Raw genomic sequence first — 57,258 nt, 5'->3', positions numbered from 1 at the left:
CGATGCCGGCATGGCTTACGAGATCGGCGCTGTCAGCGATTCGGACAGCACGCAGGAATTTCAGGTACCCGGAAGCCGCCTGATGAGTGGGATTCACAGCGTCACCGTGATGGAGAACGCCGGCCCCGACTATCGGAACTTCGGTTCAGCCGCGCTCGGATAGGCCAGGGCACGAGCCGGAAAATGGAGCCGGGGAGGGAGGGCTGCCAACCTCTAGCACTTCAAAGTCATAGCGATATATCGTTGAACATCGTTTAGTGCTTCACAAGGAGGACACCATGGGCACGTCATTCCCCACCGGCGGCTTCGGCACCGGGCACCACACTGAAGGCATGTGGCAGGCATTCGACCAGCTGCGCTCCCAATTCGAGAAGCGCGGCGCCCCGCGCATGGGCCGCGGCGACGTGCGTGCCGCCGTGCTCGCGCTCCTCGCCGAGAAGCCGATGCACGGCTACCAGATCATCCGCGAGATCGAGGAGCGCAGTGGCGGCAGTTGGAAGCCGAGCGCCGGCTCGGTCTACCCGACGCTGCAGCTGCTCGCCGACGAAGGCCTCATCAGCGCCGAGGAGTCGAACGGGCGCAAGACCTACTCGCTCACGGAGGCGGGCCGCGAGGAGGTCGCGAACGCGGGCACGACGGCACCGTGGGAGACCGCGAGCGGAAGCGACGGACATCCCTTCGGCGCCCTGCCGAAGGCCGGCATCGCCCTTGCCCAGGCCGCCGCACAGGTGCGCCGCACCGGCTCACCCGAGCAGAATCAGCAGGCCGCGACCGTGCTCGACGACGCACGGCGCAAGCTCTACTCGATCCTCGCCCAGGACTGAGCCGGGTGTCGTCGCCCGTTCCGAGTCAAGCGGATGCGCCGAAAACGGACCTCACCAGCGCCCGCTACCGGCGCATCCTTCGTTTCGCGGCGTGGCACCTCGCGGTGACGTGGTGGTACGAACTGTTCCTCCCACGCATCGGCCTGGCGTCGGTCGCCGAACGCACACGCTCCAAACGGATGCTTCGCCTCGCCCAGCGGTTCCATCTGCTCGCCGTGGAACTCGGCGGCCTGATGATCAAGGTCGGCCAGTTCATGTCGTCCAGGCTCGACGTGCTGCCGCCCGAGATCACGACCGAACTTCAGGGCCTGCAGGACGAGGTTCCGCCGGTGCCGTTCGCGCAGATCCGGCCCCTGGCCGAGGAAGAGTTGGGCCTGCCACTCGAGCGCGTGTATTCGACGATCGATGAGACGCCTGTCGCGGCGGCATCTCTCGGACAAGCGCACCGGGCGCGGCTGGGTCCACTCGATGCTGCCGACACCGGGCTGGACGGGGTCGTGGTCAAGGTGCAGCGGCCCGGCATCCGCTCGATCGTCGATGTCGACCTGACGGCTCTGCGAAAGGTGGGCGGTTGGCTCAGCCGGATTCGCCTCGTATCCGAACGCGTGGATATGCCCGCGCTCGTCGAGGAGTTCGCGCAGACGAGTCTCGAGGAGATCGACTACCTGCTTGAGGCCGCCAACGCCGAGCGATTCGGCGAAATCTTCGCGGGCGACGACCGGGTAGAGGTGCCGGCGGTCGTGTGGGAGCGCACGACCCGCCGGGTTCTCACGCTCGAAGACGTCACGGCGATCAAGATCACCGACACCGAGGCGCTGCGCGCGGCCGGCATCGATCCGGCGCAGGTGGCGCCGGTGTTCGCGAAGGTCATGTTCGACCAGCTGTTCACCACGGGTTTCTTCCACGCCGACCCCCATCCGGGCAACATCTTCGTGACGCCCGTGCCCGACGGGGCCGGAGACCGCGGCTGGGCGCTGACCTTCATCGACTTCGGCATGATGGGGGAGGTGCCGCCCGGCACACGGCGCGGACTGCGCAAGCTCTTGATCGCGGCCGCCGCGCGTGACGGCAAGGGGCTGGTGGATGCGATGGGTGACGTCGGCGTGCTGCTGCCGACCGCCGAGACGGCAGACCTTGAGCGGGTGATGACGCAGCTCTTCGCCCGGTTCGGCGGCATGGGCTTCGCCGAGCTGCGCGACGTCGATCCGCGCGAGTTCCGTGACTTCGCCATGCAGTTTGGTGAGGTGGTCCGTTCGCTTCCGTTCCAGCTGCCGGAGAACTTCCTGCTCATCATCCGCGCCATGTCACTCACCTCCGGTGTCTGCAGCGCGCTCGACCCGCAGTTCAACATCTGGGACAGCGTCGAGCCGTACGCGGCGCAGCTCGTGCGCGACGAGCGCGGCAACGTGGTGCAGGACCTCGCGCAGCAGGCCATCGAGCTCCTCGGCGTCGCCTGGCGGACACCGAAACGGCTGGATGCGCTCGTCACTCGCGTCGAGGACGGCCGGCTGGAGATCAAGATTCCGCGCCTCGAGCAACGGGTCGCCCGGCTGGAACGCACGGGTCGGCGCCTGGCGTCGGGAGCGCTGTTCGGCGCGCTGCTCATCGCCGGGGCGATCGTGCGAGCGGATGACGCCGTGCTGGGCTCCGTGCTGATGGCCGCGTCGGTCGTGCCGCTGGTGTTCGCGCTCGTCGTCGGCGGTCGCCGCCGCTGACCGCCAGTCCCGGCGCGCAATCGGCGCACGCACGAGGGTCGCGGGGCCAGCCCGTACTCTGGTGGTGAGCGAGGAGCGGGTGGAGGTCCCAGCGGTGGCCGAGAAGTGAGCGATCAGGCATCACGCCCGCCCGCGGCATCCGTCTGGCGACGCAGCTCAGGCTTTCTGAAGCGCGCCATCTTCATGGAGCTCAGCATCTACGCGAGCATCGCCCGCCTCGTCGCCCGGCGTCCGGCCATCCCGCCCGGGGCGACGGGCTTCAGCTTCCACAAGCCGGTGCTCACGATCCTCATCGTCTTCATCGTCGTGTCGGCGGTGGAGATCCCCATCATCGACTTGATCGTGCATCACTGGCCGGTCGTGCGCATTCCGTTCCTGATCCTCGGCATCTGGGGGCTCACCTGGATGTTCGGCCTGCTCTGCGCCTTCCTCGTGCGCCCGCACACCGTCGGGCCCGAGGGCATCCGTGTGCGCGCCGGTCTTGAAACGGATGTCGCGCTCGGCTGGCGCGACGTCGCCTCCGTTGCGCGCGACCTGCGCGTCGAGGAGCAGAAGCTGCCGCGGATCACCGAGATCGACGGCCATCCGACCCTCATGATGCACGTCAATAACGAGACGAATATCGAGATCGAGCTCGAGGGGGCCACCACCGTGCGGTTGCCGGGCAGCGGCGCGACGGGCGGCGAGCAGGTCGTGACCCGGGTGCGCCTGTGGACCGACGAGCCGAAGGGATTCATGGACGAGGTGCGCAGGCACCTGTGAGCGGGGCGGCACTCGAAAGGGCCGCCCCGGCTGACCTGCAGCTCGGGACGGCCCTTCCGTCAACTCAATCAACTCAACCCTGCGCGATGGCCGCCAGCTCGTTGAGGTTACTCGCCCGCCGGGCCGGCAGGATCCCGGCCACGAGGCCGGCTGCCGCCGTGAGGGCCATCAGCAGCAGAAGCTGGCTGATCGGGAGATTCAGGCTCAGCGGGCCGCTCTGGCCCAGCGCGACGACCGTGGCCACACCGAAGCCCGTGCCGAGCGCCGTGCCGAGGATGACGGCGAGCACCGCAACGAGCACCGCTTCGGCCTGCACGAGCGCCCGCAGCTGCGACCGGACCATTCCGACGGAGCGGAGGAGTCCGATCTCCCGGGTGCGCTCGATCACCGACAACGCGAGCGTGTTGGTGATGCCCAGGAGGGCGATGGTGAGCGCCAGCATCAGCAGGACCGTGACGAGCCCGAGGATCTGGTCGACGGCCATCGTGCGACCGGAGATCGCGGCCGCCTGGTCGCGCACCTCCGCCGTCGGGAAGTCGGCGAGGGCGTTGGTGATCGCGCTGTGCGCCTCAGCGGCGCTGACCCCCGGTGCGGTGCGGAGGAAAACGCTGGCGTCCATGGTCTCCGTGTACACCTTCGCGTACGTACCGAGGGAGATCAGGTAGTCGGTGCTGAGCGCCTGCGCATCCTGGTCGTCGATGAGTCCCACGATCTCCATCTGCTGCTCGCCGGTGCGCGCGAATGTCATGGGGATCTCGTCGCCCACATCGAGGCCGAGATCGTCGGCCACCTGCTCCGACACCACCACGCCACCGGCCGCGACGTCGGCGAGCGCGCCCTTCACCATGTCAACGGATGCGACCTCGCCGATCGTGTCGGGGTCGATCGCGGTGAGCGCGCGTACGCTCGTGCCGTACCTCCAGTGGCCATACTGGAGGCGCGAGGCGACAGCGACCTCGTCGAGCTGGCTCAGGTGGTGATGCACCATCGGCGGAAGGCCCCCGAGCATCTCACCGCGCGCACTCTCCACGACGTAGTCCGCCGAGATGACCTCCTTATAGGTGGAGGCGATGGAGTCCTTGACCGACGACGCGACGATCGTGACGAACATGATCAGCGTCAACCCCAGGGCGAGCGCCATCGTGGTCGAGGCGGTCCTGCGCGGCGCCCGGGCCGCGGACTCAGCCGCGAGCTGCCCGGGAACCCCGAGGACGTGAAGGGGGCGACCGACCACGCGAGCGAGCGGCGGCATGATCACCGGTCCGAGCAGGGTGAGCCCGACGATGGTCAGCACCGCGCCCAGGCCGAGCAGGGCGACGGGGGCGCCCGCGACGACCGTGACGACTGCGGCGACGCCGGCGACCGCGGTGATCGCCCCGCCCGCGGTGCGCGCGCGACCCAGCGAGGCGCCGCCTGCCGTGTTGTCACGCATGGCTGCGATGGGCGACACCGAGGCCGCCCTGCGGGCGGGTGCCAGCGCCGACACGAGCGTGACGACGATGCCGATGACGAGCGAGATCGCGATCGTCCTCGGCGTCACCGAAACGTCCCCGTCTGGCAGGGGAACACCGAACGCTCCGACGACCTGTCGTAGACCCAGGGCGGCGGCGATGCCGAGGCCGACACCGGCGACGGATGCCGTGATCCCGACCAGGAGCGCCTCACCCAGCACGGAGCGCAGGAGCTGGGCGCTGGTGGCTCCGGCAGCACGGAGCACCGCGAGCTCGCGGGTGCGCTGCGTGATCACGATGGAGAAGGTGTTGGCAATCAGGAAGGCGCCGATGAGCAGGGAGGCAGCCGCGAGGGCGAGCAGCATGATCTGCAGGTACTCGAGGCTGCCTTTCGCCGCGTCGGCGCTCGCCGTCGCGAGGTCCCGGCTGGAGGCAGCTTCGTAGCTCGCGCCGAGCGCACTCGTCAGGGTTGTCTCGAAGTCGGGCCCCGCCGCATCCGTCTTCACGACCATGATGTCGGAGAAGCCGTCGCCGAGCCCGAGGAGGTGTTGGGCGGAGGCGAGGGTGGTGATCGCCACGGTGCTGTTGGGCAGCCCGTCGGCGCTTCCGAAGCCGACGAGACCGACCACGGTCAGCGGGCGTGCCTCCTCGGCGCGGACCGTGACGGTGTCACCGACCGTGATGCCGTGGGCGTTCGCGGTTGCGACGTCGATTACGACCTCGTCGGGCGAGTTCGGGGCGGTGCCCGCGCGCAGGCTGAATGCTCCGAGGGGCTCGGGCACCCAGGTGGTGAGCAGAGACGCCCCGGCGGGAACGATGGCGTCGCCGTCGAACTCCAGGAGCCCCTGGCCCTTGGCCACGGGCGCTGCGGTCGCTACGCCGTCCACACCGGCCACGCGCTCGAGGAGTGCGTGCGGCAGCGGGTCACGCTCGACCTCGACTCCCATGGCCGAGTCGAAGGCGGCAGCGGATCGCACGGTGAAGTCGGCTCCCTCCGTTGCGGTTCTGAACTGGTCGTCGAACAACTTCTGCGAGGTGTCGGTCAGCACGAGACTGCCGGTGACGAACGTCACGCCGAGGACGACCGCGAGGAGGGTGAGGGCGAGGCGTAGCCGTTGGGCGAGCACCTGCTTGATCGTGAGTCTGAACATGGCGCCTACTCTCCGATCCGGGTGGACGGCGCCTCGAGGTGCGCCATCTTGCTGAGGATTGCCGGAACGGTGGGGTCTTCGAGCTCGTCGATGACTCGGCCGTCGGCGAGGAATACGATTCGGTCGACGTGGGAGGCGGCGGAGGGATCATGGGTGACCATGACGATGGTCTGTCCCATCTCGTGCGCGGCCTTCCGCAGAATGCCGAGGAGCGCTTCGCCGTGCCGTGAGTCGAGGTTGCCTGTCGGCTCGTCGGCGAACACCACTTCGGGGCGCGCGATGAGCGCACGAGCAACCGCAACCCGCTGCTGTTGACCCCCGGAGAGTTCGTGGGGGCGGTGGGTGAGGCGCTGCTCTATGCCAAGAACGGATGCGAGCTCGGCCATCCACGCCGGGTCGGGGCGCTTGCCGGCGAGAGTCAGCGGAAGCGCGATGTTCTCGGAGGCGGTCAGCGCCGGCACCAGGTTGAAGCTCTGGAAGACGAAGCCGATCCGCTCCCGTCGAAGAAGCGTGCGCTGCTTCTCACCGAGGGCGGTGATGTCGGTGGATCCGATGAGGACCTGGCCGGAGTCGATGGTGTCGAGGCCCGCCATGGCGTGCATCATCGTGGACTTTCCGGAGCCGGACGGGCCCATGATCGCCGTGAAGCGTCCCGCTTCGATCTGGAGGGTGGCGCCGTCGAGGGCGCGGACGGTCGTCTCGTCGCGGCCGTAGATTTTGACGACATCGCGTGCCTGCACGGCGAGGGCGGTACTGGTTCTGGATTCCAGGGTGGCGAGCATTATTTCTGTCCTTTCGAGGAAGTGCGGATGCGGAGCTGGGTGAATCGGGATCGTGCGGTGGCGCGGCGACGGCCGGGACGTGTAACGGAGCGGGAGCGCCGCTCGATCTGGAGGCGCGTGGTTTCCGTGTTGTGCACGGTGAGCCACATCTCGGGAGGGATGTTCATGTCATTTCCTTTCGGGTAGGGAGTGGAGGGTGGTCACAGTGCGGCGTTAGCGGGCGCCGACGGGCGCGGGCGATGAGAGCGGTGGCGTGGAGGCTTCGCTCGGGCGGAGCAGGCCGACGGCAGCGACCCCGGCGGTGAGCAGTGCCGTGAGTCCGGCGGCGAGGAAGGCGGCGTGGAACCCGGTCGCTGACGTGACTGCGACGGCCGTGCCGTCGTCGGCGCCGCTGAAGGCCGCCGCGATCATGGTGAACACGGCGATGCCGAGCGCCCCACCGAGCTGGAAGCTTGCACTCGCCATTCCGGAGGCCACTCCTGACCGCTCCGCGGGCACAGCCGCTGTGATCACCATGGTCGATGGCATGAAGCTGAAGGCGACTCCTGTCGCTGCGAGCATGAGGCCCGGCAGGATGCTGACGGCGTAGCTTCCGGATGCCGGGCACTCAGACAGCCAGATCAGCCCGGCACCAAGGAGCACGAGGCCCACCGTCACCGTGCGGGCGGCCCCCAGTTTGCCGAGGACCCGGGGGAGCGCGAGCGTTGACACGAGGAACCCGGCGGCCGAGGTAGGAAGCATCGCGAGGCCGGCCTGCTCGGGCGCGTACGCCTGCACCTGCTGCAGGAAAAGAGCCACAAGGAAGAAGGTGCACACCCGGGTCGCTCCGCCGAGAACGCCGACCAGAGCGCCCACGGACAACTGCGGCGAGCCGAACAGCGCGAGCGGCACGATCGGGTCCTGGGCCCGGCGCTCGATGATGAGGAACATCACGAAGGCGGCCATGGCCACCGCGAGGCCGCCGAGAAATCGCGGGGACTGCCATCCGTGGTCGGGGATGGAGAGCACCGCGAAGACGAGGGCCAGGGCGGTGCACGTCACCGCGGCGGCGCCGGCTGCGTCGAACGAGCGGCGCGTGCCGGCCGCGCCGGCACGCGGCAGGACCAAGTGCGAGCAGGCGACGGCCCCGGCGGAGAAGGGTACGGTCAGCAGGAATACCCCCTGCCAGCCGAAGGCCGCGGTCGTGAGCCCCCCGACGCTGACACCCAGCGCGCCGCCGACGGCGGAGGCCGCGCCCCACACGCTGACCGCCACCGCCTTGCGGGGCCCGGCGAACGTGATCAGCAGGATCGACAGCGCCGCCGGGCTGAGAATCGCCGCGCCGAGTCCCTGCAGGGCGCGCGCGGCCAGCAGCATGGCCTCGGATGCCGCGGTGCCGGCCAGCAGGGATGCCACGGTGACGAGCGCAGCGCCGATCGCGAACATGCGGCGGCGGCCGAGCAGGTCGGCGGCCCGGCCGGAGATCAGCAGGAAACCGCCGAAGGTGAGGAAGTACGCGTTGGCGACCCACGCGGTCCCCTCGGCGGAGAGGCGGAGGTCGGTGGTCATCGACGGCAAGGCCACGTTCACGATCGAGGAGTCGAGCATGACGATGAACTGGGCCAAGACCAGGACGACGAGAACCAGGCGGCGGCTGGTGAGCAGGCTCATGGCGCTCACCGGACCGTGGTGGTGACGCAAGGGGCGCGGGTCGGGTCAATGGTGGGGCGGTAGGCCTCCGGCGTCCACGTCGCGATCATCTTCGTGGTGAGCGTGGCTCCGAGGCGCGTGTAGAAGCGTTGCCCGTCGACGTTGCCGAGCTTGACGCCCCACTGCACCGTGCTGTCGTCGCCCGCCGCCAGCGTGGCGACGGCGGTCATCAGTCGGCCGCCGAGGCCCTCGCTCCGGAAACCGGGCCTGACGAAGAGGTCGTCCAGCGCCAGGATGTCGCGCCCTTCCCAGAGGCTGAGGCGCCGGGTCAGGGACGCGTACCCGACGACCTCGCCGTCGTGCTCCGCGAGGAGAACGACGACGTCGTCGCGATTCAGCAGCTCGCCCCACCGGCCGGCCGTCACGCGCACCTGCTGGTCCGACCCTTCGTGGGTGGCCAGCTCCATGACGAGATCGTGCAGCACAGGCGCGTCCTCGGGCCTCGCGCGGCGGATGCCGGCGCGTGATCCCTGCGTTTCCATCGGATTCTTCCCTTCCCTCGCGGTTCCGGGTTCGGTGGCCCGGCGTCGATATGTCCATCCTTCAAATGGGCGAGGGGGAGGGCACCGGTGATATCGCCGGGATTGGCGCGCTGGCTAAACTGGGCCGGTGCTGTTGGGACGCGACACCGAGCTGGGCCTGGCCCGGGAGGTCATCGACCGTGCGCGCGACGGCCACGGCGGCGCGTTCGTCCTTCACGGGGAGGCGGGGGTGGGCAAGTCCGCCCTGCTCGCGGCCGTCGCCGACGCCACCGACGGGTTCACTGTGCTACGGACACAGGGCATCGAATCGGAGGCACCACTCGCCTTCGCCGCGTTGCACCGCCTTCTTCTTCCGCTTCTGGACCGCCTCGACGAGCTCCCCGAGCCTCAGGCCAAGGCGCTGCGTGGAGTCTTCGGGCTCGCCGAGTGGAGCGGATCGGCGACCGGCAACGAGCGCTTCCTTGTCTTCCTCGCCGCCCTGGGCCTTCTCGTGGGCGCTGCGGAGGAGGTGCCCGTGCTCTGCGTCATCGACGATGCGCACTGGCTCGACGATGCGTCCGCCGCCGCCTTGCTCTTCATCGCCCGACGCGTGCAGGTCGAGCCCGTGGCCATGCTCTTCGGGGCGCGTGACGGCGACGCACGCCGGTTCGACCCGGGCGAACTGCCGGGGCGGCGGCTGGCAGGACTCGACGACGAGTCGGCGGAGAAACTCCTCCTCGCCCACGCGAATGCCGTCGTTCCGGCGTCGGTGCGGGAGCAGTTGCTGCGCAGGGCCGAGGGGAATCCGCTCGCCCTGGTCGAGATTCCCGCCGCGCTGTCCGCGCCCCAGCTCGAGGGGGAGGCCCTGCTGCCCGCGCACCTTCCCCTCACAGACGGCATCGAGCGGGTCTTTCTGGACCGCTACGACCGGGTCCCCGCCGAGGGGAGAATGTACCTCGTCATCGCGGCGGCAGACGACTCAGGCGACACCCACGTCGTCGACGGCGCCGCACGGCACCTCGGAACCGGCGACGAGGGCCGTGAGTTGGCGGAGCAATCGGGGCTGCTGCAGGTGAGCGGCGGGGCGCTGCGAATGCGCCACCCGCTGGTGAGGTCTGCGATCTACGCTGCGGCATCCCGCGTTGAGCGACGCCGGGCGCACGCCGCGCTTGCCGAGGTGCTGGGGGCACACGGCGACCACGACCGCGCTGCCTGGCACCAGGCTGCCGGCCTGGACCATCCTGACGAGGCCACTGCCGCGCTCCTGGAATCGATCGCGTCGCGGTCCCAAGCCGGTGGCGGCCACGAATCGGCGTCGGCAGCCTGGGAGCGTGCGTCCGAGCTGTCAGCCCGGCAGGAGGATGCTGCTCGCCGCCTGTACGCCGCGGCCGCCGCGGCGTGGATGGCCGGGCAGCCGGACCGCTCCCGCACCCTGGCGCAGATGGCTCGTCCGCGCGCGGAGGAGCCGATCCTCGTGGCCGACATCGACAAGCTGCGCGCGATCGCCGAGATGAATTTCGGGTCGGCGCGAGTCTCCCACGGAATCCTGCTCCGTGCCGCCCGGGACGTCGCTCCCGTCGACCCGGGCCGCGCCCGGGAGATGGCGATGATCGCCACGGCGCTGGTTGTCTTCGGCGCGGATTCCGGAATCGCGATCCACCCGCTGACGCTCGTGCCGCCGGTGGCAGATGAAGACAACGCGCACGATGTCTGCTTCGGGGCGCTGCTCACGGCGATGCAGCGGCTCGTTGAGGGAGACCTGGCGTCGGGGACCGCGGAATTCCGCCGCGCCCTCGCCGCGGCCGAAGGCCTGAGATTTCCCGACCTGCTCACGAACATCCCGATCGCCGCCGTGCAGGTGGGAGACGACAGCGCCGCGCTTCGCTGGCACGACATCGAGCTCGACGAGGCCCGCCAGAATGCCTCACCTTTCCACATCCTGCACGCGCTTACCCGGCGGTCCCTCCCCGACCTCGTCACCGGCCGATGGACCGACCTCGCCTCCGCGGCATCCGAGGCACTCAACCTCGCCGAAGCCACCAGCCAGCCCAACCAGAAGACCTTCCCGCTTGCCGCCCTCCTGCTTCTCTCGGCATTCCGGGGGGAGGACGGCTTCGACCGGGACCTGCGCGAGGTCGAACGACACGCGATCGACCACCCCGCCGGCATCCTGGACGCCGGGATCCAGGACGTGCTCGCCTGGGCGCGTGCCGTGCACCTCGCTCCCGCCAACGCGGACGAAGCACTTCACCACCTGACCCGCATCTCCCACCCCCAGAACGCGCGCGCGGCCGTGCTCGACCGGCTCGAGACGGCAGCGCGCGCCGGGCGGCGAGACATCGTCCAGGCAGCTACCGACGACATCGCCGCCTACGCTGCCGGCACCGGCGCCGCCTGGGCCGCGGCGGCCGCCGAGCACGGCAGAGCGCTGCTCGCCGAGGGCGGCGAGGCCGAGCGGCACTTCCTCAGCGCGCTCGAACACCACGACCGGGGGATGCGCCCCTTCAACCGAGCGCGCACCGCGCTGGCTCTCGGCGAGTTCCTGCGCCGCGCCCGACGACGGGTGGATTCGCGTGAGCACCTGCGCTCAGCCCTGGTGACGTTCGAGGAACTGGGCGCCCGCCCGTGGGCGGAGCGCGCCCGTGACGAGCTGCGGGCGTCCGGGGAGTCTTCCCGACGTAGGGAGGATCGGGCGGCAAACCCGCTCACGCCGCAGGAGCAGCAGGTCGCCCGGCTGGTACAGCAAGGCCTGCCGAACCGCGACGTGGCGGCTCGCCTCTTCGTCAGCCCGCGAACGGTGGACTTCCACCTGCGCAACGTGTTCACGAAGCTGGGCATCAGTTCCCGGGGCGGCCTGCTGCAGGTCGACCTGGACGCCGTGTGACCTCAACCCGGCGATTCCGCCGGTGCGGCGTGCGCGCCGTGGTTGCCAGCATCGGACTGTGCAGATCGCAGTACTGATTTTCGACCAGGTCACGGCCCTGGAGGCCGTCGTGCCTTACGAGGTCCTCAGCCGGCTCCCGCTGGCGCAGGTGACCTTCGTGAACGAGCGGATCGGGCAGGTCAGGTGCGACACCGGCCGACTTGCCCTCACCGCGGATGCGGTTCTCGACGAGCTTCCCCATCCGGATGTCATCGTGGTGCCCGGTGGCGCCGGCCGGCACCGGCACATGGGCAACGGGTCGGTACATCGGTGGCTCCGGTCAGCCAGTCATACCGCGACGTGGGTGTTCGGCGTGGGGGAGGGTTCGCTGATCCTCGCGGCCGCCGGCGTACTGCACGGCCGCGGAGTGGCGACCTCCCACGACTGCCTGCGTGAGGAGATCGAGCGCCTCGGCGCCCTCCCGGTTCAGGCGCGAGCACACATCGACGGTATCTGTGCGACCGCCGCCGACGCCGCCTCCGCCGTCGACCTGGCACTGGAGGTGGCACGGCGAACCGCCGGCACGGAGGCGACCGACAGGATCCGCGACCAGCTCGCGTCGCTCCCCACCGTGATTCCTGCCGCCGGCGACCGCAACTAAGCCCGGCAATTCTCCCGGTGCCGCAAGCTCGCTCGTCGGAGCAACCTGAAGCCGGCATCACACCCCCAAACCTCAAAGGAGCCGTCATGTCCGCGTCACATCACCCCCTACCGATCGCCCCAGCCGGGCAGACCGGCGCCGAGCCTGAGAGACGGCCCTGGCTGGTGCTCGGGCTCATGCTCCTCGCCCAGTTCATGGTGATCCTCGATGTCAGTGTCGTGAACGTCGCGCTGCCGAGCATCGGCACGTCCCTCTCGTTCACCACCGCCGACTACGGGTGGACGGTGAGCGCCTACGTTCTACTCAGCGGCGGACTGCTGCTGCTCGGCGGCCGTCTCGCCGACCTGATCGACCGCCGACGCATGTTCCTGATCGGGTTGACGCTCTTTACGACCGCGTCGCTCGTGAGCGGGCTCGCGGCGTCGCCGGCGATGCTCATCGTTTCCCGTGCCGCCCAGGGTATGGGGGCCGCCATGCTGACTCCGGCCGCGTTGGCGATCGTCATGACCACCTACGCCGGACGCCAGCGGGCCACGGCGCTCGCGGTCTGGGGAACGATCGGCAGCATGGGCATCGCCGCCGGCGTCCTCTTCGGGGGCGCCCTGACCGCCACCCTCGGCTGGCGGGGAGTGTTCTTCATCAACGTGCCGATCGGGGTCGCGGTGGGGCTGCTCGCGATCCTCCGGGTCCCGGCCGGGATCACCGTGCTGACCAGCATCCGTCGCCTTGACCTTGGTGGCGCCGTCACCGCCGTGCTCGGCCTGATCGCACTGGTGTTCGGCATCCAGCACGCCGGTGCACAAGGCTGGAGCGACCCGCTCACGTTCGCAGCGCTCGCCGCGGCCGTCGTCCTCCTGGTGGCCTTCGCCCTGATCGAACGACGCGGGGCGGCGCCCCTCGTGCCGCCGCACGTGTGGCGCATCCGCTCCCTCGTCGCCTCCACGGCTGTCATGGCCGGCGTGACCGGTGCCGTCGTCGGCTCGATCTTCCTGAATTCGCTCTTCCTGCAACGGGTTCTCGGTGGTTCGGCCATCATCACCGGTCTGCAGTTCCTGCCGCTTGCGCTCGTCATCACGCTCGCGGCGGCCGTCTCAGGAAAACTCCTCGGCACGATCAGTCCCCGCCTGATGATGACGGGCGGACTGGGCATCACAGCCGTCGGCGCGGCCCTCCTCGTTCATGCCGGCGCCACGTCGGACTACCTCACCGGTGTGCTGCCCGGCTTCATCGTGCTCGGGCTCGGCGTCGGCCCGCTGTTCGTCGCGATCTCGGTTGCCGCCATGAGCGGCATCCGCGGTGAGGAGGCCGGCCTCGCTTCCGGCGTCATGATGACGGGCCACGAGGTGGGTGCTGCGCTCGGCGTCGCCGTACTGACCGCGGTCGGCGGGGATCTCACCACCGTCGGCGGGCTCGTCGAGGCGTACCCCAAGGCCTTCGGCGCCCTGACCCTGATCCTCGCCGCGCTCGCCGTGTTCGCGGTCTTCGCTGTCCCGCGTCGGGCCGGAGTACCGGACTGAGGTTCGGGCTCGGCCACGCGCAGCATGCTGAGGAAAGTAAAGGGCTCGAGTTCGACACGGTGCTTCTGGTTGAACCGGGTGCATCCACGAGCGCAGGGCGCGCGGACCTCGCCCGCCTGTACGTGGCCCTCACCCGCGCCACCCAGCGCCTGGTCATCGTCGAGCACTACCGCTGCGCGGAGGATGCTTTCGCATCGTCGGACTGCCAGGGCACGACCGATGACCTGACCCTTGAACGCTGTACCGTCAACGCCTGGCTGCGCAGGGGCCGACCTGGCGCTTGAAGAGGTGCACCCCGCGCTGATACTTTGCCTGACATGGCTATCGCAGCATCTCCCACCGTTGTCCTCGACTGTCCTGACGCCCGTGCGCTCGCCGCGTTCTACGGCGACGTCCTCGACTGGAAGCTCACCGTCGAGGACGGCTGGGTGGATATCCGCCCCGAAGACGGAAGCACCTGCATCTCGTTCCAGCAGGTCGACGACTACCGGGCACCGGAGTGGCCGGGTCAGACCGTGCCACAGCAGATGCACTTCGACCTGGTGGTGCCCGACCTCGATGTCGCCGAAGCCGCGGTGCTTGAGCGGGGCGCGACCAAGGCGGAGGTGCAGCCGGGCATTTCGTTCCGTGTCTTTCTCGATCCGGCGGGGCATCCGTTCTGCCTGTGCGCCGAATGAGCGAGGCCGGCATGACAGCAACGGATGACGCCCAGCGCGTCGCCAGCGCCAGCCGCACCATCGACGCGCCCGCCGATGTCATCTTCGAGCTGATCGCCGACCCGGCGAAGCAGCCCAGCTGGGACGGTAACGACAACCTGGCGCACGCGGACCCGGGCCAGCGCGTGCACCAGGTCGGCGATGTCTTCACGATGGTGCTGACGGGTGACGGAGCCGTTCGCGAGAACCACGTCGTGGAATTCGACGAGCAGCGACGCATCGCATGGATGCCTGCAGAGCCGGGCGGCCACCCCATCGGGCACGTCTGGCGCTGGGAACTGCTTCCCGAGGGCCAGGACCGCACCGTCGTGACGCACACCTACGACTGGACGAAGCTCACCGACGAGAAGCGCCTCAAACGGGCCGCGGCGACCACACGGGACCGCCTGCTCGCGTCGATCGACCGGCTCGCGGCCGTCGCGACGGCGAAAATAGGCTAGGCCAGCAGCTCGCGCACACGCGGGATCACCCGCGTGCCGTACAGCTCGATGCTCGCCATCAGCTGCTCGTGAGGCATCGGTCCGCTGGCGTACTTGAGGTCGAAGCGGTCCAGGCCGAGCGCCTGCGCGGTGGCCGCTATGCGCTGGGCGACCGTTTCGGGCGAGCCGACGTAGAGCGAGCCGAGCTCGATCTCGTTCAGATACTCCGACTCCGTGACCGGTGGCCAGCCCCGCTCGGCGCCGATACGGTCCCGGTTGGCCTTGAAGTGCGGCCACAGTTCCTCGCGGGCCTGGTCGTCGGTGGCGGCGATGTGGCCGGGGGAGTGTGCTCCGAGGGGCATCGGCGGCACCCCCAGCTGGTCGGCCGCGCGCTTGTACAGCTCCACATACGGCAGGAACCGGCGCGGGTCGCCACCGATGATCGCCAGCATCATCGGGATGCCGGAGCGCACCGACCGCACGACGGACTCCGGCGAGCCGCCGACCCCGATCCAGGCCTTCAGACGCCCGGACTCCGTCTTGGGAAAGACGTCCTGGTCGACCAGGGGCGTGCGGTAGCTGCCCGACCACGTGATGGGCTGCTCCCTGAGCGCCTTCACGAACAGGTCCAGCTTCTCGGTGAACAGCGTCTCGTAGTCAGCCAGGTCGAAACCGAACAGCGGGAAGGATTCGGTGAACGAGCCGCGGCCCAGAATGACCTCGGCGCGGCCGCTGCTCGCCGCGTCGAGAGTGGAGAACCGCTCGAACACGCGGATCGGGTCGTCCGACGACAACACGGTGACGGCCGTTCCAAGACGGATGCGCGCAGTCTGGCCGGCGACCGCGGCCAGCACCATGTCGGGTGCGGAGATGGCGAAATCGTTGCGGTGGTGCTCCCCGATGCCGATGAAGTCGACGCCAACACTGTCGGCACGCACCGCCTGCGCGATCGTGTTGCGGATGACCTGCGCATCGCTGAGGCGCTCGCCGTTGTGGTCGACGGTGACGTCACCGAAGGTATCGAGACCGAGTTCGAGGAGTGCCATGGCATCCATCTCCTATCGCTGAAAATCAATGCAAACGCATCGTTCTACGCAACTTCCGAAGCCTGCGCCGTATTCCCCCGGAGCGGCTGGAGGATAATCGAAGAAATGGGGATGCTCAGGCATGCGGTGAAAGCGGCATGCCTGGCACGGTGAATGGGGGAGAGCCTGGTATGACGGAATCTGTTGACGAATGAGTAGTTGGCGCGCGACCTTGTTCCCGCTCCTGAAGCGCACCGTGCCGGACATCGACAGGCTGCGGGACGAGCTGGGCAGTCGGTTGCTGACCGACGGCGAGGAGTGCGAGTTGTTCCGGCCCAAGCGCATCCTCTGGCTGGGTGCATGGATGACATTCGGGGCCCTCACCATTCCTCTCTTCTTCACACTGTATTTCCTCACCATTCCCACCGGAACGTGGGTTCCGTTCGCTGTGGCGCACGCTGTACTCGTGCTGGCCTTCGCCGTGGTCGCGCAGCGGTTGAAGGCCGCCGGCGTGCTGCTGGCGCCCGACGGCATCCGGGAGCGCGAGTATTTCAGCCGGATGGCCTTCACCCCCGTCGAGGCGATCGCCACCGTCATGGTTGTCAAACTTGTCGACTCCTACGGGGAGGACGTGTCGCGCCAGCTGTTCATGCTCGATGCGGAGGGCCGACGACTCCTGCGACTTCGCGGGCAGCTGTGGCACGCGGCCGATTTCGATCGGGTGGTCGAGTACTTCTCTGTTCCTGTTCGGTACATCGAACCGGCGATGACGTGGCCCGAATTCCGACGCTCTCTTGGCGGCAACCTGGCGTGGTGGGAACGCCGCCCGATCCTCACGAACGCGATCCTCATTGCGATCTTCGTCGCCGTCGCCGTTTCGACGTTGTTCGCCGTCATGGCGGCGATCGACTGAGTGCGCGTCTCACCCCCAGTTCTGGAGTAGAAACCCTGTTCTGTCCGTAGCTTTCAGTTCCGCTGTACATAGGGTGAAGCTACGGATGCTACGGGCCGCGTGGGCCGGTGGCCACCGGCGCGTGAAGATGAATCCGACCCTGCGTTTTGGGGAGTGGATCGTATGAATGGGGCTCTCGGATGGTGATCGCCATGCAACGTGGAACCACCCATACGGAGCTCGTCACGCGCGAAGATCACCCGGATACGCTGGGCGCCGGGCTGGTACCCATCGCCGAATTCGGGCCGTTCGACGCTCTCGCCGATCGTGCTCACCAGCTGTATCTCGCCGGATTCTCGGAGCGATCGGTGCAATCGTGCCGAGTCTGGAAGCCTGCGACCAGGAGTGCGGGCGACAGCATCACAACCCGGTTCCTGTGCTACATCGAGGGCGTCGCCCTACAGGAGCTGGGTCGGCATCATGACGCCGTGACGGTTGCGATGGACTTGCTCGACGAGCTCGAAGGGGAGCGCCCTGATTCGATGTGGCGCGCAAAAGCGCTGGCGCTCCTAGCCGAGGCGTCTGCGCAGGCGAAGGAGGTCAGCCGGGCCATGGACGCCCTCGCCGAGGCAAGCTGGCTTGTCTCGGTCGCACAGCGCGGCAGCTACACCCACCTCTCCGCCAGCACCGCCGTTGCGGTAGCCCTGCGCGCCGTCTTCCTGTTCGAGCAGGCTGACGAATTGATGGCAGCGATCCGGCTTGGCGAGGACGTGGACATCGACCTCCTGGTGGTTCAGGAGCGGGCCCTTCTCTCGGCCTTCTGGGCGACGACGCTCCTCCTTGTGGGGCGTGACAAGGAAGCGCGACCACATCTGGTCCGGTGCGCCGAGCAGGGGCTGCAAATGGGAAGGATCGCTACCCTGGCGGGCAACGAGGAGATGTTCGCCCGAGCGGCCGTCTTCGAGGCCTACGCCTTCAGTCGACTCGGCTACACCGAGCTCGCTGCGGCTCGGGTCAACGAAGTCATGGGCATCTTCCCGCTCCGCGACGACCTCGTGGAGACCCACCTCGCACGCCTTGTCCTCGGCGAGGCAGCGACGGTGTCCGGTGACTTCGCCGAAGCTCGCCGGCAGTTGACGGCGGCCGCGCAAACGGCTGACCGGGCGAGTCGGGAGATGTGGGCGGCGGCTGCAGTGGAGGCGCTTGCCGATCTCGAAACGGCCGAGCATGGTGAGCATCCGGCCGTCGACCTGTGGAAACGACTCTCCCGGGAAGCGCTTGAGAGGGTGTGGGTCGAGCGCGACGGCCGGTTCACGTCGTTGCAGACCCGCAATCAGGTGCGGGCCCTGACGGCGGAGACCAGCCGCATGGGCGAAGCCGCGCTGCTCGACCCGCTGACGGGCCTGGGCAACCGGCACATGATGACCAACGCGATGGAGAACAAGGGCGACACGTTCTCGGCCCTGTTCGTCGACGTCGACGATTTCAAGCACGTGAATGACCGATTCTCACACGACGTCGGCGACGAGGTGCTGCGGCGTATCGCTGTTCTCCTCCGCACGCACTGCCGCGCCGATGACATCGCGGTGCGATATGGCGGCGACGAGTTCGTCTTGCTTGTCTTCGGAGATGGGGACGTTGCCCATGAGGTCGCGACGCGGTTCCACGACGCCGTGCGCAGGGCCCGATGGGGCCAAGTCGCCAAGGGGCTGACGGTGACCGTTTCGGTCGGAGTGGGTCACGCCGCCCCCGACCATGGAGCCATCGCGGCGGCGGATGCGGCGCTCTACGCAGCCAAGGGCGCCGGTCGCGACTGCGTCGTCGGCGCGTAGCGGATGTCGCGATGACCGGTTCGACCGCATTCCAGCCGTACTGCGGTCTTGCCGTCTTCGGAAACCCGCTGGAGGATGATCAGAGTTCCTGAGCCCGCGAGGAGGCCGGCCATGTTCACACCCACCCACGCCGTCAGCGCTTTCAGCGTGGACGACATCGATGCCGCCAAGGGTTTCTACGGCGGGACGCTCGGCCTGACGGTCGACGACGGCGAGATGGGAACGGTCATGGTGACCCTCCCGGGCGGGGCCCAGGTGCTCCTCTACGCCAAGCCCAATCACGAGCCGGCCACGTTCACGATCATCAATTTCATCGTGGACGACGTCGAGGTCGCGGTCGATGGTCTGAACGAGCTGGGTGTGAAGACCACGATCTACGACGACTCCGATTTTCCGCCCGGCATGGGCACCGACGAGAAGGGGATCATGCGGGGCCGGGGGCCGGACATCGCCTGGTTCAAAGATCCCGCCGGCAACGTGCTCGCTGCGCTCAAGGCCTGAGCAGAGTCGTTGCGATTCGGGACGTTCTCGGTACTACGTCGTTAGGTTCGGCGTGCGGTTGCCGCGGACGAACTGCACTGCCTCTTCACCGAATTCTGTCTTGCCGGCGAGCGCGGTCCGCTGCTCGGCTTCCAGGTCGATGCTTCGAGCAAGGAGCAGGTACGCCAATGCGGAAGCAGCCAGCCCGATGAAGAGCGCGATGTCGGCCCCACCGAGCGCTTGCGCAATCGGACCCGTATACCAAACGGTGACGACGAAGGGAACCATCGCAACGATGCCGATGGCGTAGGCGGTCAGACCGCGCCAGCCCCAGTCGCCGTAAATGCCCCGTCGGTAGAAGATCTCCCGAATGGCGTAGTGGCCTCGCCGAACAAAGTAGTAGTCGACGAGGTTGACGGAGGTCCATGGGACCAGCACGTAAAGCAGGATGACGAGGAAACTGCCGAAGTTGCTCAGGAATTCGCCCGTGCTGACCAGGGAGCCGACGATCGCGGCAAGGGCGATCACGAGGCAGGCGACGATCCTGACCGTTCGGGTCGGTACGACGGGCCGGATCGAGTCGAGGATGGTGATGAGCTCGAGAGCAGCCGCGTAGATGTTGATCGTGATGACGCTGATGAGGCCGGGCAACGCGGCAATGAGAAGCCAGATGCCGGCGCCCGGGATGATGGCGTCGGCGGCGGCACGGACGCCGTCCAACGGCGACGTTCCGGAGAACGAGGCTGCGATGAGCGCGCCGAGTGCCATGAGCCAGACGGCGCCGGCGAAGACGCCCCCATAGGTGTAGCCGAGAGCCTTCGTGGGGCTGGTCTGTGGGGGAAGGTATCGCGAATAGTCGGACACGTAGGGCGCCCATCCGAGGGCGTAGGCAGCGGCACCGCCGAACTGCACGAGGAACGCGACCCAGTTGAAGTTCGCGAACGACAGCTGGGAGGCATCCAGGGGCACCACGAAAAGAGCCGCGACGGTGAAGACCCCGAACGTCACGAGGAAGAGGAGGGTGAGCCATCGCTGAGTGGCGTGGATCCAGTGGTAGCCGAATATGGCGAGAAGCACGGCAAGGCCACTCACGACGACATACCACAGAGCGCTGGCGTCCACGCCCGTGGTCATCACCAGCACGTCCGAGGCAAGCATCTGGTTGAACATGTTGAAGCCGACGAGGCTGAACACCACGACCGCGCAGATCACAATGACCCCGCGATAGCCGAACTGAGCCCGCGACTGGATCATCTGCGGGAGGCCCAATTGGGGGCCCTGTGCGGAATGGAACGCAGTGAAGACCGTTCCGACTGCCACGCCGATCACGATCGCCAGCAGCGAGGTCAGCAGCGTCGCGCCGAGCGCTGCACCCAGCATGCCGGTGGCAAGGGTGGTCACGTTGGCGTTCGACATGAACCACAGCGGGAAGAGCGACCAGGGCTTTCCGTGCCTGGCGGTCAGGGGAACCCAATCGATCGATCGGGACTCGACCCTCTCGACGTGGGTTGCTGCGTCATTCTCAATGCTGTGTGTCAGGTTCATGGCACTCCTAGAGGCGGATCGTGGCAAGCAGCACACGTCGAGGTGGTGTGAACGACATGAACGACGTCGTTGTCGGCTCGGGCGGCTGGCTTGGTTGACGACGATAAGCGTTCCGCTTCTTATCGCACAAGGCTATGTCTGCCTATCCTCTCTATAGTCGCAACCTATACTGCGCTGGCTGCCCCGTCGCGTGAACCCAACAACATGCCGGTTGCCATCCGCACGAGTTCGCTCGTCACGGGGGACAACGCCACGTTTTCTCGTACCAGGAGTGCGATGGTCTCGTGGAATGGCTCCGCGAACGGCACGGTCGAAATGCCGGCCGGAAAGACGGAACTCTCCGCCACTGATCGGGACACAATGGTGTCGCCGATGCCGCGAGCGACCAATCCGAGGGCGGACTCGACGTTCTCGACTTCGATCATCGGATCCAGACGCACGCCGACGACCTGCGCGCGGTCCGCCAGCTGTCGCCGGGTCGGGTCGTTCCAGCCGTAGTGTGCGTCGTAGAGGATGAGAGGCGCGTCGGGAATCGATTCGATTGTCATCGGACGCGTCGTCCGGGCCGGGTTCGCACTGGCCCAAAGAACCTCGTCGCGGAGGAGGGGGGTGATGCGCAGGCCTTCGTCAGGGATCGGCAGCATAGCGAGGCCCGCTTCCAGCTCACCGGAACGAACTCCCTCCGCTACTTCATACGAATTCTGACCGACCAGGCGGGTGCGGACCCCCGGGTGCTCGCGATGAAAGCGCTCTGCCAAGTCGGAAAGGAAGTAATACGAGGCATTGCGAAGGACGCCGAAAGAGGCGACTCCGCCCGTGATTCCTCGGAGAGCGCTCATTGACTGTTCTGCGCCGTCGATCCCTGCGACGACCCGTTGCGCCCATGTCAGTAGCTCCTTGCCGGCCGCCGTGAGCACCAACCGGCGCCCCGCTCGGATAAAGAGAGCAAGGCCGTTCTCGATCTCGAGCTTTCGTACCAGCTCAGACACTGTCGGCTGCGTCGTTCCGAGCGCATCAGCGGCCGCAGTGAACGTCCCCAGCGTTGCCGCGAGTAGAAAAGCTCGCAATTGGGTGATTGTCATAGCTCTATCCTATGACTCACATAGGAAGCATCGGTCTTGCCGAGGGAAGCGACGGCGACATAAGCTCGCGCCATGCTCTTTACTCCCAACCTTCTGAACCGACTCTCCGGCTCGTACCGGCACCTGAAAGTGCCGGCCGTCAGTGCCCCGGCCGCCCAGCGAGACCCCGCCGTTGTCGAGACGGTGAGCAGGATGCTTCTCGACATCGAGAGACGCGGCATGGACGCGGTTCTCGACTACGCGAAGAAGCTCGACGGCTGGGCAGGTGGCGACATCGAACTGGGCGGTTCACGTATCGCTTCCAGCGGCGACCGTCTTGCTCCTGACCTCCGCGAAGCCATCGAACTAGGCGCTGCTCGTACCCGGGCGTTCGCGCTTGAACAGCGCTCGCATCTCCAGGATTTCGAGGTGGAGCTCATCCCGGGACTGGTAACCGGCGCCCGATACGTTCCCGTGTCCCGGGTGGGCGCCTACCTGCCTGCCGGCCGGTTCCCCCTCACGGCCAGTGCATTCATGACCGTCGGTGTCGCCAAAGCTGCCGGTGTTCCGACTGTCATCGCATGCAGCCCTCCGCAGCCAAGCGGGGGAGCCAATGATGCCGTGACGTATGCGGCTCATGTTTCCGGAGTGGACCGCGTCTTTGTGGTTGGCGGCGTGCAGGCGCTCGCGGCGATGGCGTTCGGGCTGCTCGGTGAGCTTCCCGTCGACATGCTGGTCGGCGCGGGCAACGCATACGTTGCGGAAGCCAAGCGACAGCTTTTCGGGGTGGCGGCCATCGACCTGCTTGCGGGCCCCTCCGAGGTCGCCGTCATCGCCGACGAATCTGCCGACCCGGAACTCGTGGCCGCCGATCTGCTCGGACAGGCCGAACATGGGCCCAACTCCCCGGCGGCACTCGTCACGACGTCGGAGGCACTGGGCAGGGACGTCCTTGTCGCCGTTGAGGAGCAGCTCAGCACTCTTCCGACGGCCTCGATCGCAGGCGCTGCCTGGCGTGACTTCGGCTCGGTCACCGTCGCAGCCGACCGCGCGACGGCGGTCGCCCTGATGGATGACCTTGCCCCCGAGCACCTTGAGGTGCAGACGACCGACGACGACTGGTACCACCAGGAGCTTCGGAACTACGGCTCCATCTTCCTCGGCCGCTGGAGCACCGTCGCCTATTCAGACAAGGGCATGGCGGGAACGAACCACGTGCTTCCGACGGCTGGCGGTGCAAAGCACAGCGCGGGCCTCTCCGTCTCCCGCTTCCTGAAGCCCCTCACCTACCAGCGGATAGCGGAGGACGCCACTCCCCAGCTGGCCCACGCCGTACAGGTCATCTCCGACTCCGAAGGCATGGCGGCCCACAGTGCCACGGCGACCATGCGGCTGGACCGCCTCTCGGCGGCTCCACTGGCTGGGATCGCGTCGTAGGCTCCTGCCATGGTCGTGAACGGTGTGGCTGAGGGCGATCCCGAGGGAGAGGAGCGCTCCATCCGTGTGCGGGCGGAGCAACTCTCGCCTCGCATCGGTGAGTTGGCACACAACCTCGACCTCATTGAACGGGCAATCGTCGCAGCGGTAGCGGACGGGGTGCAACTTCTCGTCCTGCCCGAACTGTCGACAAGCGGGTACTACCTGCGCGACAAGGCAGAAGCGCTGTCGGTCGCCCTGTCCGCTGACGATCCCGTCCTCGATCGATGGGCGTCGCTGCTGCCGGCGGATGCAGTTGTCGTGGTCGGGTTCTGTGAGAACGCCGCTGGCGTGCTGTACAACAGCGCCGTCGTCGTCGATGCGGGCGGCGTTATCGCCGTCTATCGGAAGACCCACTTGTGGGATGCGGAACAGAACCTCTTCGTCCCGGGTCCGGATCGGCCCCCGGTGGTCGAGACGGGCCTCGGGCGCCTCGGTGTGTTGATCTGCTATGACCTCGAGTTCCCCGAGATGCCGCGTTCGCTCGCGCTCCGCGGGGCCGACATCCTCGTCGTTCCGACGAATTGGCCCCTCGTCCCGCGTCCAGACGGGGAGCGGCCGCCAGAAGTCGTGCAAGCGATGGCCGCTTCCCGGTCGTCGGCGATACCCATCGTCTGCTGCGATCGGTCCGGCAGCGAACGCGGCAATGTCTGGACGCAAGGGACGAGCATCATCGCGGACGGGTGGCCGGTCGGTTCGACCGACGCCCAGGGCCGGGTGGACGCGACGATCGCGATCCCACGATCGCGCACTCGTATCGGCCCCCTCAACGACGTGCTGTCGGACCGTCGACCGGACTTGTACTTCTAAGTAGCGGTCGGCCGATTGCCCGCTACACGGGCAAGCCGGGCACGTCGTCGAGGGTGCCGTCGCTACCGAGCTCGAGCACCACATCGAGTCCCAGCCGAGTCAGGAACGCATAATCGTGGCTGACCACCAGGAGCGCACCCCGGTAGTCCCGAAGCGCATCGACGAGCTGGTTCACGGTGCGGATGTCGAGATTGTTGGTGGGTTCGTCGAAGACCAGCAGCTGCGCGGGCGGTTCGGCGAGCAGCAGCCGGGCCAGGCAGACGCGGAACCGCTGGCCGCCGGAGAGCGTGGACACGGGCCGCTCGACGGAGTCGCCGCGCAGCAGCAGGCGGGCCAGCTGGTTGCGGATCTCGCCGGTTGTCATGCCGGATGCGACGGCGTGGATGTTGCCGACGGCGCTCGCGTGCTCGTCGAGACCGTCGAGGCGCTGGGGGAGGTAGCCCACATGGTCGACGAAGAGTCGGCCGCCCACGCGGCCGCCGGGCGACTCCCGCCGGAGACGCAGGTCCTCGAGCAGGGTCGTCTTTCCAACGCCGTTCGCGCCGACGAGCGCCACGCGTTCGGGTCCCTGGATGACGACGGTGCGGTTCGTCCCGCGCAGCTCCGCGATGCGCCGGCTGCGCGGCACCTCCGGGTCGGGGAGCGTGAGGTGGATGGCCTCATCGTCGCGCACCCGGGCGTCGGCCGCGTCGAGGGCCGCCTGTGCGGCATCCGTTCTTGCGTCCAGGCTGGTGCGCATCGAACCAGCGGACGCCTGCGCCTTCCGCGCGAGATTCCCTGCCACGATCCGCGGTATCCCGCCGCTGAGTTGCGCCTTGCGACCGGTGCGCTCGCGCCGGGCGAGCTTCGCCTCCGCCTCGATGCGCTGCCGTTTCTCGGCCTTCAGGGTCTGCTCGGCCGTGCGCGCCGCCTGCACGGCCGCCCCCTGCTCCAGCTCGAGGTGCTCCTGCCACGCACTGTACGGGCCGCCGAACAGGGTGAGGCGTCCGGAATGGAGTTCGGCGGTCTGGTCCATGCGGTCGAGCAGCTCGGTGTCGTGGCTGACGATCACGAGGGTGCCGGGCCACGACGCCACGAGACCGGCCAACTTCTCCCGCGCCTCACGCGCGAGGTTGTTGGTGGGTTCATCGAGCAGGGTGATCGGGCTGCGACGGATGCGAAGCCCCGCGATGGCGATCAGCATCGCCTCGCCGCCGGAGAGCTCCCCGACTCGGCGGTCGAGCTCACCGGCACCGAACCCGATCTCGCCGAGGGCCTCGTCGACCCGGGTCTCGATTTCCCAGTCGTCGCCCACCGCGTCGAAGTGACGGGCGTCGACGTCGCCGGACTCGATCGCCCGCAGCGCGGCGAGCGTGCCGCTGATCCCGAGGAGATCGGCGACGGACGCGTCCCGCTCAAGGGTGATCGTCTGTGGCAGGTACCCGACGTCGCCCGTGGTGACCACGTGGCCGGAGGTCGGGGTGAGGAGGCCGGCGACGAGGCGGAGCAGGGTGCTCTTGCCGGCGCCGTTGTCGCCGACGAGGCCCGTTCGTCCTTGGTTGAGGCTGCCGGAGAGGTGCTCAAGGGCCACGGTGCCGTCGGCCCACTCAAAGGAGACGTCATTGAACGTGATGGTTGATCTGGTGGAGGACATGCTTCTTCCTGTGCCCGAGCGGGCGGTCATCGTAAGTGGGTGCGACCCGAACCATCGCAGCCCCGATGGATGACACCGCACGGATGGATGACCGGGCGTCGGAGAGCGCACCAGCTGAGAGCTGAAGGGCGCGCGGGGAGCGGAACGGGCCGCCGTCGGAACAGCGGCTAGAGTCTGTCGGCCTCGATGAGCATGCGTCCATTCTAGAGGCCGCGGCGGACGCGAATCCAGGTCGAAATCCTTGCCAGCCGACCCCCACCGGATCGTAAACTGGCTGTGGCAACGGTGCCTACCCGGGAGTTCATCATGCAGACGATCACGCCCAACCTCTGGTTCAACGGTGACGCAGCTGAAGCGGCTGAGTTCTATGCCGATGCGTTCCCGCACGGACGCGTGGTGTCGACCGTGCATTACCCGACCGAGAACCTGCCCGACTTCCAGAAGGAGATGGCAGGCAAGCCACTCGCGGTCGACGTCGACCTGGGCGGTCTGGTCATCACCTTGATCAACGCCGGGCCGGAGTTCCCGATAAATCCGGCGATCTCATTCATGCTGAACTTCGATCCATTGGTGGAGGATGACGCCCGGGGGAGCCTCGACCGGCTCTGGGCCGCATTGTCCGCCGGTGGGCAGGAGCTGATGGCGCTGGGGGAATACCCGTTCAGCGCCCGATACGGCTGGGTCCAGGACCGGTACGGGGTGAATTGGCAGCTGATGATGACCAACCCGGGCGGGGAGCAACGCCCGTTCGTCATCCCGAGCCTGATGTTCTGCGGAGCCGCCCAGAATCGCGCGGCGGAGGCCAGAGAGTTCTACACGTCGGTCTTCCCGAGCTCTCGAACCGGAACCGTGGCCGAGTATCCGGAGCAGACCGGCCCGGCTTCGGCAGGCGCGGTCATGTTCTCCGACTTCATGCTCGAGAACCAGTGGTTCGCGGCGATGGACTCGGGAGCCGAACAGGACTTCAGTTTCACCGAGGGTGTGTCCCTCGCCGTGGCCTGTGAGGATCAGGCGGAGATCGACCGGCTCTGGGAGGCCTTGTCGAGCGTGCCGGAGGCGGAGCAGTGCGGCTGGTGCAAGGACCGCTTCGGTGTCAGCTGGCAGATCGTGCCGGCGAACATGGCGGACTTGATGCAACGGCCGGATGCCTACCAGAAGATGCTCGCGATGACCAAGATCGAAATCGATGGGTTCTGATGCGACACGACGCGCCGTATCACAGGTGCGGGCGCCGCTCTGCACGTGTGAAAAGATAACCAGAATGAAGCTCAATTCGGCTGTGTCACGGTGATCGGCGCCGCCGCTGTCGCCGACGTTCTCGAGCGCAACAACGTGACCCAGCTGGGCGATGAGCGTTCGCCCGCCATGGTCTTCGCCCACGGGTACGGCTCCAGCCAGAACATGTGGCGGCTCGTGGCCCCGGACTTCGCCGACGACCACCGCGTCGTGCTGTTCGACCTTGTCGGGTCCGGCGCCTCGGACCTGTCGGCGTACGACCGATCCAAGTACGACTCACTGCACGGCTACGCGGCCGACCTGCTCGAGATCATCCGCGAGTTGGATCTTTGCGACGTCGTCTATGTCGGCCATTCCGTCAGTGCGATGATCGGCGTGCTCGCGGCGATCGAAGAACCCGATCGGTTCAAGGCGCTTATTCTCGTGGGAGCCTCTCCCCGGTACGTCAATGACGGCGACTATCCCGGCGGCTTCGAGGCGGAGGACATCGATGCGCTCCTGGACGCCCTTGACGCCAACTACCTCAGCTGGGCCGAGACGATGTCGCCCGTCTTCATGGGCAACGCCGATCGTCCGGAACTCACGCAGGAACTCAACGACAGCTTCGCGCAGACCGACAACGCGGTCGCACGCCACTTCGCGCGAGTCACCTTCCTCTCCGACATGCGCCACCATCTCCGTGAGGTGACGACGCCCACCCTGATCCTGCAGTCCACCGACGACGTCGTTGCTCCGGTCGCTGTCGGGGAGTACATTCGCGCGCAGATCCCCGGCAGCGAACTGGCGGTGCTCGACGCCGGCGGACACTACGCCCACCTGTCGAGCCCCGAGGAGCTTCTCGGCCACATCCGTCGCTTCCTGGCATGAACGAAGACCGGTGGCGCGACCTGTTCCATCGGGCGCCGTGCGGACTGCTGTCCATGACGGTCGATGGCGCGGTGAACTCTGTCAACGACACGTTCCTGGAACTCATCGGCAGTCGGCACGAACACATCGTCGACACCTACTTCATGGAACATCTCAGCAACGGCAGCAAGCTCTTCTTCGAAACCCGCTTCATGCCGCTTCTGCGGCTTCACGGCCAGGTGCGGGAGATGGCCCTCGAGCTGGTGCGCCCTGACGGGTCGAAGCTCGCGGTGTTCGTCAATTCGACGCTGGTGACAACGGATGCGTCGTCCATCGTCCACACGGCCGTGTTCGACGCGACGGCGAGACAGGATTACGAGCGTGACCTGCTCGAGGCCCGCAGGAGCGCAGACCGCTCGCTGGCCCGTTTGAAAGTGCTCGAGGGCGCCGCCCGGGTGTTCGCGTCCGCCATGACCGAGGAGGACCTCGGGGCAGGACTGGCCGCCGCGGCCCAATCGGCAACGGATGCGACGAACACGAGCGTTCTCCTGGTGCGGAATCCCGGCGAGCTTGAGCTCGTGGCCGGCGAGCACCCGGTCGCCGCTCGCATCGACCTGGCCGGCCTGTGCCCGGAAGCCGAAGCGGTCCGTGCTGCGGACGCCGTGGTCTGTGCGTCTCCGGTCGCCATCCGTCGCCGGTTCCCGGCCGCGGTGGACGCCCTGTTCGACGCCAAGGTCGAGTCGTTGTGCGTCGTTCCCCTGGTCGAGGACGAGGCCGTCAGGGGTGTGCTCGTGTGCCACTTCGGCCGCACGCGCACCCTCGACGACAGCGTGCGCAAGCTCCTCACTGCGCTGTGCGACCAGGCATCCGCTGTGCTGCAACGGATCAGGCTGCAGCAGCAGGTCCGGCACCAGTCGCTGCACGACGTCCTGACCGGCCTGCCCAACCGTTCCGCCCTCCAATCCCGACTCGAGCAGGTCCTCAGCGGGAGCGTGAGACATGGCCGGCCGATCGCCGTGATCTTCGTCGACCTCGACGGGTTCAAGGCGATCAACGATTCACTCGGGCACCAGTACGGCGATCAGGTGCTGCGGCAGATCAGCGACCGGTTGTCGCGCGTCGTTCGTGCCGAGGAGACCGTGGGGCGGCTGGGCGGCGACGAGTTCCTCATCATCTGCGAAGACATCGACGAGGACGATGCCCGGGCCATCGCCGACCGGGCGCGCGAGGACATCGCGCAGCCGCTGGAGGGCATGGGCTCGTCGTTCCCGCTGTCGGCGAGCGTCGGAATCTGCGTGTACCGGCCCTCGGAGGGGAATGCGCCGGTGACGGGCGACCAACTGGTGCGGCTCGCCGACAATGCGATGTACGAATCCAAACGCGCTGGAAAAGACCGCTCCACGGTCGTGCTCGCGTAGACTGGCGGTGACGCAGCCACACGGCGTCACCGCATTCATCAGATTCGTGTATCTACCGGCTGCCGGCCTCGCCGGCGGACCACGGCGGCACCCAACCCCCGCGCTCGCGGACGTGCACAGAGGTCATGACCGGAAACAATGCAGCCACCCCCAGCCTTCTGCGGCTGGCGGGCTTCCCCTACTTCCTGATCGCGTTCATCGCCAGGCTGCCGTTCGCGATGATGGTCGTCGGCGTGCTCACTCTCGTGGTGGCCGCGCGCGGATCGATCTCCCTCGGCGGGCTCACCTCCGCCGCGGTCGGCCTCGGCACCGCCTGCTTCGGCCCGCTGCTCGGCGCGGCATCCGACCGGTTCGGCCAGCGCGTCGTGCTCCTTGTGGTCGCCACGGCCAACGGGCTCCTGCTGGCCGCGTTCGCGTGGGTGTCCTACAGCGGCCTGCCCGACCTCGCCCTGCTCGCGACGGCGTACCTGATCGGAGCCACCGCACCGCAGGTGGCGCCGCTGTCGCGCTCCCGGCTGGTGTCTCTCATCCGTCATCGGCTCGCCGCCGACCGGCACCAACGCGTGCTCAACTCGACCATGGCGTACGAGTCTGCCGCTGACGAGACCGTGTTCATCATCGGGCCGTTCATCGTCGGCCTGCTCGCCTCGGTCATCGCCCCGTGGGCGCCGCTTGTGGGCGCGGCGATCTTCACGCTCGTGTTCGTCACGGCGTTCGCGCTGCACCCGTCCGGCCGTGCGACCCGGCCCGGTTCCGGCCGAACGGATGCCGTCGCTCCGGTCCGCGAATTGTTCCGGCCCGCGCTCGTCGTGGTCGTCGTCGGCATCCTGGGTGTTGGCCTGTTCTTCGGCGCCATGCTCACCTCGCTCACCTCGTTCATGGCCGATCGGGGCGCGCCCGAGGAGGCCGGGCTGCTCTACGGGGTGATGGGCATCGGCTCTGCCGGCTTCGCCCTCGGCGTTGCCCTGTTCCCGGAACGGTTCACGCGTGCGGCGCGCTGGCTGGTTTTCACCACCGTGATCCTCATTGGCGCCCTCTCGCTGCTGTTCGTGCACTCCGTGGGTGGCATGATGGCGGCGCTGGCCGTGATGGGTGTCGGCATCGGCCCGACACTCGTCACCCAGTACAGCTTCGCGGCGGATCGCAGCCCGGCGGGGCGCTCGGCGACCGTCATGACGATCCTCGGGTCCGCCGTGATCGTCGGGCAGTCGATCGGCGCCGCCGTCACCGGCGAAGTTGCCCAGCGCTTCGGAACGGAGGCGGCGTTGCTGCTCCCGATCATCGCCGCGGCCATCACCCTCCTCGCCGGGCTCGCCAACGCGCTGATCGGTCGCCGTCTGAGGGCGACGCGCGAACGCGATCGTGAAAGGGAAGCGCCGCTGAGCGTGTGACCGCTACGCCCGGGACACGGCAGCGGGGAGCTCGGGGCGCAGCGATCACCTCGTCGCCGTCGAGGAAATCATGGCGCCGGCGGTCGGGATTGTTCCGAACGCTGATCAGCGCTTGTTTTTCGGAGGCCCTCCGAACGCCGAATCCGCGCCTCGGGGGCGAAGCCGCACGCTGGGCATGACCGGCGCCGGGATCGGCGAGGGCTGGCCCTCGGGATACGGGCCGAAACGCCCGCGACGTGCGCGGCCATCGTCGGTCACGCCGGCGGATGCGGAGGCCGGCTCCAGACCGATCTCCGCCTGCCATTCGGCTCGGTAGGCCACCACCTCCTCGTGGCTGCGCCCGACGAAGTTCCACCACATCACGATCTGCTCATTCAGCGGTTCCCCGCCGATCAGGATCAGCCGCACCCGGTCGGGTCCGGCCTCGAGCGCGAGTGACCGTTGCCCGACAGGCAGGTACGCGAGATGGCCGGGCGGCACGGCTGACCCGTTGAGCCCCAGGTCTCCGCTGTCCAGCAGCACGCCGTGCTCGAAGGCCGGGTCCAGCTCGAGGCGCAACCGGGCACCCGGCTCGAGGATCGCCTCGGCGGCCACGAGCGGCGGCGTGTACGTCTGAACCGGCGAGGTGGAGCCGGCCAGCGAGCCGAGGAAGACGCGCAGCGCCGTTCCCTCGCCGAGGACCGGCTCGGGGGCGTAGTGCTCGAAGGCCGGGGGCATGTGGCGTGTCGCATCCGGCAGGGCATACCAGAGCTGCACACCGTGCAGGATGGTCGTGTCGGACGTGGAGAACTCCTGGTGGGAGATCCCCCGACCGGCGATCATGAGGTTGACCTCGCCGGGCCGCACCAGTGCCGCCGTTCCCGTCGAGTCGCGGTGGGCGATCCCGCCGGTGAACAACAGGCTCACGGTGGCCAGCCCGGTGTGCGGATGCCGGGCCACCCGCATGCCGCCGGACTCCGAGACCCGGTCGGGGCCGTAGTGGTCCAGGAAGCACCATGCGCCGATGAGGCTCCGCTCGCGCTGGGGCAGGGTGCGCCGGACGGTCATCGCGCGCAGCCCGCCCAGCGGCACGTCGCGAGGAGCGAGCAACTCGGCGACGGGTGCGGGAACGCTCTCCGCGCAAAGGATCTCAGCCGGATCCACGTCCAGGTTCGTCATGATTCTGGCCGCACGCCCTACTTCCGGGAGTCCGGGTGGTCGTCGCCGATGTGCCCGGGGCCGACCGAGAGCACCCGCTCGACGAACGCTCCGTACTCGTCCATGTAGTGCCGCAGGAACGCCTCCGTTGCCTCGTCTTTCACCTCGCCGTTCGGTCCGTAGGCATCAGGGTCGAACCGGATGTATGCTTCCGGCGCATTCAGTTGCGGGGCGTCGAGGAAGCTCAGCACGCCGCGCATGGACGACTGCATGACGGCCGTGCCGATGCCGCCGGGAGAGGCGCCGATGATCCCCGTCGGCTTCCGCGCGAATGAGTTGGTCCCCCACGGCCGGGATCCCCAGTCGATGGCGTTCTTCAAACCGCCGGGGATGGACCGGTTGTATTCAGGCGACACGATGAGGATGCCGTCGGAGGCCTCGATCGCATCCTTCAGTGCTCGCCCGGCCGGCGGGTAGTCGGAGTCGTAGTCCGAGCTGTACAGGGGGAGGTCCCGGATGGGAATCTCCGTGAACTCCAGGTCGTCAGGCGCGACCTTCATCAGCGCCTGGGCGAGGACCCGGTTGATCGAATTGCTGGCGAGGCTCCCGACGAGGTAGCCGATCTTGTAGGTGGCCATATCTGTGCTCCTTCCATGGCAGTGTCTGGTCTACCACGTGGGGGGAGGGAGTGGCCAGCGTGGCTCGCGGCGCCGTATCGGCTTCCGAAGAGGGTGGGTGGAAACGATCGAGACGTGGATGGCGGATCTCGCCGGCCGGTGAGCCGTTGCCGCTTGTGCAATGGCTCGCCCATGGTTAAGTGTGAAACAGGCGACAGCCCATCCGGATGTGTATCCGGTGCTCACTCTAGGAGGACCACATGCTCGGACTCATCATCTCCATGATCATCATCGGCCTGATCGCCGGGTTCATCGCCCGTGCGCTTGTTCCCGGACGGCAGCACATGTCCATCCTCGCGACGATCCTCCTGGGCATCGTCGGGTCGTTCATCGGGGGCCTGCTCGGCTTCCTGATCTTCCAGCACGATGCGCAGGACGGGTTCTTCCAGCCGGCCGGCATCATCGGCTCGATCATCGGTTCCATCATCGCCCTGCTCATCTGGGTGAAGGTTCGGACCAACCGCACGGCTCACTGAGCGGCGGCGGCGCGTCGGTCAGGCCGGCCGACGTGCCGCCCACGCGGACCGGACGACGCGGGTCGTCGCGTCCGACGACCCGAGGAGCACCTCGAGGTTGCCGTCCGCCAGCAGGTGGTCGAGGGCGGCCGCATCATCGGTGCTGAGCTGCTGGTCGAGCGCCGAGCGGGCGTTGCGCAGGTACGAACCGGCATAGCGCAGGGTGGCCGGCGCCGCTCCGTTCACGTCGATCGTGAATCGGTGCTCCGCCTTGATCTCGAAGCCCGCGGCTTCCAACAGCGGCCGCCAGTCCTGGTGAGCATTCCAGCCCGCCTGCGCCATCGCCTCATGGAGCCGCGACTCCAGCCCGGCGCTGGCCGGGTCGGCGCCCAGGAAGGACGGCTGCGCGTCCATCTCGATGACCGCGAGCAGCCCGCCCGGGGTGAGCGCCGCGAAGACGTCGCGGAACAAGCGGCCCGGGTCCGCCAATTCGTGCACAGACGAGGACGCCCAGGCGATGTCGACGCCGGTCACGTCGGGCCAACGGATGTCGAGGTCGGCCTGCACCGCCCGCACCCGGTCGTCGAGGCCGCGGGAGCGGGCCGACGCCACCACTCGTTGAAGCATGGACGAGGCGGCGTCGATCGCGACCACGTCGGCACCGGGGAAGCGCCTGGCCAGTGCCAGGCTTCCGGTGCCGGTTCCCGCGCCGATGTCGACGACGAGCCGCGGGGCATCCGTCGCATACCGGGCGACCCACGCGGTCACGTCATCGAGGTAGGTGCCGAGGGCCTCGGCGTCGAGATCGAGTAACTCGGCGAGGCCGGAGTCGTGGTGGTGGGCCTGCGGGTCGCCGTCGTGGTGATGCGTCATCGTTCCACGCTAGACCCGCGAGCGATCACTGCCCGCGCTCTCGCTCCATTACGGTCGGCTGATGAACCCCTGCTCGACCATCCAGTTGAACGCGACATCCGCCGGCTCCTTGCCCTCGACATCGACCTGTCCGTTGAGGTCACGCATGACGTCGTTGGTGAGTGCATCGGTGATCGGGGCGAACACGTCGGCGATCTTCGGATACTCCGTCAGCGTCTCGGTGTTCACGTTGACCGCCGCGTTGTACGCGGGGAAGTAGTTCTTGTCGTCCTCGAGCACGGTCAGGTCGAGCGCCTCGATGCGGCCGTCGGTGGTGAACACCTCGCCGAAGTTGCACGCGCCACGGTTGGTCGCCGCATACACGGCGCCGGTGTCGTAGATGCCGATGTTGCTGTTCGGCACACCGCTGCCACGGGGGATGCCGTAGGACTCGAGCATCCCGCTCATTCCGTCGGGCCGTGAATTGAACTCGGCCTCGATGCAGAAGGTGCGCTCCTCCACCGGCAGCTCAGCGATTCCGGAGAGAGTGCTGATGCCGCCCAGGTCCGGCACGGCCTCGCTGCGCACGGCCATGGCGTAGGTGTTGTTCATCTCCGCCGGCGGCAGCCAGGTGATTCCGTTCTTCAGGTCAGCATCGTGCACGGCCTGCCACTGCTTCTGCTCGTCGGCGATGCCCTCTTTCTTACCGAGGTAGACCAGCCACCCGGTGCCGGTGTACTCCCAGCTGACGTCGGCCTGGCCCGAGGTCATGAGCTTTCGCACCGGCTGGCTGCCCGGCACGTTGGCGAGATCGGTGACGTCGAACCCGGCCGCCTGCAGGGCGAGCACGGCGACCTTTTCGAGCACGAGGGCCTCGGTGAAGTTCTTGCCCACGACGGTGATCGGTTGGCCCTCGGCCGTGGGGATCTCCTGGATGGAGCCGGGACCCGCGGCCGGCACGAAGGCGGTGGCGGGCTTCAGACCGCAGCCGGTGAGCGCCACAGCGGATGCCGCGAGCATGGCGGTCGCGAAAATCCCGCGAAGCGCCTTCCGGTGTCTGACGGTGGTCGTTGTTCGCATCACAGTCCCCTCGGCCGGGCCAGGTGCTCGGCGATTCGGCCGAGCAGGTCGATGAGCAGGGCAAGCAGAGCCACGATCACGGCACCGGCCACCAGAACGCTCGTCAGTCCCAGGTTCACCCCGGTGGTGATCAGGATTCCGAGGCCGCCGCCGTTGATGAAGGTCGCGAGGGCGGCGGTGCCCACGAGCAGCACGAGGGCGGTGCGGATGCCGGAGAGCATGATGGGCACCGCCAGCGGAAGTTCCACGCGGAAGAGGACGGCCGTCGAACTCATCCCCATTCCCCGGCCGGCTTCCACCAGTCGGGCGTCAACCTGGTCGAGGCCGATCATGGTGTTCCGCAGCACGGGGAGCAGCGCGTACAGCACGAGGGCGACCACCGCGGCCTGGAATCCGAATCCCAGCCAGAAGGCCAGGAGCACCACCAGCCCGATCGCCGGGGCCGACTGGCCGATGTTCGCGATGACGAGCACCGGACCGGTGAGGAACCGCAGCGGTCGGCGGGTGAGCAGAATACCGAGGGGCAGTCCGATCACCAGGACGATGACGGCCGCCACGAACGTGAGCGCGAGGTGTTCGCCGATGTAGCGGAACAGCGACGCCGGGTGCAGGGTGGCCCGTTCCGTCGGCGACAGGTCGGCGACCATCAGCCACACCGCGAGGGCGATGCCGACGACGGCGATGCCGGCGAATTGGCCGCCGATGCGCCGCCAGCTGCGCCGGTTTTCGAGGGTGGCGGCATCCGGTGTCTCGGTCTGGGCCATGGCCTCAGCGGTCATCGCCGGCTCCGGTGTCGGAGGAGCGGGCCAGTGCCGCGCTGGGTGCGGTGTCGACGCCGTGTGGCTGTGGAACGGTGTCGATGGCCGACGTGTTGGTGCCGATCGGCGCATCGGGGGCGGGCGCCTCGACGGCAGCCGCCCGAGCGGCGCTGATCGCGTCGGTCACGACACTGACGTCGACGACGCCGAGCAGCGTGTCGCGGCGACCGACGACGAGGGCGGCGCCCACGGCAGAGGCAAGCATGGTGTCGAGCGCGTCATGCAGCGTTGCGCGGATGCCCACGACCGGCAGGTCGTCGTCGATCCGGTTGTCAACCGTCGCGGTGCGCTGCAACTGCCGGCGGCTGAGCCATTGGGTGGGCCGATTGCGATCGTCGACGACGACCACGTTGTCGTGCCCCGCGGCGTCCAGCCGGGAGAGAACCGCACTGGATGCTTCGCCGGCCTGCGCCGTGATCACGTCGCCGAGGGTCACCTCGTTCACCCTGGTGAGGGTGAGCTGCTTGAGGCCCGCGCCGGAACCGATGAAGTCCTCGACGAATTCGTTGGCCGGGTCCGCGAGGATGCGTTCCGGGGTGTCGTACTGCACGAGGCGGGCGCCCTCGGAGAAGATGGCGATCCAGTCACCGAGCTTGACCGCTTCGTCGAAGTCGTGCGTGACGAACACGATCGTCTTCTGCACGTCGTCCTGGATGCGCAGCAGCTCGTCCTGCAGACGCTGCCGGGTGATCGGGTCGACGGCGCCGAACGGTTCGTCCATCAGCAGCACGGGTGGGTCAGCGGCAAGGGCCCGGGCGACGCCCACGCGCTGCTGCTGGCCGCCGGAGAGCTGCTTGGGATACCGGCGGCGGTAGAGCTTGGGGTCGAGGGAGACCAGCTCCAGGAGCTCGTCGACCCGCGCCGAGATGCGCTTCTTGTCCCAGCCGAGCATCTTCGGCACCATGGCGATATTCGCCTCGACCGTCATGTGCGGGAACAGGCCGCCGGCCTGGATGACGTAGCCGATGCGGCGGCGCAGCTGGTCGCCGTCGATGTCGGTCACGTCGTCGTCCCCGAGCATGATCCGGCCTTTGGTCGGTTCGATCAGCCGGTTGATCATTTTGAGTGTCGTCGTCTTGCCGCACCCCGACGGGCCGACGAAGGCGACGATCTTGCCGGCCGGCACTTCGAGGGTGAGGCCGTTGACGGCAGGGGCGGCCTGTCCGCGATAGTTCTTCTCGACGGCCTCGAGGAGGATGCGCACCCCGTGGGTGCTTCCCTCGGTGGTGGTGCCGGGAGTGCTGTTCAGGATGTCAGACACGGATACCTCGCGATGTGGTCAGACGGCCGAGGCCGAGCAGTAACAGGTCCAGGATGATGGCCAGGATGACCACCGCGACAACCCCGGTGACGACGGAGTTGAAGGAGTTCGCACCGCCGAGCCGGGAGAGGCCGGAGAAGATGAAGCCGCCGAGACCCGGCCCCAGCGCATACGCGGCGACTGCCGCGACGCCCATGATCATCTGCGCCGAGATGCGGATGCCGGCGAGGATCACCGGCCAGGCGAGCGGCAGCTCGACTTTGAGCAGGATGCCGGCCCGGCTCATGCCGATGCCCCTGGCCGACTCGACCAGCGCCGGGTCGATGCTGGTGAGGCCGACGACTGCGTTACGCAGGATCGGCAGCGCGGCGAAGAACGTGAGCACGATGACGGCCGGGGTGACGCCGAAACCGAAGGGCACGATGAGGATGCCGATCAAGGCGAACGAGGGGATCGTCAAGCCGACGGCGCTGACGTTGTCCGCGACGCCGCGCAGCCATCCGGTGCGGTAGACGAGCACTGCCAGGCCGACCGCGATGACAGCAGCGAGGATGAGGCACTGCACGACAACGGAGAAGTGCTGCCAGCTGGAGAACAGGATGCGGTCGAGCGAACCTTCAAGATAATCGCCCATACACGTCCCCTACTCCATCGATCACATTCACACCGGTTACGAAAACGTTCAGAAGGGCCGAGGCAAATGTCGGCCGCGCCCTATGTTAGCGAGAGGTGCGCGGCCGTCAAGCGGAGGGGTGCATCCGAGAATGTGTTACGCGCGCGAGGCGAAGAATGATCCGACCACGCCGGACGGGCCCATTTCGCCGTGTCGCGGCACGGCTTGCACGAGGGGACCGGAAGGTGGCGATATCCGGTACCGCGATAGTGCCACCTTCCAGTGCCCCCTCTGTCCTGTGGTTAGGAGCAGTTCGGAATGACTGCCGAGACGTCGATGTAGCGCGGCCGGTAATTGTCGACATTGGTGTAGACGTCGCTGGTGTCGAAGCTGTTGACGTTGTAGGTCACGAGCAGCGTGTGACCGTTCCCCAGTTCCGGATGCGCCTTGGCGTTGTAGGTAAAGACGTTTCCGCTCGTCTCCGGTGTCGTGTACAGGACGGTCTTGTCCTCGAACGGACCCTCGAGGGAGGAACTGCGGTACATGACGACCTTGGCGCTCAGGATCTCTGTGGTGTCGCCGGTGACCAGCGTGTAACGTCCCTGGAATTTCGACACGCTGAACTCGTTGGAAACACCCTCGAGAATCCGCTTCGATGCACTGGCGTCGTGGACCCACCCGGTGTCGCTCAGGTACTCCCAGGTGCCGCTCGTCATGGCGCCGGCGCGCACCCGCGCCAGATGGGCGTATTTCTGAGCCCCCAGGTCTTCGACACCGTACACATACGTGTATCCGCCGTCTTCATAGATCGCCGAGCCCCAATTGACGGTGCTGGCAGGCAGTTCCGTCACGCCTTCGAACGCCATGTCGTCGGTTGCGAACGACGCGATGGCAGACCCGACGAATGCGAAGTCGAACACCCCGTTTCCGGTGCGCTCAAACTCGAGAAGCATGACCCTGAGGTGGCTGCCCTCCACAGTCGCGTCACCGAACCAGTACCAGTCCTGGTTCTCATCGCCGCCGGCGACTTTCAATAGGGATTCAGGCGTCTCCGGAGTGCCGCCGGTGTAGGTCGTGAGGACCCCATGGTCATCGATGATGATCGAGTTGTGGAGGAAGGGGGAGGTGACTGGTCGCGACTTGTCAGCATTGACTGCGCCCATGAAGGTGTCGGAGTAGATCCAGGCGATCCTTCCCCCCGGAAGTCTGACGCTGTAGGCAGAGTCTGCGCCGGTCCAGCGGCCGCCGGTGTCACCGTACTCGCCGATCTCCCGCGTGAGTTCGCGGTCCACGCTCGCGGAGATGCGGGCGTCACAGGTCTTCACCGGTGCGCTCTGACTGGATGCGCCCTCGGTCGCCATCGCCGGCGCGGTTCCCGAAACGGCGATGGCCGCCCCCACTCCCACGGCGACGAGCGCACCTCGGACGCGCTTGTTCTTTCGATCAATCTGTCTGATCATGCCTAGTTCTCGCTCTCCATTGAGTGTCACGGTGACGAGTCGCCAATGCTCAGCCAGCACGTGGCGTCGACGGCCAGCGCGACATGTTAACGTTACCAATTGGGGAGAGTAACACCCTGGGCGGCGCGATGTACAGGCTCGCCGTCTGGTGCTCCAGGCAGTAGTAGCGTGAGACCCACGAGGGGTCCCGAGACGGAGGAAATGTCGTCATGACGAGTTCGATGGCGCCGGGCACCCGACAACCCACAATCAAAGAGGTCGCGGCCTCGGCCGGCGTCAGCCCGATGACCGTCTCACGCACACTTGCAGGCGGCGTGAACGTTCGGCCCGACTTGCAGGCGAAGGTACTGGCCGCGGTGAAGGAGCTGGGCTACTTCCGAAACGAGAACGCGCGTAGCCTTCGCCCCGGGCAGGCAAGCGGACTGATCGGAGTCGCGATCACCAACCTGGGGAACCCCTACTACGGCAACTTCGCCTTGGGCGTGGAGGAGGTGGCCGCGAAGCATGGAAAGCGCATCGTGCTGGGCAACACCGGCGAGGACTGCGGACGGGAAGCGCAGCTCGTTGCGGATTTCATCGGTCGCCAGGTGGAGGGACTTGTGGTGGTGCCCTCCGGTGGCGCGGCGGAGCACTTGAGAGCCGACAGGTTGGGAGACACCCCGATTGTGCTGGCCTCCCGCCAGGTTGCGGGACTGGACGTGGACACGGTTCTGCTCGATGACGTGGGAGGCGCATACCAAGGCACACTTAGTCTTCTGGAGTCTGGCCATACGCGAATCGGCTTCCTGGGAAATGTCCCGTCGGTATCCACGGGGCAGCGCAGGTACATCGGGTACGAGAAGGCTCTCGCAGAACGGGGGATCTCACCCGACGCGCGGCTGATTCAGCGGGACCAGCAAGACGTTGAAGCAGCACGGTCAGCCATGGAGCGACTCCTCGACCTTCCCGATGCGCCGACCGCGATTTTCAGCGCGAACAATCGCAACACCATCGGCGCGCTGAAAGAGATCGGCCGGCGCATCCGGTCGGGTGCGGGTGCAACGGGCTTTCCTGCGATTGTGAGCTTCGACAGTTTCGAGCTGTCAGAGATGATGCCGGTGCCGGTCACCGTCATCGACAGCGATGCGCGCCAGCTTGGACGGGAGGCTGCGGAACTTCTGTTTGCCCGGTTGCAGGCGGCAGACTCGCACGGACCATCCCGGATGATCGAGTTGCCGGTCACGGTGAGTATGGCCGATCGTTGAGCGGGTGGCCCTACTCCGACCGGGCACAGGTATGGTAACGTTACCAATACCGACGGGATAGGCCGGGACGCTACCGCGCTGACGAGGGGACGTGCCATGACGCAACTGTGCATCGACTTCGGCGGAACCAATATCAAGCTCGGTCTCTGGAACAACGGCTCCGTCGTGGCTTCCGAGGAGTTTCGCGTCTCCGGAACGACTCGTGACCTCGCGACGGTCGAGCGTCGCTCACGGGCACTCTGCGCAGGTGCAGCCGTTACGGGAGTCGGTATCGCCGTCCCCGGCGTGGTTGATCGCCGGGCGGGCAGGCTCGTCAGGGCCCACGGCAAGTACGAGTACCTCGACGGCGTCGATCTGAAAGCGTGGGGCGAAGCACAGTTCGGCGCATCCGTAGCCCTGGAGAACGATGCCCGCGCGGCCCTGATCGGAGAGACCGCATACGGGTGTGCTGCGGGCGAGAAGGACGCCGTCATGGTGACCCTGGGAACGGGGATAGGCACGGCGGCGATCATCGACGGCGTGGTCCTTCGTGGTGCCCACGATCATGCCGGCATCCTCGGGGGCCACCTCACCGTGGACGTCGACGGCCCGCGATGCAGCTGCGGAAACATCGGCTGCGCGGAAGCGCTGGCCAGCACCTGGGCGATTGGCGGCCTGCTGGGCGAGCTGCTGGCCCATGGCGAGCACGCCGGCCGCGACGCGGACGAGCCGATCGGGATGAAAGAGATCATCGAGGCTGCGCTCGCTCCCGACCCGGATGCCGTCGCCGGCCGGGTACTCGATCGCTTCTGCCGGGTGTGGGGCGCGGTCATCGTCGGCCTCTGCCACGCCTACGACCCCGACGTCGTCATCGTCTCCGGCGGCATCATGCGCGCGGGAGACCTCCTCCTGCCCCGGTTCCAGGAGTACGCCGACGCGTATCTGTGGTCGTCGTCGTACCGTCCCCGTTTCGTCACACCCGAACGCCCTGACCTGTCTGTTCTGCGCGGCCTCGCCGCCATTGCCGGGGCGACCGAAGCGTCGTCCCGAACTGTAAGGAGTACCTGTGGTCCCGAATGATTCCCGCTCACCCGCCTCGTCGTACGTGAAGCAGCCGACGATCCCGCTCCTGCCGGGCGCCCGAGTGTTCCAGGGATCCAAGGCATGGGCCGAGGTGCACGCGGTGGCCGCGGCCCGAGCCGCAGGCGAGTTCCCGGTCATCGTCGTCGATACGTACCCCGGCGTCGACGTCCCGGCCCTGCGGTCGGTACTCGTCGACGCGCTCCCGGAATATGCCATCGTCGACGTGGAGGACGAAGCGGCGCTGCCGATCGAGCGGGTCGACGCCTTGATCGAGCAGAATCTGACGGATGACCGCGTCTTCGGGGTGATGAGCCACGCGAGGATCGATGAGTTCTACAGCCCCCAGAAACTCGAACTCGTGGCCCGCCGTCTGGAGCGGCGAACAGCGCCGACGATTCTCCTCGGATGGGGCGCCGCACTCGCGGCCCCGGAGCGCCATGCCCTCGTGCTGGTCGACATGTCGCGTTGGGAGATTCAGCTGCGGATGCGCGCCGGCGCGCCGAATTGGCGCTCCCATAACGCGGACGAGGACGTGCTCCGCAAGTACAAACGCGGCTTCTTCGTCGAGTGGCGCGTGGCGGACCGCCACAAGCGGAACCTCTTCGAGGAGATCGACTTCGTCGTTGACGGGAACGCGAATGGTTCTGCGGCGGGAATGATCACCGGTGATGCGTTCCGGAAGGCGCTCGAGGCGGCCACGACGGGCCCGTTGCGCGTCGTCCCGTTCTTCGATCCCGGGGTCTGGGGCGGCCAGTGGATGAAAGAGAAGCTGAATCTCGATCCCTCCAAACAGAATTACGCCTGGTGCTTCGACTGTGTTCCGGAAGAGAACTCGTTGCTCCTGGAAGCGGACGACGGACTTGTCGAGGTTCCAGCCATGGATCTCGTGCTCATGAGGCCGAAAGAACTGCTTGGCGAGAAGACGTTCGCTCGTTTCGGCGCGGAGTTCCCGATCCGCTTCGACTTCCTGGACACGATGGGAGGGGGGAATCTCTCGTTGCAGGTGCACCCGCTCACGGGGTACATCCAGGATGTCTTCGGCATGCACTACACGCAGGACGAGAGTTACTACTTGCTCGAAGCGTCGGAGGACGCGGTCGTTTACCTGGGACTCAAGACCGGTGTCGACCCGGATGCCATGATGTCAGACCTGCGGGCGGCCACGACCGACACTGCGCGCCCGTTCCCGGCGGAGAAGTACGTCAACATGATCCCGGCGAAGAAGCACGACCATTTCGCCATCCCCGCCGGCACCGTCCATTGCTCGGGTAGCAACTCCATGGTTCTCGAGATCTCGGCAACCCCGTTCATCTTCACGTTCAAATTGTGGGATTGGGGGCGGGTGGGTCTCGACGGCGTTCCGCGTCCGGTGCACCTTGAGCACGGCGAAAAAAACATTCAGTGGGACCGCGATACGGAGTGGGTGGAGCGAAACCTGTTGGATCAGGTGCAGCAGATTGCGCGGACACCGGGCGTCGTCGAGGAACGAACGGGTCTCCATGAGCTCGAATTCATCGAGGTGCGACGGCACTGGTTTGTGGACGAGGCCTCGCACGACACCGAGGGCACGGTCAACGTCCTCAACCTCGTGGAGGGAGACGAGGTGGAGGTGGTGAGCCCGACCGGTGCGTTCGCACCGTACGTCGTGCACTATGCGGAGACCTTCATCGTGCCGGCAGCCGTCGGCCCGTACATCATTCGCCGCTCGGCGCAGGCGAGGAGCGAGCGGTTTGCGACGGTCAAGGCGTATGTGCGGGGAACACGGAACAGCGATGACTGATGCTGCCCCGTTTCACGGCGACAACCGAACAGAGAAACGATCGACCCGGCGCGGATCACTTGCCATCGGCGAGCTGAGTTGGTAGCTTGTCGGTGGCGATTGGTAACGATACCAACACAGCGACACATGCAGTTCGACATTGCACCATCACCTTCACCAGGAACGAGGAAGTTCAGATGAATTCACGTAAGACGACGATAGGCGTCCTTTCGGCGCTGTCACTCAGCGCACTCATGCTCACCGCGTGCTCAAGCGGCGGCAGCGCCGCCCCGGCCGACGGTGGCGCCCCCACCGGAACGCTGAACTTCTACACGGACAAGGCGGCATGGGAACCGGATTTCAAGGCCCTCAATGCGTCATCCGAACCGGGTGTCAACATCACGCTGAACACGACGGGCTACTCGGATGCCAACCAGTACGACGCCTTCGTGAAGCAGTCCTTCCGAACCTCGAAGAGCCCCGGACTGTTCAGTTGGCACACCGGAGACTCGCTCAAGAAGCTCGTTGATGAGAACCTCGTTGCCGAGACTTCTGACATCTGGAAGAAAGCGATCGACGAGGGGTGGGTGAGTAAAGACCTCGAGCGTTACTACACGTTCGACGGCAAGCAGTACTGCGTGCCAATGAACATCGCGTACTGGGTCATGTATTACAACAAGCCCATCTTCGAGAAGAACGGGATCGAGGTCCCGACGACGTGGTCCGAGCTTGATGCTGCTGCGACGAAGCTGAAAGCGGCTGGTACGACGCCCTATTACCAGACCAGCACCCTCTTCACGTTCCAGTGGTTCCAGCAGTTGGTCGCCGGCACGGACCCCGCGCTCTACAAGGGGCTGTCCACGGGAGACGTCAAGTACACCGACCCCAAGATCGTTGCCATCATGAACGAGTGGCTCGACGAGCAGAAGAAGGGCTGGTTCAGCGACGCGGGCAGCACGACAGACCCCGCCGTCGGCCTGAAGCAGGGCGACTTCGCCATGATCAATTTCGGAAGCTTCTTCGGCGGCTCCCTCGACGCCGCGGGAATGAAGTCAGGCACCGACTACGGCTTCTTCGTCATCCCGGCCAAGAACGAGAGTCTCACGCAGACGCCTGTGGCGGTGGAGACAGGACCCCTGTGCATCGCGGAGAACTCGAAGCAGAAGGACTTGGGCCTCGCCTACGCGGAATGGTGGATGTCTCCTGAGGCGCAGACGGCGTGGGGCGACGCTCGCGGTGACGTGCCCTTCAACCCCAAGGCGAAGGTCAAGGACCAGGCCCTTGCGGAGCTCGGCCAGAACGTCGCGTCCTCCGACTACCAGTTGGTGGAGCGTTACTTCGAAGCGACTCCCACGCCGATTCTGACCGTCGCCCTCGAGCAGTTCGGTGCCTTCAACGCCAACCCCGGTGACCCGATGCCGTTCCTGCAGAAGATCCAGGACGAGGCAGACAAGTACTGGGCAGCCCAGGGCTGATGTCGGCTCTGGCGAAACGCACAACGCCATACCTGTGGTCCGCCCGGGGCTTCATCGCCCCGGGCGTGATCATCGTCGCCGTCCTGCTCTATCTCCCGCTCCTCTGGACGACGTACCTCAGCTTCACGGCGTACGACGGGTTGGGCGATCCGCAGTGGGTCGGACTGGCCAACTATGCGGAGATGTTCGACGACCCCGACTTTCTCGGGTCGCTCGGCAACACGTTGCTCTGGGTGGTGGGGACCCTCGTCATTCCGGTCGGCCTCGGACTCGCCCTCGCTCTCCTGACGTGGAACCTCCCCGGCGGAGTCTGGCTGCGGCTGCCTTTCCTTATTCCGTACGCCATCTCCGGCATCGGCGTCGGCCTGATCTGGTCGTTCATTCTGTCAAGCAACGGTGCGCTTGATCAGGCGCTCGGCTTCTTCGGGGTCGACGAGACTCCACGCTGGTTGGTCGACGCTCCACTCAACACGGTGGTCATGATCGTCGCCGCGTCCTGGCAGGGCATCGGCGTCAACGCACTGCTGTTCACGATCGGGCTCAATTCCATCCCCAAAGAGCCCCTTGAGGCGGCGCGTCTGGATGGAGCGACAGGCGGCCGGCTGTTCGGCAGCATCCTGTGGCCCATGCTTCGACCGCTGACGACCGTGGTCATCGGCCTCTCCATCGTGGCCAGCCTCAAGACGTTCGACATCGTTCTGGGCATGACGAAGGGTGGCCCCGGACGGGCATCGGAAACGCTCGCACTGACCATGTACAAGGAGACATTCGTGAACAGCCAGTACGGGCTGGGGTCGGCGATCGCCGTCTTTCTCACCGTGGTCACTATGGTGGCGTCGATTCTCTACCTGCGTCAGCAGCTGTCGAAGAAGAACGAGATATAGGGGTGAGGAACATGTCGCGCATCATCAGAACCAGCGTCCTCGCCGTGTTCGGAGTGATCTGGCTGCTGCCGGTCTATCTGTTCGTCGTCAACGCCAGCAAGTCACCGTTGACATACACCTCCAAGGAGGCGTGGGTCCCCACCGACTTCGCTCTCTTCGCGAACATGGGGGAGGCCCTCCAATTGAGCGGCCTTTCGGCCAGCGTCGCGAGCACCGTCATCTACAGTGTCGTCTCCCCGTTGATCGCGGTCCTCGTCGGAGCAGCGGCCGGTTTCGCCATCGTCGCCTTGCGGCTCAGGCACGGGTTCGCATGGTTCGTCGTGATCTTCGGCGGCACTGTGTTCCCGTTGCAGATGGTGATCCTGCCGCTCTTCGACGGCTATTCGCGGGTGGGGCTCTTCGACACCCAGCTCGGCATGATCATCGTGTACACGGCGATATCGGTTCCGTTCTCCGCCTTCGTCATGCGTAATTTCTTCACGGGAATCGCGCACAACGTGTTCGAAGCATCCGTGCTCGACGGGGCGACGACGTGGCGCATCTTCAGGACCGTCTATCTGCCGATGGCGTCCAGCGCGCTCGTGGCCGTCTTCATCCTGCAGGCCACATTCATCTGGAATGACCTCCTTCTGGGCCTGACGCTCAGTCAGTCCGACTCGGTCCGACCCATCGTCACGACGCTCAGCGGGATGCAAAGCACCTACGGCGGCGCCCAACTCTCGACCGTCCTCGCTGCCGGTGTGCTGGTCTCACTGCCCACGGTCGTGCTCTTCCTCCTCACGCAGAAGTTCTTCGCGCGCGGCCTCGCGCTCGGACAGTACTGACGCGACCATCTCACTCGTTGCTTGGAGCTTCCGCACCCATGACCGACTCTCTCATTCCTACCGTCGACGATCTGGCAGCGGATGTTGTCACCCATCACTACGACGACATGATCGCACCGTCCGGACTGACCAATTTCCTGGGGACGGTCCGCGTCGACCACGACCTGACGGCAATCAGCGCGGTGACGTTTCCGCCGGTCTCCCAGGGATTGGCGGCGACAGCGGTGTTGTTCGTCGACGGACGCGTCTTCGAATCGTATGGGGAGCGTGTGACCCACGCCTGGCGTCCCGACCGGGTGGTGCGCTCTGCCGAATTGGAGGACCTGCGCCTGGAGACCGTCACGGCGTGTGTTCCGCACGAAACCGCTGTCGCCATCGACGTGCGGGTGACGAACACGTCGCACAAGGCGCGCTCGGTGTCGTTGACGCTCGCCCTGAACGCCCGTGTGACAGCCGGCGATGCTTCCTGGCTCGATTCGGAATCTCCGAATGCGCTCAACGTCGCGGCTGTCGGCGGCTCCCGACTGTCGTTCCGCAACGACTCCGGTGAGGCGTGGAGCATCCAGGGTGTGGACCTGCCCGCAACTGTGCGGTTGAGTGGGGTCGCAGCCGCGGCGGTTGAAGGCTACGAGGTGGGCATCGGGGGCGCGGGCCGCGGCGGCGAAGTGGAAGTCGTGCTCGACATTCCCGCCGGCCAGACTCATCGGTTCGGCTACGTGCAGGCGGTTGCCAGTAGTGAGCGCGGGGCATCGGACGCGTGGGAGCGTGTCGCCGCGGATGTCCCCGGGGCGGTGAAGGGGGCAGAGCGCTTCTGGAATGCACAGCTCGAAGCGGCATTCACGCCGGGGAACACCGAGTTCTCCGGACACCTGCCGGTCCTGGCAACGTCTTCCGAGGCTTTGAAGAAGCTGTACTGGTGGGGCGCGCTTGGCGTCATATGGTTCCGTCGGGAGTTCGCGGGCAATGTGCTCGGTCGAAGCTACGACACGCTGATGCCCAACTATTGGGCCACAACCACCTTCATCTGGGATTTCTCGCTGAGTTCGCTCACACATGCCTTGCTCGATCCCGTGCCGATGAAGCGACAGCTCGACCATTGGATTGCCAGCGACATCCATTCCCACTTCGGAACCTCATCGCTGACGGGGGGCCCGGTGGGTCGGTGGTATTCCGTGAACGACTATGCGATGACCCGGCTGGTCACCGACTACATGCGGTTCAATTCCGCCCTCGGCTACCTCGACGAGACGCCCGATACTCCTCGCGGACACTCGGGGACCCGAACACCGTCCACTGTTGCCGACCACCTTCGCTCGTGGGCGCTCGCCTGGAAGGACCTACGCGGCGAATCTCCTCTTGCTGACTATGGCGAGATCGACAACCTGCTCGAGTGTGTGAGCTCGTACACGCATGAGGTCGCGAGTCTCAATGCGGCGAACGTTTGGAACATGCGGACCGCGGCGGCAATCGCGGCTCTCGGCGGCGACGAGAAGGACGCTGAGTCGTTTCTTGCTGACGCGGACGAGCTCGTCGCATCCGTCGTCGACCTCTACCATTCGGGAAGCGGCTATTTTTCAGCTCAGCAGCCCGACGGGTCGCGACTCCCGGTGCGCCATTGCTACGACTTCAACGTCGTTGGCACCACCATCGCAGACGACCTGCCGGAGCGCATGCGAGCGGAAATGGTGGAGTTCTTCCGGCGTGAACTGCAGACGTCGTCATGGATGCGGGCACTCTCGCCGTGGGACGCCGACGCAAGCTTCAGCGTTCGTCCCGATCACCAATGGAACGGCGCGTACCCCGCATGGCCGGCAGATGCGGCGCGGTCACTGATCGCGCTGGGCGCCCCGGACGTGGCCATCGACTGGCTCTCTGGCCTCGCGCGGTCCACAAACCAGGGTCCAACGGGTCAGGCCCACTTCGTCGAAGAAGCGCAGCCCCTCATCAACGGCGGAGCTCGAAAGGCCCCGCCACAGCTGCCCTACATCACTGACTGGGCTTGCTCGTCGTCGGGAGCGTGGGTCGCACTTGTGATCGAGTCGATCTTCGGCGTCGATGTCGGCGTCGCCGGAGAGATCACCGTGGACGGTTGCATCGCCAGCCTCGACCCGACGGCAGTTCTCCACGGCGTTCGGGTGGGTGACCGGCACGTCGACGTGTATGCGAGCGGCGAGATCAAGGAATCCCCGGCCCGATGAGTGCGGGAGCCGCCTCGGGGTTCCGGTGCGATCTCGGGGCGGGGCCGGTGGAGATCCGCGGTGCTGTGGCGGTCGACCGTGTCGACCCCGGCTGGCTTCCGAGACGCATGGGTGCGTACTCCCGGTCGCAGATCCCCGACGACTTCATGCGGCAGGCGGTCGCCGAGTGCGCAGGCATCCGGCTCGTCTTCCGAACCGAGGCACGGGAGCTCGAACTTGATGTGCGAGCAAGCAGGATGGTGGTGGGCGAGTCGCTGCCGATGCCTGTCAGCTGGTATGACCTGACCGTCGGGGCAGCGCTCGTCGCACGCTCCCCGAGCGTGGCTGGAACCCGGGTCGTGTTCTCCTTCGACGCTCCGTCCACCTACGCGGTTCCTGGCCCGGCGAGCACGGTTCGCTTCGAGGGGCTGCCCGCCGGTTCCAAAGATGTGCAGATCTGGCTTCCCTACACCGACGAAGTGGTCCTCTCAGCGATGCGCGCCGACGCGCCCGTGTCTCCACCGGCCCCCGGCGAAACGCTGCGCTGGCTCCACCACGGGAGCTCAATCAGCCACGGCTACCGAGCTGAATCGACAACGGGAACGTGGCCGGTGGTCGCTGCTCTGCGCGCGGGGCTGGAGCTGACGAACCTGGCGTATTCCGGGAGCGCCATGCTCGACCAACTCGCGGCGCGCACGATCCGCGATACACCGACGGACATGATCAGCCTGAAGATCGGCATCAACATCGTCAATGGCGACGTAATGCGCTTGCGCGCGTTCCGCACGGCGGTGCACGGTTTCCTCGACACGATCCGGGACGGTCACCCCGGGATTCCACTCGTTGTGGTGTCACCCGTGTTCTGCGGCCCGGTCGAAGACCGCGCCGGACCGACGGTGCAGGATCGGAGCCGTCCCTACGAATGGAGTATCGCCGGCGGCACAGCCGAGGATCTGCAACAGGGGAAACTCTCCTTGGGAGTGATCCGAACCGAACTCGAGGAGATTGTCGCTGCCCGCCGGGCGACGGATGCTGCTCTGTTCTATGAGAGCGGGCTCGAACTGTATGGTGCCCAGGACGCACGAGATCTGCCCCTCCCGGACAACCTTCATCCGGATCCCAATGCGCAACGACTCATCGGCGAGCGATTCGCCGATCGGGTCTTAGCGAGGCTGAACCCGCATGCGACGGTGACGAACTGAGGACCACCGGCGTGTGAAGGCGCCCCCGCCCGACGGCTGAGCCGTCAGCCGCGGCGCGGCTTGCGCGGGGGCCGGTCGTCCCGGTCGTCGCGGCCGCCACGCGCTCCGCGGTCCGGGCGCAGCTCGATGAGCTTGCCGCTGATGCGCGTGCCCCGCAGTCGGTCGAGGACGTCGCCGGGGAGGTCGGCCGGGAGGTCGACCAGCGAGAAGTCCGGGTAGATCTGGATGGCCCCGAAGTCCTCCCGGCTCAGACCGCCCTCGTTGGCGATGGCGCCGACGATCTGCCGCGGTTCGACCCGCTGCCGCTTACCAACCTCGATGCGGTATGACGCCAGCGGGCTGCTACCGGTGCGCGGGCGCCGTTCGGGCCGCTCTCCGCGTGCGCTGCGGTCCGCGCGGTCATCGCGGTCGAACCGGTTGCCGCGCTCCGGGCGCTCGCTGCGGTCCGGCCGGGTTCCGCGGTCTCCGTCACGCTCGGTCCGCTCCCGCCGTGGCGGCCGGGTGTCATCGGGGGAGAGCAGGAGCGGCGTCTCTCCCTGCGCGACGACCGCGAGGGCAGCGGCCACGTCGGCCTCGGGAACGTCGTGGTGCTCGACGTAGTGGCCGATGATGTCGCGGAATCTCGCAATGCGATCGGCCTCGGCGAGGGCGCCGGTGATCGCGTCGTCGAAGCGCGCCAGGCGGGTGACGTTGACGTCCTCGGCGGTGGGCAGCTGCATCTGCGTGAGCGGCTGCCGGGTCGCCTTCTCGATGGCCTTGAGGAGATGACGTTCGCGTGGGGTGACGAAGCTGATCGCGGCGCCGCTGCGCCCGGCGCGGCCCGTGCGACCGATGCGGTGCACGTACGACTCGGTGTCGATGGGGAGGTCGTAATTGACCACATGGCTGATGCGCTCGACGTCGAGACCGCGTGCGGCGACATCCGTTGCCACGAGGATGTCGAGGGCGCCCGACTTGAGCTGGTCGACCGTGCGCTCACGCTGTGCCTGCGCGACGTCGCCGTTGATGGCCGCAGCCGCGTAGCCACGGGCACGGAGCTTCTCGGCGAGCGTCTCGGTCTCGTTCTTGGTGCGGGTGAAGATGATCATCCCCTCGAAGTTCTCCACCTCGAGAATGCGGGTGAGCGCGTCGACCTTCTGCGGATACGAGACCGTCAGGTAGCGCTGGGTCGTGTTCACCGAGGTCGTGGTCTTGTTCCTGACCGTGATCTCTTCCGGGTCGTGCAGGTATTTCTGCGAGATGCGGCGGATCTGCGGGGGCATCGTGGCGGAGAACAGTGCCACCTGCTTGTCGTCGGGGGTGTCGGCGAGGATCGTCTCGACGTCTTCGGCGAAGCCCATCTTCAGCATCTCGTCGGCTTCGTCGAGCACCAGGTATTTCAACTCGGAGAGGTCGAGTGTGCCCTTGTCGAGGTGGTCCATGATGCGGCCGGGTGTGCCGACCACGACGTGAACGCCGCGGCGCAACGCGGAGAGCTGCACCCCGTAGCCCTGCCCGCCGTAGACCGGGAGCACGTGCACGCCGCGCAGGTGAGCGGCGTACTTCTCGAACGCCTCACAGACCTGCAGCGCAAGTTCACGGGTCGGCGCGAGGACGAGCGCCTGCGGGCTCTTCTGCGACAGGTCGATACGCGACAGGATCGGCAGCGCGAACGCGGCCGTCTTCCCCGTTCCGGTCTGGGCCAGGCCGACCACGTCGCGGCCGGCCAGGAGCGGAGGGATGGTGGCGGCCTGGATCGCGGAGGGAGTCTCGTACCCGACGTCCTTGAGCGCCTTCAGGGTGGCGTCACTCAGGCCGAGGTCGGCGAAGGTCGCCGTGGTGGGCGCGGTGTCTGCCTCGGGGGGAGCGGTGGTTTCGGGAGGCGTCATGTTTCAAAGGTAGTGCAGCTTGCTGATCAGTGTTGATGGGTCGTCCGAGGCGTGATTTCGTGGATTCATGCTCGCTGTCTATCCCCGCGCCGTCATTCTTCATGCCCGTCGCTGAATCGTCATCCCGTGCTGCGGCCCTGCGGTTTGCGGGTCGAAGCATCGTCGGCCTAGCCGTGCTGCTTGTCGCCGGCGAGGTGCTCAATCTCCTTGTGCTAGGCCTGTCGGTGCACGCGGATGGTCCGGACGCGGGACATGACAACCCCCGACAGGCCACATCGATTCTGGGCTTTCTCCTCCAGACGGCGGACAAGGTCGGCTGGGTGATCCTCATCGTTATGGTGTTCTGGCTGCTCGTGCGCAGGTTGCCGCGGTTGGCCGGGTATCTCGCGGTCACCGCTGGGGGCTCACACCTGCTCACCGCCGGCGGCGGGGCTCTTCTCCTGCTGATCGACAGTACCCCCGCGGTGAGCGTCTTCACGGCCATGACCGGAGCGACCGTGACCTGCGGGGCAGTGTTGCTTGTTTTTCTGCCGGTGGTATCGCGCAAGCGGCGGGGGCGGGCGCTCGCCGCCACGATCATCCTGATCGTGGCGATCGCCGTTCTCTCGGTGCTGGGCGGTGCCGGCGGCCCGTACTCGGTCGGGGTCGCAACGCTGCTCGGCGCCGCGTGGCTGGCCGTCACCGCGGTCGCCTATTCGAGGTGGCGGCGTGAGGAGGGCGCGCAGGTGTCCCTCACCCACGGACTGGCCCCCGAGCACCGTGAGCAACTCGTGCTCGCCCCCGCGCACCAGGGTGCCTTCCCGAAGGGCTGGCGCGGATTCGGCCTCCTGGTTGCGACCGGCGTTGCGATCTGCATAATTCTGATCGGGATCGGGCTGCTCGTCACCGGGGTGCTGGTTCAGGTGCAGCAGTTCGACAGTACCGTGGTGGAGTGGTTCGCGGACCACCGCACTCCGTTTCTCTCGACAGTGGCCTTGGCCTTCGACGTCGTGGGCAACACTCCGGGCATCATCGTGGTGTTGCTCGTCGCGGTTCCATTGTCTCTCGCGATCACCCGCCGCTGGGCTCCGGCGCTATTCCTGCTTTTTGCCGCAGTGGGCGAGACCGCCCTCTACCTCACGGTCGGGGCCGTCGTCGGCCGGCCACGGCCATCCGTCGACCATCTGTGGCTGACCGTGCCGCCCACGTCTTCGTTCCCGTCCGGGCACGTGGCCGCGTCGGTCGTCACATACTTCGGGATCGCCCTGCTCGTCGTCGCCTGGGGCACGGGCTGGCTGCGTTTCGCCACCGTCGCCCTCGCCGCCGTCCTCGTGCTCGGGGTCATCTTCGGGCGGCTGTACTGGGGAATGCATTTTCCGACGGATGTGCTGACCAGCGTTGTGTACGGATTCGCCTGGCTCCGTGTCTGCTGGTGGGCCCTCCGGCCCCAGCGAGGCGCTACCGCCTGAGTGGGTCCGGGGCGTGTTGTTCCCCTGCTCGCTGGGTCCCGTTCAGATGGGCGACACCACCGGTACACCGATGCCCGCTTGTCTGGTTCTGCGGCTGGGCGACTGTCCGGCGCAGAGGAGGAACGATGAAGCGTTACACAAAGATGGGCACCGTCGGGGTCGTCGGCCTGGGTCTCGGCGTTGCCGTGCTGGCCGCCACGACGCTGCCGGCGTCGGCTGCCGAACACGTGGCCGCCCAGGTAATCAGCGCCAACCCGGCGTTCGGCATCCAGAACAATGTGCTCTCCGCAGACATGACTCAAACTCCCGTCGCCTACGGGCAGCTTCCGCTGGCCAACCCGAAGGGCGGCCTCTCGCACTACGGCTATGGCACGGCGAACGGTGGACCGCTCACGCAGGACCCCCACGAAGCGCTGAAGACGGAGCCGGACAAGAACGTCTACCTCGTTTTCGGGAACAAGCACTATCTCTACCAGGGCCATGAAGGCGGCACGCAGGGGTACGTGACCCGGGTGGACCTCGATGAGAAGGACCTCACCAAGCGAGTGACGCTGATCGCCGACGCCCGCTCCGACGGGGGCTCGGTTCCGACGTTCGACGGCATCACCTGGAACCCCTTCACCCACCAGCTCCTGATGACGGCGGAGGCGTCTGCCCCCAACGGCGGCGTCTTCGCGGTGACCCTCGACGACACGGGCGACCCGGTCGACGGTGCGATCACCAAGCTCGACGCCCTGGGCTCCGGCGGCTACGAGGGAATCCAGAACGACTCCGCCGGGAACGTGTGGCTGGTCGAGGACATCGGCGGAAAATCCGTCTCGGGCGGAAAGGCGCCGGGCAGCTACGTCTACCGATTCACCCCCGCGTCGCCCACCGATCTCTCCTCCGGAAAGCTGGAGGCCCTCCAGGTGCAGCGCAAAGACGGCAGCCCGGTGACCGCGAAGCAGCTTGCTGCCGACCCCGCCGACCCGTTCATCGCCGACCTGCACACCTACGGTTCATCGTTCTCGACGCGCTGGGTCGCCCTGACGCTCGGCGCTGACAACGGGTCGACGGCAGCGGCAGCGGCGGCGGGTGCCACGCCGTTCAAGCGACCCGAGAATGGCGTCTTCCGCCCGGGCACGAACTTCACGGAGTTCTACTTCACGGAGACGGGTGACACCAGCAAGAACAGCACCCTGCCGGGTGCTTTCGGCGGCGTGTTCCGGCTCAGCCAGTCGTCGCCCACGGCGCAGACGGGCACATTGTCGCCGGTTTACGTCGGAGACCTTGCCCACACAGGCCTCGACAACATCCAGTTCAAGAGTCGGGATGAGCTTCTCGTTGTCGAGGATGCGGGGGATGCCCTGCACGCGCAGCGCAACGCGCTTGATTCTGGCTATGTGATCGATGTGAGTAAGAAAGCAGGAAAGCACGCGACGGCAGTCCGTTGGCTCGCCGAAGGACGCGATGCATCCGCTGCCTACGACCACAACATGAGCCCCGGGTACAACGACGGCGACAACGAGATCACCGGCGTACACGTCTCCAACGGTGACCCGTCGGTGCGGGGCCTTCTCGGGGCAACGATCCCGTCGCTCTTCACGAACGGGTGGCGTGGGTTCTGGACGCAGCAGCACGGCGACAACGTGACATGGGAGCTGCTGCCCGCGGCACCAACAAACGACGCGGCGCATCACGGTGCAAAGGGCGGGCCTGACAGCCACCGTCAAGAGACGGACTGACTCAGTTCGAAAGGCCCGCCGATCTGAGTCCGTTCAGTCTGGGTTGGAGTCGGCGGTAGGCGCGAACAAGGGGCGACCCCGAAGGAGTCGCCCCTTGTTCTGTCGGTGCTGACAGCACCTGGCCTACTTAGTCGAGCATGGAGTCCAGGCCCAGCGCGCCGGTGAGGTCACCGTCGACGAGGTCGTCGACCTGGCTGCCGATGTCGGTGCCGCTGCCGTTGTCGTTCACCGCGCCGTCGACGAGGTCGTTGACCTCGGTGCCGATGTCGTCGATGCCGGAGATGTCGCCCACGTCAGTGCCGGTGTCGCTCACGTCACCGTTTCCGCTGACGTTGCCGAGGTCGCTGGCATTCCCGAGGTCGCTGACGTCAACGCCGCCGAGGTCGGTGCTGTTGCCCGAAGCCACGGGGGCGTCCACTGAGGTGTCGTTGCCCGAAGCCACGGGGACGTCGTTGCCGGAGGCGACGGGGACGTCGTTGCCGCTGCCGATGGCGTTGCCCGAGAGCACGTCGCCGCTGTTGTTCAGCGAGTCGTCCACGACGGGTCCGTCCACGACCGGTCCGTCGACGACCGGTCCGTTGACGACGCCGCCGTTGACGAGCGAGGTGTCGTTGCCCACCACGCCGTTGCCGGTGGCGTCATTGCCCGAGAGTGCGTCGTTCAGAATGCGGGTGACGGCATCCGTCGTCTCGGTCGCCGAGGAGTTGTCCTGGGTTGAGGAGTTGATCTGGCTCGCCTGGTCGAGCTCGGAGGCGTGAGCCGGGGCGAGCATGCCGCCCACGATGAGAGCAGAGGCGGCAGCCCCAGCCGTTCCGAAGGCACCGATTCGCTTGGTGATCGTCTTCATTGTGTGAACTCCTATTCGTTGTTCCGTTCCGGCCTCGGGTCGTCCCCGGGGCCGCATTGGTGGTCCGGAGCCAGCCGGAAATCGGATTGGAGCGACGTGCCCTGATCGGGGGTGATCGGCGCCGACGGGGGTGGTTTGTGGTGCGCGGCTGGGGCTGAGATCCGCGTCATTGCGGGGATCGTCTGCCGGCCGCGCGCGGAACCTGAAAAACAGCTGGCAACGGCAAAACCGGCCGGTCCACCATCGCTTCCGAAGGACGCCGCCGGCATCCGCTCGGCATGGCATCGTGTCGGCCGCGTGACTAACGTCGTCACCATGACACCGGATGCCCTGGCCGCGTTCTGCCTGAGCCTGCCGCAGGCGATCGAGACGTTCCCGTTCGGCCCCGAGACGAGCGTCTTCAAGACGAGCGGCAACGGCAAGATCTTCGCCCTGAGCGCCCTCGACCGAGAACCGCTGGCTGTCTCGCTCAAGTGCGATCCGGAAGACAGCAAGGCGCTCCGTGAGGAGTTTCCGGGTCACATCACGCCCGGGTACCACCTGAACAAGAAGCACTGGATCACCGTCGTGCTCGACGGGACCGTCGATGACGCGCTCGTCAAGCAGCTGCTGCGCGAAAGTCACGCGCTGGTGCGGCCGAAAATCCCGCGGGGGAGAGGCGCCTGAGTCGGGTGCCGGCTGACCGCATCCGTTGACCCGCGCACCGTTGCGCGCGTTGGCGCGGCCGCCCAAGATTGATCGCATGAGCGAAGAAGCCGACCCCGTCACCCAGGCCCTGGACGCCTACGCCGCCGCCGTCTACGCGAAGGATGTCGACGCGTTCGTGGCGATCTACGCCGACGACGTGCACATTTTCGACTCGTGGGGCCAATGGGAGTACACCGGTATCGACGCCTGGCGGGAGATGGCCATCGGATGGTTCGCCTCGCTCGGCGACGAGCGGGTGCAGGTGACCTTCGCCGACGTGGGTTCGGCCGTGGGCGACACGGCTGCGGTGGGGCACGCTGCGGTGACGTTCACCGCCGTCTCACCGGCGGGGGAGCGCCTCCGTTCCACCACCAACCGGATGACGGTGGGCCTGGAGAAGCGCAATGGCTCCTGGACGATCGTGCACGAGCACACGTCGCTGCCGATCGACATGGCCACCGGCCAAGCGCTGTTCCCCGCCTAGCTGGGCAGTACACCTAGCCGTTGTGACGCTCTGGGGCAGCGGGTGTCCAGCTAATCGCTGCATCAACGACAGGCCGGCAAAGTTTTCCGCCGCGTGAGAGGTCAATCTTACCTAGTGCGGCGGCGCCCAGACTAGGTAAAGCTGGCCCCTCACGGAGGGCGATGGCGGAGGGCGAGGGCGGAGGGCGGATGGCGGGGGGCTGAGGGCGGCGGGCGACGCGACGGATGCCGCTTGCGAAGGGCCAGGTTGTGCCGCCAACCGCTGGTGATCGGCGCCGCACGGGTGGATGATTTCTTGTGTGGCCAGTGAAAAAAGGTCGCGGGACATGAACCCGGCAGCGAGGCGCGTGCAGCGCGTCTACCTGGTGCTCATGCTCGGGAACACGCTGGCGGCGTCGTTCATCTGGGGCATCAATACGCTGTTCCTGCTCGACGCGGGTCTGTCGAATTTCGAGGCGTTCGCCGCCAACGCGTTCTTCACCGTGGGCATGGTGATCTTCGAGATCCCCACCGGCGTCGTCGCCGACACGGTCGGCCGGAAGGCCTCGTATCTCCTCGGCACGAT

51 protein-coding genes (2 of these 51 only partly in view) are annotated in these 57,258 nt (G+C 67.0%); 33 read left to right on the top strand and 18 right to left on the bottom strand.

Features of this window, described 5'->3' with window-relative positions; genetic code table 11:
* From EEJ31_RS03150 to EEJ31_RS03135, 4 genes are all read left to right on the top strand, one after another.
* A protein-coding gene (locus EEJ31_RS03150) for a DM13 domain-containing protein (protein ID WP_123044829.1) crosses the window boundary here: on the top strand, positions 1-163 show its final stretch. It extends 377 nt beyond the left edge of the window; the window shows 163 of its 540 coding nt (coding positions 378-540); its start codon lies off the left edge, out of view; the stop codon is at positions 161-163.
* A gap of 115 nt (positions 164-278) precedes the next feature.
* Positions 279-824, top strand: a complete 546-nt coding sequence (locus EEJ31_RS03145) for a PadR family transcriptional regulator (protein WP_123044828.1) — start codon at positions 279-281, stop codon at positions 822-824.
* A 5-nt stretch (positions 825-829) separates the two neighbouring features.
* Entirely contained in the window at positions 830-2,539 is a 1,710-nt protein-coding gene (locus tag EEJ31_RS03140) for an ABC1 kinase family protein (RefSeq protein ID WP_233563702.1), read from the top strand.
* A gap of 105 nt (positions 2,540-2,644) precedes the next feature.
* The gene (locus EEJ31_RS03135; protein ID WP_233563701.1) at positions 2,645-3,301 is read left to right on the top strand and encodes a hypothetical protein; all 657 of its coding nucleotides are present in this window, start codon (positions 2,645-2,647) and stop codon (positions 3,299-3,301) included.
* A 73-nt stretch (positions 3,302-3,374) separates the two neighbouring features.
* Here EEJ31_RS03135 and EEJ31_RS03130 read toward each other — a convergent pair whose 3' ends face one another.
* The 4 genes from EEJ31_RS03130 to EEJ31_RS03115 form a co-directional block, all read right to left on the bottom strand.
* Positions 3,375-5,903 (bottom strand): ABC transporter permease, encoded by a 2,529-nt coding sequence (locus EEJ31_RS03130; RefSeq protein WP_123044827.1) that lies wholly within the window; start codon positions 5,901-5,903, stop codon positions 3,375-3,377.
* Positions 5,904-5,908: 5 nt separating this feature from the next.
* Positions 5,909-6,685: an ABC transporter ATP-binding protein gene (locus tag EEJ31_RS03125; RefSeq protein WP_123044826.1), complete on the bottom strand. Its 777-nt coding sequence runs from the start codon at positions 6,683-6,685 to the stop codon at positions 5,909-5,911.
* A 213-nt stretch (positions 6,686-6,898) separates the two neighbouring features.
* On the bottom strand, positions 6,899-8,335 hold the full coding sequence (locus tag EEJ31_RS03120; protein ID WP_123044825.1) for an MFS transporter: 1,437 nt from the start codon (positions 8,333-8,335) through the stop codon (positions 6,899-6,901).
* A 5-nt stretch (positions 8,336-8,340) separates the two neighbouring features.
* The gene (locus EEJ31_RS03115; protein WP_123044824.1) at positions 8,341-8,856 is read right to left on the bottom strand and encodes a GNAT family N-acetyltransferase; all 516 of its coding nucleotides are present in this window, start codon (positions 8,854-8,856) and stop codon (positions 8,341-8,343) included.
* A 127-nt stretch (positions 8,857-8,983) separates the two neighbouring features.
* On the opposite strand from EEJ31_RS03115, the gene EEJ31_RS03110 reads away from it, so the two are divergent.
* The 6 genes from EEJ31_RS03110 (at position 8,984) to EEJ31_RS03085 (ending at position 15,032) form a co-directional block, all read left to right on the top strand.
* Positions 8,984-11,719, top strand: a complete 2,736-nt coding sequence (locus EEJ31_RS03110; RefSeq protein WP_123044823.1) for a helix-turn-helix transcriptional regulator — start codon at positions 8,984-8,986, stop codon at positions 11,717-11,719.
* A gap of 58 nt (positions 11,720-11,777) precedes the next feature.
* Positions 11,778-12,359 carry a DJ-1/PfpI family protein gene (locus EEJ31_RS03105; RefSeq protein WP_158603886.1) on the top strand — a complete coding sequence of 194 codons (582 nt, stop codon included), beginning with the start codon at positions 11,778-11,780 and terminating at the stop codon, positions 12,357-12,359.
* 86 nt (positions 12,360-12,445) lie between these two features.
* Positions 12,446-13,876 carry an MFS transporter gene (locus tag EEJ31_RS03100; protein WP_123044821.1) on the top strand — a complete coding sequence of 477 codons (1,431 nt, stop codon included), beginning with the start codon at positions 12,446-12,448 and terminating at the stop codon, positions 13,874-13,876.
* Entirely contained in the window at positions 13,873-14,160 is a 288-nt protein-coding gene (locus tag EEJ31_RS03095; RefSeq protein ID WP_123044820.1) for an ATP-binding domain-containing protein, read from the top strand. Before EEJ31_RS03100 ends, EEJ31_RS03095 begins: the two co-directional genes overlap by 4 nt.
* 33 nt (positions 14,161-14,193) lie before the next feature.
* Positions 14,194-14,553 carry a VOC family protein gene (locus EEJ31_RS03090; RefSeq protein ID WP_123044819.1) on the top strand — a complete coding sequence of 120 codons (360 nt, stop codon included), beginning with the start codon at positions 14,194-14,196 and terminating at the stop codon, positions 14,551-14,553.
* Positions 14,554-14,564: 11 nt separating this feature from the next.
* On the top strand, positions 14,565-15,032 hold the full coding sequence (locus EEJ31_RS03085) for an SRPBCC family protein (RefSeq protein ID WP_123044818.1): 468 nt from the start codon (positions 14,565-14,567) through the stop codon (positions 15,030-15,032).
* Here the strand turns inward: EEJ31_RS03085 and EEJ31_RS03080 are convergent.
* Positions 15,029-16,057, bottom strand: a complete 1,029-nt coding sequence (locus tag EEJ31_RS03080) for an LLM class flavin-dependent oxidoreductase (protein ID WP_123044876.1) — start codon at positions 16,055-16,057, stop codon at positions 15,029-15,031. The genes EEJ31_RS03085 and EEJ31_RS03080 overlap by 4 nt on opposite strands.
* A gap of 190 nt (positions 16,058-16,247) precedes the next feature.
* Here EEJ31_RS03080 and EEJ31_RS03075 point away from each other — a divergent pair, with 190 nt between their 5' ends.
* The 3 genes from EEJ31_RS03075 to EEJ31_RS03065 all read left to right on the top strand — a co-directional run bounded on the left by EEJ31_RS03075 (position 16,248) and on the right by EEJ31_RS03065 (position 19,261).
* The gene (locus tag EEJ31_RS03075; protein ID WP_148040115.1) at positions 16,248-16,949 is read left to right on the top strand and encodes a hypothetical protein; all 702 of its coding nucleotides are present in this window, start codon (positions 16,248-16,250) and stop codon (positions 16,947-16,949) included.
* Positions 16,950-17,128: 179 nt separating this feature from the next.
* Positions 17,129-18,760, top strand: coding sequence for a GGDEF domain-containing protein (locus tag EEJ31_RS03070; protein ID WP_123044816.1), 1,632 nt, complete (start codon positions 17,129-17,131; stop codon positions 18,758-18,760).
* A 111-nt stretch (positions 18,761-18,871) separates the two neighbouring features.
* Positions 18,872-19,261 carry a VOC family protein gene (locus EEJ31_RS03065; RefSeq protein ID WP_123044815.1) on the top strand — a complete coding sequence of 130 codons (390 nt, stop codon included), beginning with the start codon at positions 18,872-18,874 and terminating at the stop codon, positions 19,259-19,261.
* 33 nt (positions 19,262-19,294) lie between these two features.
* On the opposite strand, the gene EEJ31_RS03060 is transcribed toward EEJ31_RS03065, so the two are convergent.
* Both EEJ31_RS03060 and EEJ31_RS03055 read right to left on the bottom strand, forming a co-directional pair.
* Positions 19,295-20,785, bottom strand: coding sequence for a purine-cytosine permease family protein (locus EEJ31_RS03060; RefSeq protein ID WP_123044814.1), 1,491 nt, complete (start codon positions 20,783-20,785; stop codon positions 19,295-19,297).
* A 164-nt stretch (positions 20,786-20,949) separates the two neighbouring features.
* Positions 20,950-21,867, bottom strand: a complete 918-nt coding sequence (locus EEJ31_RS03055) for a LysR family transcriptional regulator (RefSeq protein ID WP_123044813.1) — start codon at positions 21,865-21,867, stop codon at positions 20,950-20,952.
* Between the two features lie 72 nt (positions 21,868-21,939).
* Here EEJ31_RS03055 and hisD point away from each other — a divergent pair, with 72 nt between their 5' ends.
* Together hisD and EEJ31_RS03045 are read left to right on the top strand one after the other, a co-directional pair.
* Positions 21,940-23,283: a histidinol dehydrogenase gene (hisD, locus tag EEJ31_RS03050; RefSeq protein WP_123044812.1), complete on the top strand. Its 1,344-nt coding sequence runs from the start codon at positions 21,940-21,942 to the stop codon at positions 23,281-23,283.
* Between the two features lie 9 nt (positions 23,284-23,292).
* Entirely contained in the window at positions 23,293-24,132 is an 840-nt protein-coding gene (locus EEJ31_RS03045) for a nitrilase-related carbon-nitrogen hydrolase (protein ID WP_123044811.1), read from the top strand.
* Between the two features lie 22 nt (positions 24,133-24,154).
* Here the strand turns inward: EEJ31_RS03045 and EEJ31_RS03040 are convergent, their stop codons facing one another.
* A complete protein-coding gene (locus EEJ31_RS03040; RefSeq protein ID WP_123044810.1) occupies positions 24,155-25,765 on the bottom strand; it encodes an ABC-F family ATP-binding cassette domain-containing protein in 1,611 nt (536 codons plus the stop codon).
* 276 nt (positions 25,766-26,041) lie between these two features.
* On the opposite strand from EEJ31_RS03040, the gene EEJ31_RS03035 reads away from it, so the two are divergent.
* The 4 genes from EEJ31_RS03035 (at position 26,042) to EEJ31_RS03020 (ending at position 30,656) form a co-directional block, all read left to right on the top strand.
* The gene (locus tag EEJ31_RS03035; protein WP_325049330.1) at positions 26,042-26,962 is read left to right on the top strand and encodes a VOC family protein; all 921 of its coding nucleotides are present in this window, start codon (positions 26,042-26,044) and stop codon (positions 26,960-26,962) included.
* A 90-nt stretch (positions 26,963-27,052) separates the two neighbouring features.
* Positions 27,053-27,868 (top strand): alpha/beta fold hydrolase, encoded by an 816-nt coding sequence (locus EEJ31_RS03030; RefSeq protein ID WP_233563699.1) that lies wholly within the window; start codon positions 27,053-27,055, stop codon positions 27,866-27,868.
* Positions 27,865-29,265 (top strand): diguanylate cyclase domain-containing protein, encoded by a 1,401-nt coding sequence (locus EEJ31_RS03025; RefSeq protein WP_123044809.1) that lies wholly within the window; start codon positions 27,865-27,867, stop codon positions 29,263-29,265. The genes EEJ31_RS03030 and EEJ31_RS03025 overlap by 4 nt, the downstream gene beginning before the upstream one ends.
* Before the next feature lie 125 nt (positions 29,266-29,390).
* Positions 29,391-30,656: an MFS transporter gene (locus EEJ31_RS03020; RefSeq protein WP_123044808.1), complete on the top strand. Its 1,266-nt coding sequence runs from the start codon at positions 29,391-29,393 to the stop codon at positions 30,654-30,656.
* Between the two features lie 105 nt (positions 30,657-30,761).
* Here the strand turns inward: EEJ31_RS03020 and EEJ31_RS03015 are convergent, their stop codons facing one another.
* Both EEJ31_RS03015 and EEJ31_RS03010 read right to left on the bottom strand, forming a co-directional pair.
* Positions 30,762-31,814 carry a pirin family protein gene (locus EEJ31_RS03015; RefSeq protein ID WP_123044807.1) on the bottom strand — a complete coding sequence of 351 codons (1,053 nt, stop codon included), beginning with the start codon at positions 31,812-31,814 and terminating at the stop codon, positions 30,762-30,764.
* A 17-nt stretch (positions 31,815-31,831) separates the two neighbouring features.
* The gene (locus EEJ31_RS03010) at positions 31,832-32,431 is read right to left on the bottom strand and encodes an NADPH-dependent FMN reductase (RefSeq protein WP_123044806.1); all 600 of its coding nucleotides are present in this window, start codon (positions 32,429-32,431) and stop codon (positions 31,832-31,834) included.
* Positions 32,432-32,670: 239 nt separating this feature from the next.
* On the opposite strand from EEJ31_RS03010, the gene EEJ31_RS03005 reads away from it, so the two are divergent.
* Positions 32,671-32,946, top strand: coding sequence for a GlsB/YeaQ/YmgE family stress response membrane protein (locus EEJ31_RS03005; RefSeq protein WP_123044805.1), 276 nt, complete (start codon positions 32,671-32,673; stop codon positions 32,944-32,946).
* A gap of 18 nt (positions 32,947-32,964) precedes the next feature.
* Here the strand turns inward: EEJ31_RS03005 and EEJ31_RS03000 are convergent, their stop codons facing one another.
* From EEJ31_RS03000 to EEJ31_RS02975, 6 genes are all read right to left on the bottom strand, one after another.
* Entirely contained in the window at positions 32,965-33,798 is an 834-nt protein-coding gene (locus tag EEJ31_RS03000) for a class I SAM-dependent methyltransferase (protein ID WP_123044804.1), read from the bottom strand.
* Positions 33,799-33,846: 48 nt separating this feature from the next.
* The gene (locus tag EEJ31_RS02995; protein WP_123044803.1) at positions 33,847-34,857 is read right to left on the bottom strand and encodes a glycine betaine ABC transporter substrate-binding protein; all 1,011 of its coding nucleotides are present in this window, start codon (positions 34,855-34,857) and stop codon (positions 33,847-33,849) included.
* Positions 34,857-35,636: an ABC transporter permease gene (locus EEJ31_RS02990; protein ID WP_233563698.1), complete on the bottom strand. Its 780-nt coding sequence runs from the start codon at positions 35,634-35,636 to the stop codon at positions 34,857-34,859. The genes EEJ31_RS02995 and EEJ31_RS02990 overlap by 1 nt, the downstream gene beginning before the upstream one ends.
* A complete protein-coding gene (locus EEJ31_RS02985; protein ID WP_407643190.1) occupies positions 35,626-36,936 on the bottom strand; it encodes an ABC transporter ATP-binding protein in 1,311 nt (436 codons plus the stop codon). The genes EEJ31_RS02990 and EEJ31_RS02985 overlap by 11 nt, the downstream gene beginning before the upstream one ends.
* A complete protein-coding gene (locus tag EEJ31_RS02980) occupies positions 36,929-37,570 on the bottom strand; it encodes an ABC transporter permease (RefSeq protein WP_123044802.1) in 642 nt (213 codons plus the stop codon). The genes EEJ31_RS02985 and EEJ31_RS02980 overlap by 8 nt, the downstream gene beginning before the upstream one ends.
* 281 nt (positions 37,571-37,851) lie before the next feature.
* Positions 37,852-39,009: a DUF4185 domain-containing protein gene (locus EEJ31_RS02975; RefSeq protein ID WP_123044801.1), complete on the bottom strand. Its 1,158-nt coding sequence runs from the start codon at positions 39,007-39,009 to the stop codon at positions 37,852-37,854.
* Positions 39,010-39,218: 209 nt separating this feature from the next.
* Between EEJ31_RS02975 and EEJ31_RS02970 the strand changes: the two genes are divergently transcribed.
* The 8 genes from EEJ31_RS02970 to EEJ31_RS02935 all read left to right on the top strand — a co-directional run bounded on the left by EEJ31_RS02970 (position 39,219) and on the right by EEJ31_RS02935 (position 49,636).
* Positions 39,219-40,253 carry a LacI family DNA-binding transcriptional regulator gene (locus EEJ31_RS02970; RefSeq protein ID WP_233563697.1) on the top strand — a complete coding sequence of 345 codons (1,035 nt, stop codon included), beginning with the start codon at positions 39,219-39,221 and terminating at the stop codon, positions 40,251-40,253.
* A 96-nt stretch (positions 40,254-40,349) separates the two neighbouring features.
* Positions 40,350-41,312 carry an ROK family protein gene (locus EEJ31_RS02965; RefSeq protein WP_123044800.1) on the top strand — a complete coding sequence of 321 codons (963 nt, stop codon included), beginning with the start codon at positions 40,350-40,352 and terminating at the stop codon, positions 41,310-41,312.
* The gene (locus EEJ31_RS02960) at positions 41,299-43,095 is read left to right on the top strand and encodes a class I mannose-6-phosphate isomerase (protein ID WP_123044799.1); all 1,797 of its coding nucleotides are present in this window, start codon (positions 41,299-41,301) and stop codon (positions 43,093-43,095) included. The genes EEJ31_RS02965 and EEJ31_RS02960 overlap by 14 nt, the downstream gene beginning before the upstream one ends.
* 176 nt (positions 43,096-43,271) lie before the next feature.
* Positions 43,272-44,549, top strand: a complete 1,278-nt coding sequence (locus EEJ31_RS02955) for an ABC transporter substrate-binding protein (RefSeq protein ID WP_123044798.1) — start codon at positions 43,272-43,274, stop codon at positions 44,547-44,549.
* Entirely contained in the window at positions 44,549-45,433 is an 885-nt protein-coding gene (locus EEJ31_RS02950) for a carbohydrate ABC transporter permease (RefSeq protein ID WP_123044797.1), read from the top strand. The genes EEJ31_RS02955 and EEJ31_RS02950 overlap by 1 nt, the downstream gene beginning before the upstream one ends.
* Positions 45,434-45,444: 11 nt before the next feature.
* Positions 45,445-46,257 (top strand): carbohydrate ABC transporter permease, encoded by an 813-nt coding sequence (locus EEJ31_RS02945; RefSeq protein ID WP_123044796.1) that lies wholly within the window; start codon positions 45,445-45,447, stop codon positions 46,255-46,257.
* 38 nt (positions 46,258-46,295) lie between these two features.
* Complete coding sequence (locus EEJ31_RS02940) at positions 46,296-48,455, top strand: hypothetical protein (RefSeq protein WP_123044795.1); 2,160 nt, start codon at positions 46,296-46,298, stop codon at positions 48,453-48,455.
* 47 nt (positions 48,456-48,502) lie between these two features.
* On the top strand, positions 48,503-49,636 hold the full coding sequence (locus tag EEJ31_RS02935; protein WP_199727251.1) for an SGNH/GDSL hydrolase family protein: 1,134 nt from the start codon (positions 48,503-48,505) through the stop codon (positions 49,634-49,636).
* A 44-nt stretch (positions 49,637-49,680) separates the two neighbouring features.
* Here the strand turns inward: EEJ31_RS02935 and EEJ31_RS02930 are convergent, their stop codons facing one another.
* Positions 49,681-51,504: a DEAD/DEAH box helicase gene (locus EEJ31_RS02930; RefSeq protein WP_123044793.1), complete on the bottom strand. Its 1,824-nt coding sequence runs from the start codon at positions 51,502-51,504 to the stop codon at positions 49,681-49,683.
* Between the two features lie 320 nt (positions 51,505-51,824).
* On the opposite strand from EEJ31_RS02930, the gene EEJ31_RS02925 reads away from it, so the two are divergent.
* Together EEJ31_RS02925 and EEJ31_RS02920 are read left to right on the top strand one after the other, a co-directional pair.
* The gene (locus EEJ31_RS02925; RefSeq protein ID WP_158603885.1) at positions 51,825-52,952 is read left to right on the top strand and encodes a phosphatase PAP2 family protein; all 1,128 of its coding nucleotides are present in this window, start codon (positions 51,825-51,827) and stop codon (positions 52,950-52,952) included.
* 125 nt (positions 52,953-53,077) lie between these two features.
* On the top strand, positions 53,078-54,676 hold the full coding sequence (locus EEJ31_RS02920) for an alkaline phosphatase PhoX (RefSeq protein ID WP_123044791.1): 1,599 nt from the start codon (positions 53,078-53,080) through the stop codon (positions 54,674-54,676).
* 127 nt (positions 54,677-54,803) lie between these two features.
* Here EEJ31_RS02920 and EEJ31_RS02915 read toward each other — a convergent pair whose 3' ends face one another.
* Entirely contained in the window at positions 54,804-55,523 is a 720-nt protein-coding gene (locus EEJ31_RS02915) for a hypothetical protein (RefSeq protein WP_123044790.1), read from the bottom strand.
* 297 nt (positions 55,524-55,820) lie between these two features.
* On the opposite strand from EEJ31_RS02915, the gene EEJ31_RS02910 reads away from it, so the two are divergent.
* The 3 genes from EEJ31_RS02910 to EEJ31_RS02900 all read left to right on the top strand — a co-directional run.
* Entirely contained in the window at positions 55,821-56,189 is a 369-nt protein-coding gene (locus tag EEJ31_RS02910) for an MmcQ/YjbR family DNA-binding protein (protein WP_233563696.1), read from the top strand.
* Positions 56,190-56,265: 76 nt separating this feature from the next.
* Entirely contained in the window at positions 56,266-56,694 is a 429-nt protein-coding gene (locus EEJ31_RS02905) for a YybH family protein (RefSeq protein WP_123044788.1), read from the top strand.
* A 325-nt stretch (positions 56,695-57,019) separates the two neighbouring features.
* Positions 57,020-57,258, top strand: the start of a protein-coding gene (locus EEJ31_RS02900; RefSeq protein ID WP_123044787.1) for an MFS transporter. The gene runs 1,036 nt beyond the window's last position; the window shows 239 of its 1,275 coding nt (coding positions 1-239); it begins with the start codon at positions 57,020-57,022; the stop codon falls past the right edge of the window.

This window comes from Cryobacterium tepidiphilum, assembly GCF_003716325.1.
GTDB lineage: Bacteria > Actinomycetota > Actinomycetes > Actinomycetales > Microbacteriaceae > Cryobacterium > Cryobacterium tepidiphilum.
This window is presented reverse-complemented; position numbering and strand designations above follow the sequence as displayed.

Excerpts from the sequence above, each read along its gene's own strand:
- EEJ31_RS02940 (WP_123044795.1), top strand. The coding sequence starts at position 46,296 with ATGACCGACTCTCTCATTCCTACCGTCGACGATCTGGCAGCGGATGTT.
- EEJ31_RS02920 (WP_123044791.1), top strand. The coding sequence starts at position 53,078 with ATGAAGCGTTACACAAAGATGGGCACCGTCGGGGTCGTCGGCCTGGGT.
- EEJ31_RS02905 (WP_123044788.1), top strand. The coding sequence starts at position 56,266 with ATGAGCGAAGAAGCCGACCCCGTCACCCAGGCCCTGGACGCCTACGCC.
- EEJ31_RS03085 (WP_123044818.1), top strand. The coding sequence starts at position 14,565 with ATGACAGCAACGGATGACGCCCAGCGCGTCGCCAGCGCCAGCCGCACC.
- EEJ31_RS02965 (WP_123044800.1), top strand. The coding sequence starts at position 40,350 with ATGACGCAACTGTGCATCGACTTCGGCGGAACCAATATCAAGCTCGGT.
- hisD (WP_123044812.1), top strand. The coding sequence starts at position 21,940 with ATGCTCTTTACTCCCAACCTTCTGAACCGACTCTCCGGCTCGTACCGG.
- EEJ31_RS03025 (WP_123044809.1), top strand. The coding sequence starts at position 27,865 with ATGAACGAAGACCGGTGGCGCGACCTGTTCCATCGGGCGCCGTGCGGA.
- EEJ31_RS03070 (WP_123044816.1), top strand. The coding sequence starts at position 17,129 with ATGGTGATCGCCATGCAACGTGGAACCACCCATACGGAGCTCGTCACG.
- EEJ31_RS03000 (WP_123044804.1), bottom strand. The coding sequence starts at position 33,798 with ATGACGCATCACCACGACGGCGACCCGCAGGCCCACCACCACGACTCC.
- EEJ31_RS03005 (WP_123044805.1), top strand. The coding sequence starts at position 32,671 with ATGCTCGGACTCATCATCTCCATGATCATCATCGGCCTGATCGCCGGG.
- EEJ31_RS02950 (WP_123044797.1), top strand. The coding sequence starts at position 44,549 with ATGTCGGCTCTGGCGAAACGCACAACGCCATACCTGTGGTCCGCCCGG.
- EEJ31_RS03045 (WP_123044811.1), top strand. The coding sequence starts at position 23,293 with ATGGTCGTGAACGGTGTGGCTGAGGGCGATCCCGAGGGAGAGGAGCGC.
- EEJ31_RS03060 (WP_123044814.1), bottom strand. The coding sequence starts at position 20,785 with ATGAACCTGACACACAGCATTGAGAATGACGCAGCAACCCACGTCGAG.
- EEJ31_RS02970 (WP_233563697.1), top strand. The coding sequence starts at position 39,219 with ATGACGAGTTCGATGGCGCCGGGCACCCGACAACCCACAATCAAAGAG.
- EEJ31_RS02975 (WP_123044801.1), bottom strand. The coding sequence starts at position 39,009 with ATGATCAGACAGATTGATCGAAAGAACAAGCGCGTCCGAGGTGCGCTC.
- EEJ31_RS02980 (WP_123044802.1), bottom strand. The coding sequence starts at position 37,570 with ATGGGCGATTATCTTGAAGGTTCGCTCGACCGCATCCTGTTCTCCAGC.
- EEJ31_RS03055 (WP_123044813.1), bottom strand. The coding sequence starts at position 21,867 with ATGACAATCACCCAATTGCGAGCTTTTCTACTCGCGGCAACGCTGGGG.
- EEJ31_RS03090 (WP_123044819.1), top strand. The coding sequence starts at position 14,194 with ATGGCTATCGCAGCATCTCCCACCGTTGTCCTCGACTGTCCTGACGCC.
- EEJ31_RS03075 (WP_148040115.1), top strand. The coding sequence starts at position 16,248 with ATGAGTAGTTGGCGCGCGACCTTGTTCCCGCTCCTGAAGCGCACCGTG.
- EEJ31_RS03130 (WP_123044827.1), bottom strand. The coding sequence starts at position 5,903 with ATGTTCAGACTCACGATCAAGCAGGTGCTCGCCCAACGGCTACGCCTC.
- EEJ31_RS03020 (WP_123044808.1), top strand. The coding sequence starts at position 29,391 with ATGACCGGAAACAATGCAGCCACCCCCAGCCTTCTGCGGCTGGCGGGC.
- EEJ31_RS03125 (WP_123044826.1), bottom strand. The coding sequence starts at position 6,685 with ATGCTCGCCACCCTGGAATCCAGAACCAGTACCGCCCTCGCCGTGCAG.
- EEJ31_RS02995 (WP_123044803.1), bottom strand. The coding sequence starts at position 34,857 with ATGCGAACAACGACCACCGTCAGACACCGGAAGGCGCTTCGCGGGATT.
- EEJ31_RS03145 (WP_123044828.1), top strand. The coding sequence starts at position 279 with ATGGGCACGTCATTCCCCACCGGCGGCTTCGGCACCGGGCACCACACT.
- EEJ31_RS03065 (WP_123044815.1), top strand. The coding sequence starts at position 18,872 with ATGTTCACACCCACCCACGCCGTCAGCGCTTTCAGCGTGGACGACATC.
- EEJ31_RS02915 (WP_123044790.1), bottom strand. The coding sequence starts at position 55,523 with ATGAAGACGATCACCAAGCGAATCGGTGCCTTCGGAACGGCTGGGGCT.
- EEJ31_RS02945 (WP_123044796.1), top strand. The coding sequence starts at position 45,445 with ATGTCGCGCATCATCAGAACCAGCGTCCTCGCCGTGTTCGGAGTGATC.
- EEJ31_RS02990 (WP_233563698.1), bottom strand. The coding sequence starts at position 35,636 with ATGACCGCTGAGGCCATGGCCCAGACCGAGACACCGGATGCCGCCACC.
- EEJ31_RS03100 (WP_123044821.1), top strand. The coding sequence starts at position 12,446 with ATGTCCGCGTCACATCACCCCCTACCGATCGCCCCAGCCGGGCAGACC.
- EEJ31_RS02930 (WP_123044793.1), bottom strand. The coding sequence starts at position 51,504 with ATGACGCCTCCCGAAACCACCGCTCCCCCCGAGGCAGACACCGCGCCC.
- EEJ31_RS02955 (WP_123044798.1), top strand. The coding sequence starts at position 43,272 with ATGAATTCACGTAAGACGACGATAGGCGTCCTTTCGGCGCTGTCACTC.
- EEJ31_RS03080 (WP_123044876.1), bottom strand. The coding sequence starts at position 16,057 with ATGGCACTCCTCGAACTCGGTCTCGATACCTTCGGTGACGTCACCGTC.
- EEJ31_RS03115 (WP_123044824.1), bottom strand. The coding sequence starts at position 8,856 with ATGGAAACGCAGGGATCACGCGCCGGCATCCGCCGCGCGAGGCCCGAG.
- EEJ31_RS03015 (WP_123044807.1), bottom strand. The coding sequence starts at position 31,814 with ATGACGAACCTGGACGTGGATCCGGCTGAGATCCTTTGCGCGGAGAGC.
- EEJ31_RS03120 (WP_123044825.1), bottom strand. The coding sequence starts at position 8,335 with ATGAGCCTGCTCACCAGCCGCCGCCTGGTTCTCGTCGTCCTGGTCTTG.
- EEJ31_RS03010 (WP_123044806.1), bottom strand. The coding sequence starts at position 32,431 with ATGGCCACCTACAAGATCGGCTACCTCGTCGGGAGCCTCGCCAGCAAT.
- EEJ31_RS03040 (WP_123044810.1), bottom strand. The coding sequence starts at position 25,765 with ATGTCCTCCACCAGATCAACCATCACGTTCAATGACGTCTCCTTTGAG.